The organism is Aeromonas sp. R10-2 (assembly GCF_040908445.1).
GTDB lineage: Bacteria > Pseudomonadota > Gammaproteobacteria > Enterobacterales > Aeromonadaceae > Aeromonas > Aeromonas veronii.
Map to the genome: position 1 here is coordinate 1 of NZ_JBFODS010000090.1, position 57044 is coordinate 57044.

The following is a 57044-nucleotide window of genomic DNA, read 5'->3' on the forward strand; positions in this document are numbered from 1 at the left end:
CCCCCGGTGTCAGAATAGTTGTCGCCTAATCTGAATAATCTAAATGTGAAGACCGGGGGCGGATAAAGAGTGTCGAATGGCTCGTTATTCAAGTGAGCGCAAGGCTGCTTTGCTCAAGAAGCTGCTGCCGCCCATCAATATGTCGGTGGCCGAGTTGGCTCGGCAGGAAAACATCAGCGAGGTCACTCTGTATAATTGGCGCAAACACGCCAAAGACGGAGGGTCTCCTGTGCCCGGGGACAACAAACTGACCGATGAATGGCCCGCCGAGGCCAAGTTCGCCGTCGTGCTGGAAACCGCTGCGCTTTCCGAGATTGAACTCAGTGAGTACTGCCGCCGTAAGGGTCTCTATCCCGAGCAAGTCCAGCAATGGCGCCAAGCCTGTATTCTGGGCCAGCAATCCGCTCGTACCTTACAACAGGCGGAGAAGGCACAGGCCAAAGCGGACAAGAAGCGTATCCGGCAACTGGAGCAAGAGCTGCGGCGCAAAGACAAGGCCCTGGCCGAGGCAGCAGCTCTGCTGATATTGCAAAAAAAGCTCGATGCCTACTGGAGCAACGTCGACGAGGACAACTGACCTCGTTGCCAGAGCGGCAGCAATACGTTGCATGGTGGCGCGAAGCGCTTGAAGCTGGCGCCCGCAAGCATCCTGCGGCCGAGGTGTTGGGGCTGAGTCTGCGCACGCTCCAGCGCTGGTTGGCCGGGCCTGAGCTGAGTGCCGATAGGCGACCGGATGCGGTTCGTTCCATACCTGCTCATGCATTGAGCCCAGAGGAGCGGCAGGCCGTGCTGGACGTCTGCAATAGCCAGGAGTTCGCCTCGTTGCCGCCGAGTCAAATTGTGCCACGGCTGGCCGACCAGGGGCGCTACTTGGCCAGTGAGTCGAGCTTCTATCGCATCTTGCGGGCGGCTGACCAGCAGCACAGGCGTGGCCGGAGCCAGCCACCGCGCCATGTGCCGGTACCAACCAGCCATACCGCGACTGGGCCCAATCAAGTGTGGTCCTGGGATATCACCTACTTGCCGTCACTCGTGCGCGGCCAGTATTACTACCTCTATCTGATAGAGGACATCTACAGCCGCAAAGGGGTGGGCTGGGAAGTGCATGAGCAAGAGTGCGGTGAACGGGCGGCGGCGTTGCTGCAACGGAGCATCATCCGCGAGCAGTGCTGGAAGCAGCCGCTGGTCTTGCACTCGGACAACGGCGCGCCAATGAAGTCAGTCACGCTGCTGACCAAGATGCATGACCTGGGTGTCACGCCCTCGCGGGGACGGCCTCGGGTCAGCAACGATAATCCGTACTCGGAGTCATTGTTCAGGACGCTGAAGTACTGTCCGCAGTGGCCATCAGACGGCTTTGCCAGTCTGGAAGCGGCCAGGGAGTGGGTGCGCGACTTTATGGCCTGGTATAACGAAGAGCACCGGCATAGCCGTATCCGCTTCGTCACACCCAACGAGCGGCATCGGGGTGACGATAAAGCCCTGCTGGCGAAACGGGATGCTGTGTACCAGGCCGCCCGAGCACAACACCCAGCGAGGTGGAGTGGCAAGACGCGAGACTGGACACCTATCGGTGCCGTGATGCTAAATCCGGAGCGGCCCGAGAAACCCGAGCCGGAGCAAAAAGAGGCTGCTTAAAACAGCTTTGCGCGACAACTATCTTGAAAAACGCCGATCGCCCTGTTTGAAAAGCTGGGCTTCCAGGCGCATGCAGGGCGCTATCAGCGCACGCTCCCCTTTGTCTGACCCGAGACCAGAGCCACAACGCCCTCGCCTCTCAGGGCGTTGTGGCAAGGATCAGACATAAAAAAACCGGAACCCAAGGGTTCCGGTTTTTTTCATTCCAGCCGAGGCTGGCAAACCAGCAAATTAAGCCTGGTTTTTAACTTCTTTCAGACCGCGGAAAGGAGCTTTGGCACCCAGAGCTTCTTCGATACGGATCAGCTGGTTGTACTTGGCAACACGGTCAGAACGGCTCATGGAACCGGTCTTGATCTGGCCAGCAGCGGTACCAACAGCCAGGTCGGCGATGGTCGCGTCTTCGGTCTCACCGGAGCGGTGGGAGATGACGGCAGTGTAGCCAGCGTCTTTGGCCATCTTGATGGCAGCCAGAGTTTCGGTCAGGGAACCGATCTGGTTGAACTTGATCAGGATGGAGTTGGCGATGCCGTTGTCGATACCGCGCTTCAGGATCTTGGTGTTGGTTACGAACAGGTCGTCACCAACGATCTGGATTTTCTTGCCCAGTTCAGCAGTCTGGTAGGCGAAACCTTCCCAGTCAGATTCGTCCAGGCCATCTTCGATGGAGACGATCGGGAACTTGGTGGTCAGGTCAGCCAGGAAGTCGGAGAAACCGTTGGAGGTGAAGACACGACCTTCGCCTTTCAGGTTGTACTCTTTCTTCTCTGCGTCGTAGAACTCGGAAGCAGCGCAGTCCATAGCCAGGGTGATGTCGGTGCCCAGTTTGTAACCGGCAGCGGCAACGGCTTCAGCGATAACTTCCAGCGCTTCGGCGTTGGATTTCAGGTTCGGAGCGAAACCACCTTCGTCACCAACTGCAGTGTTGTAGCCCTTGGACTTCAGCACTTTGGCCAGGTTGTGGAACACTTCTGCGCCCATGCGAACGGCTTCTTTCAGGGTCTTGGCGCCAACCGGCTGGATCATGAACTCCTGGATGTCGACGTTGTTGTCGGCGTGCTCACCACCGTTGATGATGTTCATCATCGGCAGCGGCATGGAGTAAACACCCGGGGTGCCGTTCAGCTCGGCGATGTGGGCGTACAGCGGCATGCCTTTGGCAGCAGCGGCAGCTTTGGCGTTAGCCAGGGAAACAGCCAGGATGGCGTTGGCGCCGAACTTGGATTTGTTCTCGGTACCGTCGAGGTCGATCATGATCTGGTCGACAGTGGCCTGGTCCTTGGCATCTTTACCCAGCAGAGCTTGAGCGATCGGGCCGTTTACGGCTTCGATGGCTTTCAGCACGCCTTTACCCAGGAAACGGCTCTTGTCGCCGTCACGCAGTTCCAGCGCTTCGCGGGAACCGGTGGACGCGCCAGACGGAGCGGCTGCCATACCAACAAAACCACCTTCCAGGTGAACTTCGGCCTCAACGGTCGGGTTACCACGGGAGTCGATGATTTCACGACCGATCACTTTAACGATCTTGGACATGTGTATTTCCTCAGGTTTCGTAAAAAAACAACAAAAATATGCCAAAAAAAGCGGCTGTGGCACAGTGCCCCAACCGCATTTATTTTCAATTACTTCAAATTACGCTTCTGATACTCGCCTGCCGCCTTCACAAAACCGGCGAACAGAGCGTGGCCATCACGAGGAGTAGAGGTGAACTCCGGGTGGAACTGCGCAGCCACGAACCAGGGGTGATCCGGGATCTCGATGATTTCCACCAACTTCTTGTCGGCGGAGAGACCGGTCACTTTCAGACCTGCCGCTTCAATCTGCGGCAGCAGCTTGTTGTTTACTTCGTAACGGTGACGGTGACGCTCGTAAATGGTCGGGCTGCCGTACATCTGACGCACCTTGGAATCTTCGACCAGGTGGCAGAGCTGGGAACCCAGACGCATGGTACCGCCCAGATCAGACTTCTCGGTACGGGTCTCGACGTTACCCTCTTCATCCACCCACTCGGTGATGAGGCCGACGACCGGGTACGCGCAATCTTTCTTGAATTCGGAGGAGTGAGCCCCTTCCATGCCCGCCACGTTGCGAGCGAATTCGATCATGGCGACCTGCATGCCGAGGCAGATACCCAGGTAGGGGATCTTGTTCTCGCGGGCATACTGGGCAGCCAAAATTTTGCCTTCCACACCGCGCTCACCGAAGCCACCCGGCACCAGGATCGCGTCCAGACCTTCCAGCAGCTCGGCGCCACGGGTCTCGATGTCCTGAGAGTCGATGTACTTGATGTTGACGGAGTGACGGGTCTTGAGACCACCGTGCTTGAGCGCCTCGTTGACGGACTTGTAAGCGTCCGGCAGGGAGACGTACTTGCCGACCATACCGATGGTCACTTCACCAGTCGGGTTGGCCTCTTCGTAGATAACCTGTTCCCACTCGGACAAGTCAGCCTCTTTGCACTCCAGACCGAAACGCTCGGTGAAGTAGGAGTCCAGATTCTGGGATTTCAGCAGTGCCGGGATCTTGTAGATGGAGTCGACGTCTTTCATGGAGATGACGGCGCGCTCGGGCACGTTGCAGAACAGGGCAATCTTGGCGCGCTCGTTGGCCGGAATGGCACGGTCAGAGCGGCAGATCAGCACATCCGGCTGGATACCGATGGAGAGCAGCTCTTTGACGGAGTGCTGGGTCGGCTTGGTCTTCACTTCACCGGCAGCAGCCAGGTAAGGAACCAGCGTCAGGTGCATGAACATGGCATTGTTGCGGCCCACTTCGGCAGCCAGCTGACGAATGGCTTCGAGGAACGGCAGGGACTCGATATCACCTACGGTACCGCCCACTTCGACGATGGCAACCTGATGGCCTTCGGCACCGGCAATCACCCGCTCCTTGATGGCGTTGGTGATGTGCGGGATAACCTGAATGGTGGCGCCCAGATAGTCACCACGACGCTCTTTACGCAGTACGTCGGCGTAGATACGGCCGGTGGTAAAGTTGTTGCGACGGGTCATCTTGGTGCGGATGAAACGCTCGTAGTGACCCAAATCCAGATCGGTTTCGGCCCCGTCCTCGGTTACGAACACTTCACCATGCTGGGTCGGGCTCATGGTGCCCGGATCCACGTTGATGTACGGGTCCAGTTTCATGATGGTCACATCCAGACCACGGGCTTCCAGAATGGCTGCCAGAGAAGCTGCGGCAATGCCTTTGCCGAGGGATGAAACAACGCCACCAGTAACAAAAATATATTTGGTCGTCATGCTGAACCTGAAAGAAGTTTAGGGAATTTTAAGGGGTGCTTCGGGGATGAAGCAGGACGGGGAAACAGTATACCAAAAACCCCTCTCCCAAACAATGAGCAAAAATCTATCAGGCTCACCGCCCCCCCATCTTGCGCCAAATCAACTTTGCTCGGTTTCCTTCGCCTTATCCCAGGCGGCATCGAGCTTTTCGAGGGTGCAATCGGTCATTTTCAAGCCTTCTGCGGCGATTATCTGCTCAACCTGACGAAAACGACGTTCGAACTTGGCGTTGGCACCTCGCAGCACCTGCTCCGGATCCTTGCCCAGATGACGCACCAGATTGACGGTGGCAAACAGCAGGTCGCCGAGCTCATCGCTCACCCTAGCCTCGTCCACATCGGCCATCAGCGCCTCTTCCATCACCTCGTCGATCTCTTCGTGGATCTTGTCCACCACAGGCCCCAACGTCTTCCAGTCAAAACCGACGGTGGCGCAGCGTTTCTGAATTTTGGCGGCGCGAGTCAAGGCAGGCAGCGAGAGCGGGATATCGTCCAGCACGCTCTCTTTGTCGAGGGCCGCCCGCTCTTTGGCCTTTTCCGCCTCCCAGTTCGCTTTTACCGCCTGCTCGCTGGAGAGATCTGCATCGGAAAAAACATGGGGATGACGGCGAATGAGTTTTTCGCTCACCGTATCGACGATATCGGCAAAGTCGAACAAGCCCCGCTCTTTACCCAGCTGGGCGTAAAACACCACCTGAAACAGCAGGTCGCCCAACTCCCCTTTCAGCCCCTGCCAATCCTCGGTCTCGATGGCATCGGCCACTTCGTAGGCCTCTTCCAGGGTGTGCGGCACTATGCTCTGGAAGTCCTGTTTCAGATCCCAGGGACAGCCGTTTTGCGGGTCACGCAAACGAGCCATGATGTCGAGCAGTTGGGGCAGATCGTAACGTTGGGACATGAGATATTCGCTTTCGATTTGTTCAAAAAGGGTCATAAATACAGACCGGCCACTGGGGCCGGTCGGTTCGCTATCAAAGCCGCTTGGCGCTGATCACGTCGTTGAGCTGACTGAGCTTGGCCAACGCCCGGTTGAAGGCGTTGATGTTGTAAATCTCCAGCTCCATGTCGATCTCGGCGGTCTGCTCGCGCACATTGGAGCGGGAGCGCACCCCCATCACATTGATCTTCTCGTTGGCCAGCACGGTAGTGATATCGCGCAGCAGGCCGGAGCGATCGTTGGAGATGATTCTGATGGTGAGGCCATAGCCGCCGGAGTAGTTCTCCCCCCACACCGCATCGATCAGCCGCTCAGGGTTGCGACGTGACAGCTCCTTGAGCTGCTCGCAATCTTCCCGGTGAATGGATACGCCGCGCCCCATGGTAATAAAGCCCTGAATGGAGTCCCCCGGAATGGGCTGACAGCAGCGGGCAATATGGGTCATCAAGTTGCCAACCCCTTCCACCACTATGTGGTCTTTGGGCTTGTGGCGCATCGGCGCATTGGCCTTCTGCTCCAGCTTCTCCAGCAAGCGGCGATCTTCCTCTTCCGCCGTCGGCTTGTTGTAGCAGGTGTCGAGATAGTTGAGCACCTGGTTGATGCGGATATCGCCACTGCCGATACCAGCCAGCAGATCGTCGGTGCTCTCCAGATTGAAGCGGCGCAGCATGTTGCCCTTGTCGATCTTGGACATGCTGAGGTTGTGGCGATCCAGCTCCTTCTCGAACAGCTCGCGACCGGCCACGATATTCTTGTCCCGATCCAGTTTTCTGAACCAGGTCGCCACCTTGGCCCGCGCCCGGCTGGAGCGCAGGAAACCGGCGTTGGGGTTCATCCAGTCGCGGCTCGGGTTCGGCTCTTTCTGGGTGATCACCTCCACCTGATCGCCGGTCTGCAGCGCGTAGGTGAACGGCACGATGCGGCCGTCAATCTTGGCGCCGATGCAGCGGTGGCCGATCATGCTGTGGACGTGATAGGCAAAATCAAGCGGGGTAGCGCCAGCCGGCAGGTCGATCACATCCCCTTTCGGGGTGAAGACGTAGACCCGGTCCTCGAACACCTGACTGCGCAGGTCTTCGAGCAGGGAGCCGCTTTCGGAGAGATCTTCCTGCCAGGCGAGCAGCTTGCGCAGCCACTCGATCTTGTCTTCGAAGGTGTTGGCCTTGCCGCCAGCCTGTGCCCCTTCCTTGTAGCGCCAGTGCGCCGCGACGCCGAGCTCGGCATCCTGATGCATCTGGTCGGTACGGATCTGGATCTCGACGGTCTTGCCTTCAGGCCCCACCACTACGGTGTGGATCGACTGATAGCCGTTGGGTTTGGGGTTGGCGACATAGTCGTCAAACTCGCGAGGAATGTGGTGGAACTGGGTATGGACGATGCCGAGCGCCGCATAGCAATCCTGCAGCCGCTTGGTCACTACCCGCACTGCGCGCACGTCGAACAACTCGTTGAATTCGAGGTGCTTCTTCTGCATCTTGCGCCAGATGCTGTAGATATGTTTCGGCCGACCGTACACCTCGGCGTCAACTCCCGCCTCTTTCAACCCATTACGCAGGGATTGCACAAACTCGCGGATGTAGCGCTCGCGGTCGAGCCGCTTCTCGTCGAGCTGCTTGGCGATCTGCTTGTAGGTATCCGGGTGCAGGTAACGGAAGGCGAGATCCTCCAGCTCCCACTTGAGCTGGCCGATGCCCAGACGGTTGGCGAGCGGCGCATAGATGTTGGTGATCTCCTGGGCCATCAGCACCCGGGTCTCTTCATCTGCCGTCTTCGCTTCCCGCAGGCAGGCGATCCGCTCCGCCAGCTTGATCACCACGGCACGCACATCCTCGACCATGGCAAGCAACATGCGACGCACGTTGTCGACCTGCTCCGGCGAGGTTTCGCTGCGATGGAGGGTTTGCAGGGAGCGGATGGCTTCCATCTCCAGCACCCCTTCCACCAGCTTGGCGATCTTGGAACCGAAGTCCTCGTCCATCCGCTCCTGGCTGATGAGACCGGCTTCGACGAAGGGGTAGATGATGGCCGCTTTGAGGGTGCCGATATCCATGCTGAGCATCTGCAGGATGCCCACCATTTCGATGCCGCGTACCAGCAGCTTGCTGGTCAGCGCCTCGTCACCGAGCGTCAGACAATACTGGTAGACGGTTCGCAGCTGATCCTTTTCACTGTCACTCAAGGAGAGCGAGCTGACCCACTCTTCCAGGGTGAAGTTGTCTTTCAAATGAATATCGCGAACCGCAACCATGGTATCAATCCTTTAAATTATCGGGCCGAAAGCTGTCACTTTCTCCCCTCATGAGATTGCCTCAAATGGGGATATCCAGCGCACTTTTCAAGGCATATTGTCCAGAAAGACAATAGAGCGCGCCAACAGGCCCTGCCGAACGACGAGGGTCTAGATTACCCCAATCACATCAGCTCAAACAGACGCAGACATGCCAGATTACATATCCGCATCGCCGCACTGATGAGCAGGATTACTTCATATACACACCTGCTCAAACAGCCGCAGACATGCCGGATTGCACATCCGCATCGCCGTACCGATGAGCAGGATTACTTCATATACACACCTGCTCAAAGAGTAACGAACATGCCGGATTGCACATCCGCATCGCCGAACTGATGAGTCATTTACTCCCGTTCAAACAGCGCCATGGACTCCAGATGACCGGTGTGAGGGAACATGTCGAGCATGCCGAGGCGCACCAGACGGTAACCCCCTTTCACCAGCACCTGACTGTCCCGCGCCAGGGTGACCGGGTTACAGGAGACGTAGACCACCCGCTTGGGGGAAAGTTTCACGACGTGTCCCATCACTTCCAGCGCGCCGGGGCGAGCCGGATCCAGCAGCACCAGATCAAACCCTTCCCGCGCCCAGGACATGCCGACGATGTCATCGCTCAGGTCGGCCTTGTAGAAACGGGCATTGGTGATGCCGTTGCGACGGGCGTTCTCTTCGGCCCGCTGCACCATGGCCAGTTCACCTTCGACACCCACCACTTCGCGAGCCTGACGGGCCAGCGGCAGGGTGAAGTTGCCGATGCCGCAGAAGAGATCGAGCACCTTGTCATCCTTGCTCGCCCCGAGCCATGTCAGCGCCTGCTCAACCATGCTCTGGTTGATGGGGCCGTTGACCTGAATGAAGTCACCCGGAGCAAATGCAAGAGACAGGCCATCCAGCGAGTAGGATGGGGAAAATTGTTGCTGCAGCGCTTCGATGCGATCATCGGCCGCCTGCAGATAGAGGTCGATCCCCTGCGCTTTTGCAAACTCCACCAGCAGGGCACGATCCGCCTCATTGGGGCGGCCGGTGTGGCGCAGCAGCATCATGATCCCCTGCTCGGCCTGGATTAGCTCCGCATGGCCCAGCTCGCGCTGGCTCTTGAGGCGATTGAGGCACTCACGCAGCGGGGCAATCAGCGCAGAGAGCGGCTCGGCCAGCACAGGGCAACTGTCGATCTCCACCAGATCGTTGCTGTTGCGGCGGCGGAAACCGACCCGGGTGCAGCGACCATTCTTGTCAAATTTGATGGCCAGACGACAGACCCGGCGGTAGGCACGATCTTCACCGGTCAGTACCGGCTCCAGTGCAGGCGCCTTGATGTTGCCCAACCGCTCGAACAGGCTGACCAGTCCCGCCGCCTTGGCGGCTTGCTGATCGGCAACCGACATGTGCTGGGCACTGCAACCGCCGCACTCGCGATAGTGGCTGCAAAAGGGAGCGATACGATTGGCCGCCGGGGTCACCACCTGTTGCAAGGCGGCGTGACCATACTGTTTTTTTTCTTCGGTGATGCGTGCCTTGACGGTCTCGCCGGGCAGTGCCCCTTCGACGAAGATCGCCTTGCCCTGATGGCGACCGATACCGACGCAGTGGTGATCGAGGGTGTCTATCGTAAATTCAATGCGTTGGAGCTGGGTGGACTTCTTTTGGGGCTTGAAAAACTGGGCCATAAAACTTGGTGCCTATAGGTGGCTATGTCATGATTGTGGAATCTGCTGCCGGGTATTGTCCCACAAGAATAATAGTATGACCAAATACGGCCACAGAGCCCGTGTATTGCCATCAACCCTATCGCCAACCCTGTTCACTGGTGGCCTGTTCGTATGACCAAATATGGCCTGAGAGCACGCGTTCTCGCCTTCACCATCCTGCCGACCCTGATCATCGGTGGCCTGATGGCCGGTTACTTCACCTTCCACCGCTACCAGCAGCTGGAAAACAACCTCATTGATCAGGGGATCAACATCATCGAACCGCTGGCGATAGCCAGTGAATACGGGATGACCCAGCACAGTCGCGAATCCCTCAAGCGACTGATTGGCCTGACCCATCGCAAGAACTCCCCCTTCATCAAATCCATCGCGGTTTTCACCCAGGACAACCAGCTGTTCGTCACCTCGAACTACCACCGGGATTTCACCCGGCTCAGGCTGCCCGATGGCGAGCCCATTCCGGATCTGACCAGCGTGACGTTTCAGGGGGATGACATCATTTTGCGCACCCCAATCCAGGCTGAAACCAGTCTGGATGGCTTCCCGCTGCCCAGCGATGTGGAGCCCCCGATGATCGGCTACATCTCGATGCAGATGGCGACCGACAGGGCCATGCTGCTGCAGTACCGCGACACCTTCTTTGCGGTGATCATGGTGCTCATCGGGGTGGCCTTCAGTACCCTGTTTGGCTTCCGGCTGGTCAAGAGCGTGACCCAACCCATCACCAACATGGTGCAGGCGGTGCACAAGATCAGGGAGGGGCGGCTCGATACCCGGGTCAGCGGCCAGCTCACCGGCGAGCTGGATATGCTGAAAAACGGCATCAACGCCATGGCCAAGGCGCTCTCCGAATATCACGAAGAGATGCAGCAGAATATCGATCAGGCCACCTCTGACTTGCGCGAAACCCTGGAGCAGATCGAGATCCAGAACGTCGAACTCGACATGGCCAAGAAACGGGCGCAGGAGGCGGCGCGGGTCAAGTCGGAGTTTCTGGCCAACATGTCCCACGAATTGCGTACCCCGCTCAACGGGGTCATCGGTTTTACCCGCCAGTTGCTGAAAACCAGCCTGACCCCGAGCCAGACCGACTACATGCAGACCATCGAGAAGTCGGCGCGCAACCTGCTTGGCATCATCAACGACATCCTCGACTTCTCGAAGCTGGAAGCGGGCAAGCTGCAGCTGGAGCATATCCCGTTCAGCCTGCGCGACACCCTCAACGAGACCATGCACCTGCTCGGTCCCAGCGCCCACGACAAGCAGCTGGAGCTCTCCCTGCGGGTGGATGCCGATGTGCCGGATTACCTCACCGGCGACCCCATGCGTCTGCAACAAGTGCTGACCAACCTCACCGGCAACGCCATCAAGTTCACCGAACAGGGCAACGTGGATGTCCATATCGAGCAGACCGGCAGTGGCAACCACAAGGTGAGGCTCAACGTCCAGATCCGCGATACCGGCATCGGCATCTCCCAAGAGCAGCAACATCAGCTGTTCCAGGCCTTCAATCAGGCCGACTCCTCCATCTCTCGCCGTTATGGCGGCACGGGCCTGGGCCTCGTCATCACCCAGAAGCTGGTGCAGCAGATGGGCGGCCAGATCCGCTTCGAATCGGAACTCGGCAAGGGCTCCATCTTCTCCTTCAGTCTGGATGTGGAGGTCTCCCCACTGCCCCAGACCGATCAACTGCCGCTGGATCGGATCCGTGGCAAACGGCTCTGGCTGCTGGAACCGGATCCCTTCGCGCAAGCCTCTCTGCTCGCCCTGCTGGCGGAGTGGCACCTCGACGTGCACCCACTGACCAGCGATGCTCCCTGGCCCGAGATGAGCGAGCAGGAGATGGTGATCATCGGCAGCAGCACCCTGCATACGCCGCAGCAGGTGATCGGCCGTCTCGACAGACTGAACGGCCAGCAGCAGAACACCATAGTGCTGCTCAGCAGCCACGAGCCAGCGCTCTATGAAGCTATGCTGGCCCATGGCGCCCAGCACTGTCTCTCCAAACCGGTCAACCACCGCAAGCTGCTGCACGCCCTGCTCTCGCCGGAATCGAGCCGCCAGAAGCTGCCCGCCCAGCCTGCGCCGCGCCAGTTGCAGCCAATCAAGGTGCTGGCGGTGGACGATAACGCCGCCAACCTCAAGCTGATCGCCGCCATGCTCAAGGAGATGGTGAGTCAGGTGGTGGTGTGCAAAAACGGCAAGGAGGCGGTCAAGCAGGCCCAGAGCCAGCCGTTCGACATCATCTTCATGGATATCCAGATGCCGATCATGGATGGCATCAGCGCCACCCAGGCGATCCGCAACCAGTCCCTCAACACCACCACCCCGATCGTGGCGGTGACCGCCCACGCCATTCCCGGCGAACGGGAGCGGCTGATCCGGCAGGGGATGGACGACTATCTGGCCAAGCCCATCGACGAGAGCATGCTGGCCCAGCTCATCACCGACTTTGCCCATCGCCGCCACCAGAATAATGGTGCCCAACAGATCGACTGGGCACTGGCGGTGCGGCAAGCGGCGGGGAAAGAGCATCTCGCCAGAGAGATGCTGACCATGCTGCTGGCCAGTTTCGACGAAGTGGAACCTGTGCTGGATAGCGCGCTGGCTGGCGAAATTGAAGATAGCGAGGTGTTGGCACAGCTCCATCGCCTCAACGGCGGCTGTGCCTATTCCGGGGTACCGGGACTTCAACGGCTGCTCTCCCAGCTGGAGCAACAGCTGCGTGACGGCGTGCCGGTGAGCGAGCTGGAACCCGAGCTGCTGGAGCTGCAAGATGCGCTAGAACTGGTGCGCCAGGAGGCGCCACGCTATCTCGGCAAGGCTTGATGAGCTTGATCTGAACTGTAGCGGCCCCCGCTTTTTCTGACGCGAGGGCTGCCAGATGGTAAAGTTGCGCCGTTTACACAGGAGTCAGCATGACCAACAACGATATTCTGCGCCGTCTGCGCTACGCCCTCACCATCAGCAACGACCAGATGGTCGAGATGTTTGCCAAGGGCAACCTGACGGTCACTCACGCCCAGCTGCACAGCTGGTTGATGAAAGAGGCGGCGGAAGGTGAAGAGCAAGAGGCAGGCTATGTCGCCTGTCCCGACTCGGCCCTGAGCCAGTTCCTCGACGGTTTCATCATCGCCCGCCGCGGCGTGCGCGAAGATGCACCGGCCCAGGTGATCCCGAACCGGATCAACAACAACATGATCCTGCGCAAGCTGCGCATCGGTCTCAACTTCAAGGAAGAGGATATGCTCGGCACCCTCAAGCTCGCCGACTTCAACCTCTCCAAGTCCGAGCTCAGTGCCCTGTTCCGCTCCAAGGATCACAAGCACTATCAGGATTGCGGGGATCAGATCCTGCGCAACTTCCTGATCGGTCTCACGGCCAAATACCGCGGCTGACCAGCCGCGCGACTGACCAGACAGGGCCTTCGACATGTGCCAGCGACTCACTCCTCCCACGCTCAGCAGCCAGGCTGCAGCAGGGGGATGGCGCTGGCACTGTCTTCTTCCCCTTTTCTTTCTACCACTGGTTCTGCTGCTGAGCGCCTGTACCCCGTCCGAGTACCAGCTCTCGACCCGCTATCAGAGCGCCAACCAGAACGAGCGGATCGCCTTTCTGATCCTCCACTACACCGACGAAGATGATGCCAACTCCCTGCGCCTGCTGACCGAGCCGGAGCACAAGGTGAGCGCCCACTACCTGATCCCCCGCGACAGCCACGAGACACCGCTCACCGTCTATCAGCTGGTGCCGGATAGCCAGCGCGCCTGGCATGTCGGACGCAGCCGCTGGCACCAATATGCCGGGCTCAATGCCAGCTCCCTTGGCATCGAAATCGTCAACCTCGGCTATCCAGCAGAAGATGAGCCGCTGGCCCCCGATGCCCGCCGCTGGCAACCCTATACCCCGCAGCAGATAGCTGCCGTCGGCGCCCTCAGCCGGGAGCTGGTCGCCCGCTACCAGATTCCACCGACCCAGGTGCTGGGCCACAGCGATGTCGCCCCCGAGCGCAAGCAGGATCCCGGCCCCCACTTCCCCTGGCGTCAGCTCTATCTGATGTACGGAGTCGGTGCCTGGCCCGATGAAGATCGGGTGGCCGAGATACTGGCCAGCCCCTTGCCCGACTGGGATGCAGCCATGTGGCAACAGCAGCTGGCCCGCTATGGCTATGGCCTGCCCCGGAACGGCCAGTGGGATGAGCAGAGCCGCGCCGTCATGGGCGCCTTTCAGCTCCACTTTCGCGCCAGCAAGGTCGATAGCAAACCGGACCGCGAGTGTCAGGCCATCCTGATGGCGCTGCTCGAAAAATACTTCCCCTAATCCTCATCCATTGCCCCCGTTGCTGCGTACTGTTTGATAGCCGTTAGCTATCAAACAGTTAGGCACAAGCAATTGTCCCTGCATTTTGCAAGGCGTTATTCTGACTGCGTTCCAAAAGAGAATTTAAAACCGATTTCCAAATCTGGAGGTGAATGATGAAAAGCCCGATTGGTCTTGATACTGCTCAATCACAAGCCCTGGCAGCCGAGTTGAACAAATTGCTGGCCAGCTACCAGATCCTCTACATGAACGTACGCGGCTTCCACTGGAATATCCGTGGCAACCAGTTCTTCGAATTGCACCTGAAATTTGAAGAGATTTACAACGACCTGCTGCTGAAAGTCGATGCACTGGCCGAGCGGATCCTGACCCTGGATGGCGTGCCGATGCACAGCTTCAGCGACTACCTGAAAGTCTCTGCCATCCCGGAGCAAAAAGGGCTGCACGATGGCCGTGCCTGTGTCGAATCGCTGCTGGATAGCTTCCGCGAACTGCTGGTCGCCCAGCGCCGTATTCTGGGTCAGGCCGCCGAAGCCGGTGATGAGGGCACTGCCTCCATCCTCTCCGACTATGTGCAGCAGCAGGAAAAACTGGTCTGGATGCTGCGCGCTTATCTGGCCTGATAGTGAACCAAGCCGACTACAGCGTACGTATGCTGGCTTGAGTAAGTACCGGGCCGAAAGCTCCTGACCAGACCACGGCCCAATCCATCTGATTGTTATGTTCTGTTGCAAACCTGAGTTGTCTCTCCTTTTATCCACCCGCTTGCCGCCCTGTTTGGGCGGCTTTTTTTGTTTTTGATCTGCATCAAGGGAATCTTAATTGGCAAATTGAATGCCTATTAAGTTTTTCGCGAGAGGAATAGAATCGCCACAAAACAGACAACTGAAATGTCCAATTAGGAGAGGCATGATGTTTTGTGTGCAATGTGAACAGACAATTCGTACCCCGGCTGGCAACGGCTGTGCCTACGCACAAGGTATGTGCGGCAAGACGGCGGAAACCTCGGATCTGCAGGATGTACTGATCTACACCCTGCAGGGGCTCAGCGCCTGGGCGCTGGCCGCCCGCGAGCAGGGCATCATCGACCGCGAGATCGATGCCTTCGTGCCCAAGGCCTTCTTCGCCACCCTCACCAACGTCAACTTCGACTCGAATCGCATCGTGGCCTACGTCAATCAGGCCCTCGCCTATCGCCAGCAGCTGGCCGATCGTCTGACCGCCATGGCGGTGCAGGTGAACGATTTGCCACACTCCGCTTACTTCGAACCCGGTGCCGAGCTGCTGGAACAACTTGCCCATGCCGCGCCAGCCGCCCCTAATCGGGGCAAGAACGAGGTGAACGAAGACATCATGGGGCTGCGTCTGCTCTGTCTCTACGGCCTCAAGGGTGCCGCCGCCTATATGGAGCACGCCCGGGTGCTGGATCAGCAGAGTGACGAGGTGGCCGCCGAATTCCACCGCATCATGAGCTGGCTCAGCACAGATCCGAGTGAAATGGGCCGCCTGTTCAACTGCGCCATGGAGATCGGTCAGCTCAACTTCAAAATCATGGAGATGCTGGATCTCGGTGAAACCAGCGCCTTCGGCCATCCGGAACCGACCCGGGTACGCGTAACCCCCATCCCCGGCAAGTGCATTCTGGTCTCCGGCCACGACATGATGGATCTCAAGCTCATTCTGGAGCAGACCAAGGGGACCGGCATCCATGTCTACACCCACGGCGAGATGCTGCCCGCGCTTGCTTACCCCTTCTTCAAGCAGTACCCCCATCTGGTGGGCAACTACGGCTCCGCCTGGCAAAACCAGCAGAAGGAGTTTGCCAACTTCCCGGGCGCCGTGGTGATGACCTCCAACTGCATGATCGACCCGAATGTGGGCAACTACTCGGATCGCATCTTCACCCGCTCCATCGTCGGCTGGCCGGGCGTAACCCATCTGGAGGGAGATGATTTCTCCGCCGTGATCGCCAAGGCCCAAGCGCTGGAAGGCTTCAAGCACACCGAGCTCGAGCACTTCATCACCATCGGCTTTGCCCGCAACGCCCTGATGCAGGCTGCGCCCGCAGTGATTGAGAAGGTCAAAGCCGGGGAGATCAGCCACTTCTTCCTGGTAGGTGGCTGTGACGGCGACAAGGCCGAGCGCGCCTACTTCACCGAGTTTGCCAAGGCGGCGCCGCACGACAGCCTGCTGCTCACCCTGGGCTGCGGCAAATACAAGTTCAACAAGCTCGACTTTGGCGACATCGGCGGCATTCCGCGTCTGCTGGACGTGGGTCAATGCAACGATGCCTACTCCGCCATCCAGTTGGCGCTGGCACTCTCCGAGGCGTTCGAGTGCGGGGTCAACGATCTGCCGCTGACGCTGGTGCTCTCCTGGTTCGAGCAAAAAGCCATCGTCATTCTGCTCACCCTGCTCTCCCTCGGGGTGAAGGACATTCGTACCGGCCCGACCTCCCCCGCCTTCCTCACCCCGGCGCTGCTCAAGGTACTGGAGGAGCAGTTTGGCCTGAAAGGGACCACCACGGCCGAGGCTGACCTGGCCGAGATCCTGGCGGCCTGATCGGCACTTCATGTTGTAAGCGTTTGGCGAGCCGCCCGGCTCGCCTTTTTTCTGGACCCGGCTTTTTCACCAGACGTTTTTCGAACCGTTTCAAACCTAAGGAGCCTTGTGATGACCTCTCTCACGCTCACCTGCATTGGCCGCCAACAGAACACCCACGACGTCGTGAGCTGGCAGCTGGTGCCGTTTTCCGGCAGCCTCCCTCCCGTACTGGCTGGCCAGTGCATCACCCTGCACACCGAGATCGACGGCCAGCCCCACTGCCGTGCCTATACCCTCTCCTCCAGCCCGCAGGATGCCTGCTGGCAGGTCACCATCAAAGATGTGGGACGGGTCTCTCGCCATCTGCACCAGACCCTGCAAGTGGGAGACAAGATCCGGGTGGATGGTCCCTTTGGCGACTTCAACCTGACCGCCTTGCCCTGCGAACGACCACTGCTCTTGAGCGCCGGTTCCGGCATCACCCCCATGTGGGCCATGCTGCGAGACGAGCTCGCCAAACGGCCGGATGCCGATATCCGCTTTATCCATAGCGCCCGCTCGCCAGCAGATGTGATCTTCGCAGATGACTTGGCTGCATTGGCCGAAGCTCATCCCGGTGTACGCCATGCCCTGATACTGGAAGAGGCGCCAACGGCTCATCCTTGGGTGGGCCGACTCACCCCCGCCATGCTGGCCGAGCTGGCCCCGGATCTGCGCGAACGCCATGTCTATCTCTGCGGCCCGGCACCCTATATGGCGGCGGTCAGCACCATGCTGGCAGAACTCGGGCTGCCACCAGAGCAGCTGCATCAGGAGTCCTTCGGTCTTCCTCCCGCAGAGCCCGCCGCTACCGCCAGCGACCACTTCTGGCTGACCCTGAAAAAGAGCGGCAAAAAGGTGAAGATCCTGCCGGGTCAGCCCCTGCTGGCAGCACTGGAAGCTGCGGGCGAAACCATGATGGCTGCTTGCCGCGCCGGGGTATGTGGCAGCTGTCGTTGCACCACCACAGGTGACATCGAGCGCCAGAGCGTGATGACCCTGAGTGCTCAGGATCTGGAGAGCGGCGTTGCTCTGGCCTGTTCCTGCACCGCAAAAGGGGATATCAGTCTCGATTATTGAGGCGTGGTGAAGGCGTCATCGGTATCCCAACCTTTTCCCAAGTAGACAGGGGCGCTAGACTCTGCCCCAGTTTCACCAGAACACGGGATAAAAAATGACAATACTGGTCACAGGGGGCGCCGGCTATATCGGCTCCCACACCCTGGTTGAGCTGCTCGGCGCGGGGCAGCAGGTCGTGGTACTCGACAACCTCTCCAACTCCTCACCGGAGTCACTCAAGCGGGTCGAGCAGATCACCGGCAAGCCGGTCACCTTCGTCGAAGGGGATGTGCTGGACAGAGCCTGCCTACAGCAGCTGTTTGCCAACCACCAGATCGAATCGGTCATTCACTTCGCCGGCCTCAAGGCGGTCGGAGAGTCGAGCCAGATCCCGCTCACCTACTACCAGAACAACATCAGCGGCACTCTGGTGCTGTGCGAAGAGATGGCCAAGGCTGGCGTTTTCCGGCTGGTATTCAGCTCCTCGGCCACCGTCTATGGCGATCCCGCTTCGGTACCGCTGCGGGAAGATTTCCCCACCAGCGCCACCAACCCCTATGGTCGCTCCAAGCTGATGGTAGAGGAGATCCTGCGCGATCTCGCCAAATCCGATCCCCGCTGGGCTATCGTACTGCTGCGTTACTTCAACCCGGTCGGCGCCCACGAGAGCGGCATGATTGGTGAAGATCCCAACGGCATTCCCAACAACCTGCTGCCCTATATCAGCCAGGTGGGTGTCGGCAAGCTCAAGGAACTGGGGGTGTTTGGCAACGACTACCCGACCCCGGATGGCACCGGCGTGCGTGACTACATCCATGTGGTGGATCTGGCCATCGGCCACCTGAAAGCACTGGCGCGCATCAAGAGCGACACCGGCGTCTTCACCTACAACCTGGGCACAGGTCAAGGCTACTCGGTACTGGAGATGGTCAAGGCGTTTGAAGCGGCCAGCGGCCGACCCATTCCCTACCAGATCAAACCCCGTCGCCCGGGCGACATCGCCGAGTGCTGGGCAGAGCCGACACTGGCCCGTGCCGAGCTGGGTTGGCAGGCTGAGCGCGGTCTGGAGCAGATGATGGTCGATACCTGGCGCTGGCAAAGCAACAACCCGAACGGCTATCAAGGCTGATCTCTCGCGGGTTGATAACAAAACGCCCCGACATTTTCATGTCGGGGCGTTTTATTTTGCGACGTTCAATCAGTGGGTCTGACTGCGCAGCAGCGGCACACGGGCCAATCGGGGGGCGATGCGGTCTATCAGCCGATCCGCCAGCGGGGTCAGCAGCAACCAGGGCAGACAGAGGGTCGCCAGCCCCAGTGCGCCGACGTAGACATCGGTAAACCAGTGGGCGCCAGCCAGAATGCGCGGCGCGGAAAAGATCGGCACCATCAGCAATGCGGTGACTCCCGCCCAGCGCGGTAGATAGCGCAAGGCGTAGCCCGCGAAGATCATCAGGAACAGGGCGTGATCCCCGGGGAAGCTGTCACCGGAAGAGTCCTTGGTCGGAATAGCGCTGATCTGGGTCACCCGCAGCGCATCGGCCACCATCAGAGTCGGGCTGGGACGCTCCACCGGCAATCGGTGACCAAGCTGGTTGATCACTAACGCACTCAGCAGCATCACTATCCCCATCGCCACCAGTTGGCGACGACCCACCAAATCCCGGGCGAAGAAGCAGCGGGCCAGGATCAGCCCCATACAGGCCAGCACCGCCAGATCGAACAGCCGGTTATTGGTGATGGCCACCAGATCGGCCCACAGAGCCGACTGCCCGAGCCAGCCGTTAACGGTATGAAAAATCGCGAGGTCCCACTGTTCCCAGGGACCATGAGCGGGCAGCGCAGCCCAACTGATGGCCACCAGACCACCGACCAGATAGCAAAGCAGGAACTTGCCCATGGGGACTCTCCTTTGGAAAAGGGCGATATCGTAAAACTGTAAAGTGCGTCACAAAACCGAAGAATTGTAAGAAAGTGCGACACAATATCAAGCTTCAAATAAAACCCAAAAATCCATTCAAGCCTCACACACCCCAACAGCGCCAAGATTTCTGCCTTCGGTGCTGCATCTGTGGGCCTCTCACCATGAGTGCGGCTTGTGCCATCACCGCAACACCCCCTAGAATGCGCACTTCCCTTTACTGCGAAAGGAAGCGGTATGCATATTCACATTCTCGGGATCTGCGGCACCTTTATGGGTGGTCTGGCGGTGTTGGCAAAACAGCTTGGTTACCGGGTGACCGGTTCGGATGCCAACGTCTATCCCCCCATGAGTACCCAGCTCGAGCAACAGGGCATCGAACTGACCGAAGGCTATGACCCCTCCCAACTCGATCCGGCGCCGGATCTGGTGGTGATCGGCAACGCCATGAGCCGCGGTAACCCCTGTGTTGAATATGTGCTGGACCGCAATCTGCCCTACATCTCCGGCCCCCAGTGGTTGCTGGAGCACGTGCTGCAGGATCGCTGGGTGCTTGCCGTTGCCGGCACCCACGGCAAGACCACCACCGCCAGCATGTTGGCCTGGGTGCTGGAGTACGCCAAGCTGGAGCCCGGTTTCCTGATCGGCGGCGTGCCGGGCAACTTCCCGGTCTCGGCCCGTCTCGGCTCCGCCCCCTTCTTTGTCATCGAAGCGGACGAGTATGACTGCGCCTTCTTCGACAAGCGCTCCAAGTTCGTCCACTACCATCCGCGCACCCTGGTGATGAACAATCTGGAGTTCGACCATGCGGATATCTTCCCGGATCTCGCCGCGATCCAGCGCCAGTTCCACCACCTGATGCGCACCGTGCCGAGCAACGGCCGGGTGCTGTTCCCGCAAGCCGATGACAACCTCACCGCCGTGCGCAAGATGGGCTGCTGGAGCGAAGTGGAGCTGGTGGGTCAGAACGACGCCAAGTGGCAGGCGGTCAAGCTGGCCGATGACGGCTCCGCCTTCGAGGTGTGGCTGGATGGCGAGAAACAGGGCGAGGTGCACTGGGAGTGCATCGGCGAGCACAACGTCAACAATGGTCTGATGGCTATCGCGGCCGCACGTCATGCTGGCGTGATGGTGGAGCACGGCATCGCCGCCCTCTGCCAGTTCAAATCCCCCAAGCGGCGGATGGAGCTCAAGGGCGAGGTGGCTGGCATCAGTGTCTATGACGACTTTGCCCACCACCCCACCGCCATCGAGACCACCCTCGGCGGCCTGCGCGCCAAGGTAGGAGAAGCCCGTATTCTGGCGGTGCTGGAACCACGCTCCAACACCATGAAGCTGGGGGTTCACAAGGAGGAGCTGGCTGGCTGCTTCGATGGCGCCGACGAGGTGTTCTTCTTCCAGCCCCCCAACATCGGCTGGGATCTCGGCGAGGTGACCGCCCATATGACCCGACCCGCCAAGGTATTCAACGATCTGGAGACCCTGATCAACCGGCTGGTGGCCGAGAGCCGCGATGGCGACCATATTCTGATCATGAGCAACGGCGGCTTCGGCGGCATTCATGACAAGCTGATCACCCGCCTCAAGGATTACCACGGCGAACTATGAACAAAGCGATCACCCTGGCGCTGACCGGCGCCTCCGGCGCCCCCTACGCCCTGCGCCTGCTCCAGTGTCTGGTGCAGGCGGACTATCGGGTCTACCTGCTCGCCTCATCGGCGGCTCGTGTGGTACTCAAGACCGAGCAGCAACAGGATTGGCCGGGCTCGCCGAAAGAGCTCTCTGCCTATCTTTGTCGCCAATATGGCGCCAAAGAGGGGCAGATTGTCGCCTGCGGCAAGGAGGAGTGGTTCTCGCCGGTGGCCTCCGGCTCGGCCGCGCCCAAACAGATGGTGGTCTGCCCCTGCTCTATGGGCACAGTCTCGGCCATTGCCAACGGTACCTCGGACAACCTGCTGGAGCGGGCAGCGGATGTGGTGATCAAGGAGCGCGGCCAGCTGATCCTGGTGCCCCGCGAAACCCCCTTCTCGGCGATCCATCTGGAGAACATGCTGAAACTGGCACGGCTCGGGGTGACCATCATGCCTGCCGCGCCCGGTTTCTATCATGAGCCGAAAAGCATCGAGGATCTGGTGGACTTTATGGTCGCCCGCATCCTCGATCATCTCGGTGTCGAGCATGAGCTGACCCACCGCTGGGGCTATGGCCACCACTGAGGTGACCGCCACATTCGGCCATAAAAAAACGGCGCCACTCAATGAGTGACGCCGTTTTTTCGTTAAGTCGTGTTAGCGAGCCTGAATTGGCGCCGTCACGTACTTGAACAGGAAATCAGTCACCTCTTGGCGCGCCGGGCGCTGAGGTTGATTGATCATCTGCATCATCACATAGCCAAAACCGGTCAGAGAGCGGGCCAGATCCTGTGCTGACAGCACGCTGGTGATCTCCCCTGCATCCATGGCGGTTTGCAGCTCGCTGGCGATCAGCTCAAGGCAGTGATCGAGCAGCCGGGTATAGCGGGGCCATACCTCTTCCCGAACCGATGAGCTCCACTCCAGCCAGATACCGGCATAATCCGGTTGATCGTAGGCGGCATCGACAGAGAGGCGTACATGACGCTGGATCTTGTCGAAAATGGAGCCCTGGTCACCGTATGCCTGCGACAGCATCTGGTTCACAAAGCGTTCGATCTCGGCCAGCACCTCATCTACCAACTCCTCGCGGGTGTTGAAATAGTTGAAGACGGTAGCCACAGAGACCTTGGCCTGTTCGGCTATCTCGGCGTGACCTGCACGGCCAATGCCGCGACGGGAGAACACCTCGATGGCACATTCCATCAATTGGGAGCGACGAGCTTCCGGCGACAGCCGGGTACGACGTCTTATTTCTGCGCGTGGTTCCATAGTTTTTATCATCTAATAGTTATTGATTATGGTGTTTATAGTATTTTAACTAATCATGCCTGAGTGCCTGCTAACTCTATCAATTAAAATAAGCCGATAAAAGCACCACGTATCTCTAGCACCCTTCGACATGAGTGGTAGAATCATCGGTTTTGATATTCATGAACGGCCAAATCCCCTTTGGCCTTATGGGAGTAAGTGATGAAACACACCGTCGAGGTGATGATCTCCGAGGCTGAAGTAGCCGCCCGGATCGCCAAATTGGGTGAAGAGATCACCGCCCGCTATCAGGGTTCTGACGAAGTCGTGATGATTGCGTTGCTGCGCGGTTCCTGCATCTTCCTGGCCGACCTCTGCCGCCAGTGCAAGCTGCCCATCACCCTGGACTTCATGACCGCCTCCAGCTACGGCTCCGGCATGCACAGCACCCGTGACGTCCGCATCCTCAAAGACCTGGACGATGACATCAAGGGCAAGGATGTGGTGATCGTGGAAGACATCATCGACACCGGTTACACCCTCAACAAGGTGCGCGAGATCCTCTCCCTGCGCGAGCCGAAATCCCTGGCCATCTGCACCCTGCTGGACAAACCCTCCCGCCGCGAAGTGCAGGTGCCGGTCGACTGGATTGGCTTCGCCATTCCGGACGAATTCGTGGTCGGCTGTGGCATCGACTACGCCCAGAAGTACCGCAACCTGCCGTTTATCGGCAAAGTGGTACCTCAGGAGTAAGCCAGGTTCAGGAATATCACGGGTGAAGCGGCCTTGCGCCCTTTACTCTGTGCAGGCGGCCTTGGCCGCCTTTTCTGTATCGAGCCGGATTCAACCATCACAGAGGTTGCAATGAACGCACTGGAAATCAGCGGCCTGAAAAAGACCTATCAGGGGGGCGTCGAAGCCCTTAAAGGCATCGATCTTACCGTCAGGCAGGGGGATTTCTTCGCCCTGCTAGGCCCGAACGGCGCGGGCAAATCCACCACCATCGGCGTCATCAGCTCGCTGGTGAACAAGAGCGCCGGCAAGGTGAAGGTGTTTGGCTACGACATCGACAGCGACCTTGAACAGGCCAAGGCCCAGCTCGGACTGGTACCGCAGGAGTTCAACTTCAGCCAGTTCGAGAAGGTGATCCAGATTGTCACCCATCAAGCCGGCTTCTACGGCGTGCCCAAGGCAGAAGCCAAGATCCGCGCCGAGAAGTACCTGCGCCAGCTCGATCTGTGGGAGAAGCGCGACATGCCAGCCCGCACCCTCTCCGGCGGCATGAAGCGCCGGCTGATGATCGCCCGCGCCCTGATGCACGAGCCCAAGCTGCTGATCCTCGATGAACCGACCGCCGGGGTCGATATCGAGATCCGCCGCTCCATGTGGACCTTCCTCAAGGATCTCAACGAGCAGGGCGTCACCATCATCCTCACTACCCACTATCTGGAAGAGGCGGAGATGCTCTGCCGCAACATCGGCATCATCGATAAGGGTCGTCTGATCGAGAACACCAGCATGAAGAATCTGCTGGGCAAGCTGGGTCGCGAGACCTTCCTGCTCGACCTTGCGCCAGGTTCTGCCGTACCTGAAGTGCCAGAGTTCAACGGCCGCATGCCGGATGAGCGCACCCTTGAAGTGGATCTCGACAAGAGCCAGTCACTCAACAGCCTGTTCGAGCAGCTGTCGAACCAGCAGGTGCAGGTCGTGAGCATGCGCAACAAGGCCAACCGGCTGGAAGAGCTGTTCGTCAATCTGGTCGAAGAGGGGAGAAAAGCATGAATCTGGCCATCTACTACATCGCCTTCAAGAGCATTCTGGCCAAGGAGGTGAGCCGCTTCACCCGCATCTGGATCCAGACCCTGGTGCCACCGGCCATAACCATGAGCCTCTACTTCGTCATCTTCGGCAACCTGATCGGTTCGCGCATCGGTGACATGGGCGGTTTCACCTACATGGAGTTCATCGTGCCCGGCCTCATCATGATGTCGGTGATCACCAACTCCTACTCCAACGTCGCCTCCTCCTTCTTCAGCGCCAAGTTCCAGCGCAATATCGAGGAGATGCTGGTGGCACCGGTGCCCAACTACGTCATCATCGCCGGTTATGTGGGCGGAGGCGTGGCACGCGGCCTCTGTGTCGGCCTCATCGTCACCCTGGTGTCGCTCTTCTTCGTGCCGCTGCAGATCCACCATCTGTTCAGCGTCTGCGTGACCGTGCTGCTCACCGCGATCCTCTTCTCGCTGGGTGGCCTTATCAACGCGGTGTTTGCCAAGACCTTCGACGACATCAGCATCATCCCCACCTTCGTGCTGACGCCGCTCACCTATCTGGGCGGGGTGTTCTACTCCATCAGCCTGCTGCCCCCCTTCTGGCAGGGGGTCTCCCAGGTGAACCCCATCATCTACATGGTGAACGCGTTCCGTTACGGTTTCCTCGGTATCTCCGACGTGCCGCTCGGCACCGCCTACCTCATCATCATCGGCTTTATCGTGGCCCTCTACGGTCTGGCCTGGTGGCTTATCTCCCGGGGTACCGGACTGCGCCACTGATGACCAAAACGGGCACCTCGCGGTGCCCGTTTTTTATTCCCCCTGTAGCCCCTTCAACCTGCCAGCCCCCTTCTCAATAACCTGCCTGTCATTAAGGATTTACCTGACACCTTGTGATCCACCGCAATTTTCGAATTACCCCCAAAGGTATAATTCTCGCGGTTGGATGTGTCGTCACGGATGGCTCGTCCGTCTCTTCATTTCTCTCATCAGGGCAGGATCGCCTATGTCACTTATCACCGAGTTGCCAGCCATATTCGATAGCTTTTCAGATGCCCGTCGTCAGGGCTTTCTGGCTGTAATGGCACTCAAGGAGCGACAGATCCCCCTGGTCGGCACCTACTGTACCTTTATGCCGCAGGAGGTGGCGATGGCCGCCGGCGCCGTGGTGGTATCGCTCTGCTCCACCAGCGACGAGACCATCGAGGAGGCCGAGAAAGACCTGCCCCGCAACCTCTGCCCGCTGATCAAGAGCAGCTACGGGTTCGGCAAGACCGACAAGTGCCCCTACTTCTACTTCTCCGATCTGGTGGTGGGGGAAACCACCTGCGACGGCAAGAAGAAGATGTACGAGTACATGGCCGAGTTCAAACCGGTGCATGTGATGCAGTTGCCCAACCGCGCCGATGACGAGGCCTCCCGCACCCTGTGGCGCAGCGAAGTCGTCCGCTTCAAGGAGTTGCTGGAGCAGCAGTTCGGCAAGCCCATCAGCGAGCAGGCATTGCGAGACGCCATCGTGCTGAAAAACCGCGAGCGCCGCGCGCTGGCCGATTTCTACCGGCTGGGCCAGCTCAATCCGCCGGCACTCAGCGGTACCGACCTGCTCAAGGTGGTCTATGGTGCCACCTTCCGCTTCGACAAGGAGCAGCTCATCAGCGAGCTGCAGGAGATGACCTGCAGCATCAAGGTCGAGTATGCCGAAGGCAAGCGGCTCGATGCCCGCCCGCGCATCCTCATCACCGGCTGCCCCATCGGCGGCGCGGCCGACAAGGTGGTGCGCCTCATCGAGGAGCACGGCGGCTGGGTGGTGGGTTACGAGAACTGCACCGGCGCCAAGGCAACCGAGCAGTGCGTCAGCGAAGAGGGCGACCCGTTCGATGCGCTGACCGACAAGTATCTGGCCATCGGCTGCTCCTGCATCTCCCCCAACCACCAGCGCATGAATCTGCTGAGCCAGATGGTGGAGGAGTATCAGGCGGACGGAGTGATCGATGTGATCCTGCAGGCTTGCCACACCTATGCGGTGGAGTCGCTCGCCATCAAGCGCCATGTGCGCGAACGCCACGGTATCCCCTACATGGCAGTCGAGACCGACTACTCCAGCGCCGACAAGGGACAACTGGCCACCCGGCTGGCCGCCTTTATCGAGATGCTGTAAGGAGACGCCGTGTCACTCTCCATCGGGATTGACTCGGGCTCCACCGCGACCAAGGGGATCCTGTTCGACAGCCGGGATGGTGGGCGTATCGTCCGCCGTTTTCTGGTACCGACCCCCTTTCGTCCGCTGGCTGCCATCGAGCAAGGCTGGGAGGAGCTCTCGGCCGATTTGCCAGAGCGCCCCCACCTGACCCTGACCGGCTATGGCCGCGATCTGGCGTCGTTCGCCGATCGCCGGGTTACCGAGATCTCCTGCCATGGGCTGGGGGCTCGCCTGCTCTGCCCGTCGGTACACACCGTCATCGACATCGGCGGGCAGGACAGCAAGGTGATCCAGCTCGATAGCGACGGCAACCTCACCGACTTTCTGATGAACGACAAGTGCGCCGCCGGTACCGGCCGCTTTCTCGAGGTGATCACCCGCACTCTGGGGGCTCGGGTCGAGCAGCTTGACGAACTGCTGCAAGGGGCCGAGCCCCACGACATCAGCAGCATGTGTACCGTGTTTGCCGAATCGGAGGCTATCAGCCTGCGCTCGGCGGGCATTCCGGCCGAGTCAATCCTGGCCGGTATCGTCTGCTCCATGGCCCGGCGCAGTGCCAACTTTATCGGCCGCCTCGGCGCCCGACCGAGCGTACTCTTTACCGGCGGTGTCAGCCACTGCGCCACCTTCCGCCACTATCTGGCCGAAGGGTTGGGCTGCGAAGTGGCCACCCACCCGGATGCCCAGTTTGCCGGTGCGCTGGGTGCCGCCCTGTTCGGCGCGCGCGCCAGCACGGGAGGCAAATCATGAATCAGGAGTTTCTCTACCTGTTCCACTCTACCCTCGGCACGGTCAGACTACGCAAGCGGCTGGAGCAGCACGACCAGTCGTTTCGGGTCTGCGACGTGCCGCGCCTGCTCAGCGCCGGCTGTGGCCTCGCCATTCGCCTCCACTGCCCGCCAGACGAGTGGCAGCAGTGGTGCCTGAGCGGTGAAACCTCTGCCGTCTTTCGCTGCGAAGCGGACGGCGACTATCAGGAGCTGGCCCGCTATCCGGCCGATAGCCCGGACATGGCGAAGCAAACTCCAGTGGTTGGCAGTCGGAGTCATGGATGATAAAGAGCTATCCCATGGCCGTTTATCTGCGCATGCTGGCCAATCTGGCGCTGGGGGGATTCTTCCTCGCCTCCGCTGGGTTCAAGCTGGTCTCCCCCGCCCTGTTCATCGAGCAGATCGGCGCCTTTGGCCTGATCTGGCCGTCACTGATCCCGCCAGTGGCCTGGGGGCTGATCGCCCTTGAGCTCTGCGCAGGGCTTGCGGTCATCGCCAACCGGCGCTGGGGACTCTGGCTGGTGATCGGGCTGCTCGCCCTGTTTATTCCGGTGTTGGGCTATGGCGTTGCCATCGGGCTCGACATCTCTTGCGGCTGTCTGGGCAGGGCTGATCTCAGCTCGTTGCCGGAGGCCATTGTGCGGGATCTGCTGCTACTGACGCTTGCGGGCGCCCTGCTGCGAACTTCCCGCCCCGTTTTCCCGTTCTAAAGGAGTAGTGACATGATGACATTGCGATCCCGCACTCTGGTGGCCTCGCTGATCGCCGCCAGCTTTGCCCTCGGTGGCTGTGGCGACAACCAGTTCGAGCAGGAGGTGAAGCTTGAGCAATCGGCTGTACAGCTGGCACAGGAGGCGCAGCAGGGGGGCTATCAGCTGCTGACCGTGGCCGAGCTGAAGACCCGGATGGACAAGGGCGAGGAGTTGGTGATCATCGACACCATGCCCTATGAGGACTCCTACAAGAAGGAGCACATCCCGGGCGCCAAGAACTTCGTCTTCGTGAAAGAGGCCAAGGCCGGTGATAACTGGAGCGAAATCGTCGAGGGGAGCGGCACGGCGGAGCAGTTCCAGGCGCTGCTGGGTGAAGACAAGTCCCGCCCGGTGGTGATCTACTGCGGCTTCGTCAAGTGCGGCCGCAGCCACAACGCAGCCGCCTGGGCGGTGACTCAGGGCTATCAGCAGGTCTATCGGGTGCCGGGCGGCATCTTTGCCTGGAAAGGCGCCGGTTACCCCGTCTCTGCCGAGTAACCGCGCCTGCCCACAAGGCAACACAGCCGATATGAAAGAAGCCCGCAACTGCGGGCTTCTTTCATATTAGGTAACGCTCGGGGTTAGCTGGCGGCCTGCTGCTCCAGCACCTGCGTCTCGGCCAGCTGCTGTTTGCCCAGCAACCGCTTGGTGATCATGGCCGCCATGATTGAGCCGTTGACGTTGAGAGCGGTGCGGCCCATATCCACCAGCGGCTCGATGGCGATCATCACCCCCACCAACGCGATGGGGAAGTTGAGGGTGGAGAGCACGATCAGCGCAGCGAAGGTGCCGCCACCGCCGACGCCAGCCACTCCGATGGAGCCCAGCGCAATCACTGGCAGCAGAGTCAGCAGAAACAGGGGATCAAACGGGTTGATGCCGAGCATGGGGGCGATCATCGCCACCATCATGGCCGGATAGATGCCGGCACAGCCGTTCTGGCCGAGGTTGGCACCAAACGAGGCGGCAAAGTTGGCGATGCTGGCGGGCACCCCAAGGCGCTGCTGGGTCTCGATGCTGAGGGGGATGGAAGCCGCGCTGCTGCGGGAGACAAAAGCGAAGGTGAGCACGCCCCACACTTCCCGCAAATAGTGCAGCGGGTTCTGGCCGATCAGCAGCAGGATCACCATGTGCACCGCAAACATCGCCAGAATGGCGACGTAGCAGACCAGAATAAAGCCGAGCAGGCTGAGGATCTCGCTCAGCGGATAGTGGGCCACCACCCGGGCGATCAGCGCCATCACGCCATAGGGGGTGAGCGCAATCACCACCCGCACCATCTTCATCACCCACAGTTGCAGGGTATCGATGGCCACGGCGGCGCGAGCACCGGCCTCCGGGTGCTCCGCCTTCATCTGCAGCAGGGCAACCCCCGCCAGCACGGTAAAGATCACCACGCCGATCACCGAGAGACCGCGGCTACCCGCCATATCGGCGGCAAAGTTGGTGGGCACCAGCGAGAGCAGCAGGGCCGGCAGGGTCTGGGCACTGTCGATGGTGCTCATGCTCAGTTGCAGGGCTGCGCTGTCGCTGCCGTGACTCAACAACCCGGCTGCGGTGAGACCGCTCAGGTGGGTCACCGTCATCCCCACCACACCGGCGATCATCACCAGGGTCATCATGGAGCCGATCAGCACGGCACTGATCTTGCCGAGGGACTGGGCCTGCTCCAGCTTGTTGATGGCGGAGAGGATGGAGGTGAACACCAGCGGCATCATCACCACCTTGAGCAGGCTGACATAGCCACCGCCGATGATATTGACCCACTCCAGGGTCTGCTGAACGCCGGCATCATCGGCGCCCCAACCCAGTTGCAGAGCCAGCCCGAACAGGGAGCCAAGCAGCAGACCCGCAAGTACCTTGCGCGAGAGCGGCACAGTAGAGGGAATCCGGGTCAGGGCAAAACAGAGCAGACAGAAAACAAGCGATGCAATCAGGACAAACATCATGAATACCTGTAGCGGCCATCAGGCCGAAAGTGGATAGAAACGAAGGGGGGGGCGGGCAGGGCCGCAGAACAAAACGCCGGAATGCAGGAGAGTGCAGGCGTCAAAAAGCAGCGGACGCCCGAGAGGGCGTCCGCTGGCAATCGGGGGAATTACTTCTTTACGGGGGCGTCGTACTGTTCGGGTTCGTCGCTATAAACGCAGACATTCCACTTCGCGGCCAAACCATCTTCCGCCAGGCAGTAACGCTCGAAAAACGCGGTGATCTCGGCGCGCTGGCAGTGCGCCTCGAAAGCCGCCATATCTTGCCAAATCTCGTTGAACACGATGGGAAAGCTTTCCCCCTCGGCAAACGGGCTCGCGATGTGGCGGGTTACCCGATATTGCAGGCAACCATCCTCACGCAGGGTGTTGGGCTCGAGCGCCTGCAGCACCTGAAACAGGGCTTGCTCCTGACCGGGTTTGGGCAGGAATTGGGCAATGCAGTAAACCTTCTTGGACATGGGGTCCTCCTGGTTGTGGCGGGCTCAGGCTTGCTGCAGCGTGACCACTTGATTGTCGATAAGGCGGGCCTTGCCAAGATAGGCAGCCATCAGGATCACCAGCTGTGCGCTCTCGTCAGTGGCGGATTCGAGGGTGGCGGCATCGACGATGTCGATGGCATCGGTACGGAAACCGGCGTTGTCGAGACGCTGGCTGGCCTGCGCTACCAAGGAGGGCAGGTGGTGGTCACCCGCTTCGATTTGATCGGCGATCCAGTTCATGGTGCGCGCCAGCTCGGGGGCAATGGCCCGCTCGGCGGCAGTCAGGTAGCCGTTGCGCGAGGAGAGCGCCAGCCCGTCTTCGGCCCGCACGGTGGGCACGCCAACGATCTCGATGGGCATCGCCATGTCGGCCACCATCTTGCGAATGAGCGCCAGCTGCTGGTAATCCTTCTGGCCAAAGCAGGCCACATCAGGCTGCACCAGATTGAACAGCTTGGTAACGACGGTGCTGACCCCACGGAAGTGACCCGGACGCAGCGCCCCCTCAAGCAGATTGGATAGACCCGGCACCTCGACGAAGGTCTGGCTGGCCAGCCCCTGCGGATACATGATCTCCGGGGTCGGGGTGAACACCATATCGACACCGGCCGCTTCCAGCGCAGCGCAATCCTGCTCCAGAGTGCGCGGATAGTTGGCAAGATCCTCGGCCTTATCGAACTGCATCGGGTTGACGAAGATGCTGACCACCACCTTCTCGGCGTGGCTGTGTGCCTCTTTCACCAGCGTCAGGTGGCCCTGATGCAGATTGCCCATGGTGGGCACGAATGCGATGGCACGCCCTTCACGGCGCCAAAGGCTTATCTGCTCACGCAGAACGACGGGATTATTTACGACCAACATCAGCAGTTCACCTTCCGATAAATCAAAAAGAGAGACGGGTTGCATCCACAGATAGCGCTCGGGCGGGATGGGGCACGAACATGGCTATCAGCAGTTGACCTTTAGATGAATCAATAAGATACGGATTAGCTATACAGATTAACTGTGCGAGGCTGACAAGCAGAGACGGGGGCCGCAGCCCCCATCATGCAACCGCCAGGATCAGTTGAAGCAGTGCTCCGGGCCGGGGAAGCTCCCCTCGCTCACCTGCTGGACATAGAGGCGGATGGCGGCACGCACATCGCCGGTCTCGGCCAGGAAGTTCTTGGTGAACTTGGGCACATAGCCGGAGGTGACGCCAAAGGCATCGTGCATCACCAAAATCTGACCATCGGTCGCGGGGCCGGCACCAATGCCGATCACCGGGATGCGAAGCGCCTTGGTGATACGCTCGGCCAGCGCAGTGGGCACACACTCGAGCACCAGCAGCTGGATACCGGCCGCTTGCAGTTCGAGGGCCTGGCGATAGATCTCCTGCGCCTGAAACTCATCGCGCCCCTGCACCTTGAAGCCGCCAAAGACATGAACGGATTGCGGAGTGAGGCCGAGGTGACCACACACCGGCACCCCGTTGCGGGTGAGGTGGCGGATGGAGTCACAGAGCCAGTCGCCCCCTTCCATCTTCACCATGCGGGCACCGGCCGCCATCAGGCGGGCAGCGTTCTGGTAAGTCTGCTCGGGGGTGGCGTAGCTCATGAACGGCATGTCGGCGACCACCAGTGCCTTGCTGGCACCGCGTGCCACACAGCGGGTGTGATAGACCATCTCATCCATGTTGACCGCCAGGGTATCCTGGCCCCCTTGCAGCACCATGCCCAGTGAATCGCCGATGAGCAGCACATGGGCCCCCTCGTCGTCGAACAGCTTGGCAAAGGTGGCATCATAGGCGGTGATGGCGGTGAACTTTTGACCCTCCTGCTTCATCTTCAGCAGGCTGGCGGTGGTGATCTTGCTCATAGAGGCTCCTGTACGTCTGCACGCGGGGCAATGATGGCCAAATCATTGTGCGGGCAGCGGGCAACCAGTCGGGCGAGCGGGGTGCCGCAGGGCAGCACCAGAGCAGGCGCAATTTCGGCAAGGGGCAGCAGCACGAACTCCCGCTCCTTCATGCCGTAGTGGGGTACGATCAGGCGCTCATGGTTGATCACCTGATCCCCATAGAGCAGCAGATCGAGATCCAGAGTTCTCGGCCCCCACCGCTCATCTTTGCGCACACGTCCCTGTTCCAGCTCGATTTTTTGTAATTGATCCAGCAGCGCAAGGGGCGCGAGCCGGGTATTGAGCCGGGCCACGGCATTGACGTAGTCCGGTTGGTCAGCAGGCCCCATCGGGCGGCTGCTGTAAAACGACGAGGCCTCCACCAGCACAGATTCCGGCAACCTTGCCAAGGCGGCAACGGCGCGACGAGCCTGACCCAGCGGATCAGACAGGTTGGAACCAATGGCGATGAAGACCTCGGTCATCACGTCTGTTGTCACTCGGCCACTTTCGGTTTGCGGCGACGGGGGCGACGGCGGTTGCGGCTGTTGCTGCTGCGCTTCTCGCCATCGTGGCTGCGAGCCTCGCCGCGCTCACCGCTTGCCGGGCGACGGGTCGCTTCACGCTGCAGTTGCGGGCGCACATCCGGATTGGAGGCAACATAGCGCTCCCACCAGCTGGCCAGCTCGCCGAGACCGCGCTCGACCCGGTTGCGCAGCAACAGGAAGTCGAACGCCGCGCGGAACTTGGGATGCTCCATGGCGCGCTCGGGGTGCTTGCCCTGACGACGGGTCAGACGCTGTTGCAGTGCCCAGATGTCGCGGACATCTGTGGTGAAACGGCGGGGAACGGCGATGATCCGCACCTGATTGTCCAGCACCTCGTTGATCGCCAGCATGAAGGCGTCATACCAAGGCAGGCCGCTCTCGTTCTCCAGCACCCGACCACGGGCCTCGACGCAGCCCCACAGCAGGGTGGCGTAGAGGAAGGCGGGGGTGACGCGCTTATCTTCACGAACGCGGGTGTCGGTATCGATCAGCGCCTGCTCGATAAACTGCTCGTAGGGCGAGTTGCCGTGCGGGGTAAACAGCGCAGCCACTTGCGGGAAGAGCTGCTGGAACAGACCATACTCGCGCAGCAGCTTGTAGGTCGCCAGACCATCGCCAGCCAGGAACAGCTTGAGGGTCTCCTCAAACAGGCGGGCAGCCGGGATGTCTTGCAGCAGTGGCGCCAGCTCCTTGATGGGGGCAGCGGTACGCGGACTGATGGTCATATCCAGCTTGGCGGCAAAGCGCACGGCGCGCAGCATCCGCACCGGATCTTCACGATAACGGGTCTCGGGATCGCCGATCAGCTCAAGCTTGCGCTCGGCCAGATCTTCCAGACCCCCTTCGAAATCGTGCAGGGTGAAATCTTTGGCGCTGTAGTAGAGGGCGTTGACGGTAAAGTCGCGGCGCTCGGCATCCTCTTCGATGGTGCCGTAGACGTTGTCGCGCAGCAGCATGCCTTCATCAGACTGGGCCGACACATGTTTGCTGGTATTGACCTGATGGTGGTGACCCCGGAAGGTGGCCACTTCGATCACGTCACGACCAAAGACAATGTGGGCCAGGCGGAAACGACGGCCAATCAGGCGGCAGTTGCTGAACAGCGCCTTGATCTGCTCCGGCGTCGCATCGGTTGCGATGTCGAAATCCTTGGGCGTCTTCCCGAGCAGCAGATCCCGGACTCCGCCGCCGACCAGGTAGGCTTCGTAGCCGCCCTTGTTCAGGCGATAGAGCACCTTGAGTGCATTCTCGCTGATCTCTTTGCGCGAAATAGGGTGCTGATCACGGCTTAAGGTACGACGTTGACCGGCGACACGGGCTGGAATGGGGGATTCCACCGACTGCTCGCCGTCTTCCTTGCCGAGCACCTTGCGGCAAAAGTTTGCGATCTGGGAAAAAATGGTACACCTCTTCATGACTTCTAAATTGACGGGAGGCCAAAAAATAGCGGCCTATCATAGCTCACGCCTAACCAAATGAAAAACCGTGCTGACAATTGATCCCGTTTGAAACGGATCATCCCGATAAAATCACAATCAACAGCGGCAATTTACGCTCAATCAAACAAAAATCACCTGGTCGACTCAGCAATCCGCGAGCGGGATCTTCTCGCTGGCGGGCACCCGTTCGAGCTGCCAGTTGGCGATGCCCCATTCGATGATCTCGTCGATCCGGCTCGCCATCAGCTCGGGCGGCGGGCACTGGCCGAGGAAGTGCAGCGCCTGCCACAGTGCCGGGCGCACCTCATCAAGCGCCAGCGCAGGCGCATGGTTCTGCTTGGAGAGCTTGTTGCCATCTGCCAGCACCGCCAGCGGCAGGTGCACCCAGTCGGGCACCGGTGCTCCCAGGGTCTGATAAAGGGCAATCTGGCGCACCGTGGGCTCCAGCAGATCGGCACCGCGCACTATCTCGGTGATGCCGCTGTCCATATCATCCACCACCACCGCCAGGTTGTAGGCGTAGAGCCCGTCGCGGCGGCGGATAATGAAATCCTCCTCGGCGAGCGCCGCCGGGACCGCGATATGGCCCTGCAAGCGATCATCGAAGTGGTAGACCGGATGGTGCTGGCGCAGCCGGGCGGCGCAACCTTCGGCCGCAAGCCCGAGGGTGCGGCAGTGGCCGCTGTAAAGACCGCCCGCGGCCATGATTTCGCGCCGGGTGCAGCGGCACCAGTAGAGATCCCCCGCCCGATAGAGCTGGTCGATGATCTCGTCATAACGGCGGTGGCGCGCGCTCTGGAACATCACCTCCCCATCCCACTCGAGACCATATGCCTCAAGGGTCTTGAGGATCAGGGTCGCAGCCCCCGCCATCTCCCGCGGCGGATCGATATCTTCGATGCGTACCAGCCAACGTCCCTGCTGCGCTCTGGCCTGCAAAAAGCTGCCGAGGGCGGCGATCAGCGAACCGAAATGAAGCGGGCCTGAGGGTGAGGGGGCAAAGCGGCCGACATAGGGGCGCACAAGGGGTGAGGACGGGAAATTCACTGGCATGACTATTCGGGTAAGCGATTCATTGAGGCTGCATTCTGGGGCGCGACCGCCAAAAGCTCAATAAAAAAGGGAGCCCGCGAGCTCCCTTTTTTATATACCAGAGGGTCGGGATCAACCGGCCATCTGTTTTTCCTTGATCTCGGCCAGCGTCTTGCAATCGACACAGAGGTCGGCAGTCGGACGGGCTTCCAGACGACGGATACCGATCTCGATACCGCAGTGTTCGCAGTAACCGAAATCATCGTCTTCAAGCAGCTGCAAGGTCTTCTCGATCTTCTTGATCAGCTTGCGTTCACGGTCGCGGGTACGCAGTTCAAGAGCGAACTCTTCTTCTTGCGCGGCACGATCCACGGGATCCGGGAAGTTGGCAGCCTCGTCTTTCATATGGTCGACGGTACGATCAACTTCCTGCATCAGTTGGTTGCGCCAGGCACCCAGGATCTTGCGAAAATGCGCCTTTTGTTGGTCATTCATGTACTCCTCACCCGGCTTTTCCTGGTAAGGCGCGACACCCGCAATGGCCAGGGGGCCCAGAGATTTCCTGTTTTCGCCTGTTGGCATGCCCTGTCTCCTAATTCAGCACGCTACCCGTGCCATCCATAAATTGAGGGCGACATCTATAGCAGAAGGGTAACGGGTAAGCAAACGAGCCGTACCAATAATGTTACCCACTCCAATATTTATGCACTCCCCTCGGGTAACAGGTGACCAGATTCAAACGGGATAAACCCTTGAGCCACCATGCCTTGCACCCCAACATGGGGCCGATAGCATAAAATTTCAACCCCCGCCGCGATTGCCTGCTCAATTAGCAGACTATAGTGCGGATCTATATGGGTTGCAGGGCGCATACGGCTTATTCCGGAGTGCAACACCATGAAGAGCAGCACTGCCCTGTGGCCCGCCGCTTTCATCGCCATCAACTCGCGCAAATGCTTGGCACCACGGGCGGTGACCGCATCGGGGAAGTAGCCCATGCCAGCCTCCTCCCGCTCGTCGAGCAGGGTGACCGATTTTACCTCGATGTAACAATTGCCCTTCTCGTCATCTTCCAGCAACAGATCGATGCGACTGTTCTCTTCGCCATACTTCACCTCGGTGCGCAACCGGCTGTAACCCGCCAGCGGAGCAATGGCCTCCTGCTCGATCAGCTCCCGGGCAATCTGGTTGGCGCGCGCCGTGTTGACGCAGATAAAGTGGCCCGCCGGGCTCTCGGCGATCTCCCAGCTGTTGGGCAGCTTGCGCTTGGGGTTATCGGAGGTGGAGTACCAGACCCGGGTGCCCGGATCGGCACAACCGGTCATGGCACCGGTATTGGCGCAGTGGATAGTGATGACCTCGCCGTTATCGAGTTGCACATCGGTCAGAAAGCGCTTGTAGCGGGCCACCAGCTGGCCCGATTGCAGGGGGGGATCAAAGATCACGGGTTAGCCCTCCGCGCATCTTCTTTTACCCGGGCACGCAGCGGCCAGCAGGCAAGCGGCTCATAGCGCACCCCGTCCGGAGTCGAGATGGATTGATAGAGGCAGAACTCATCGGCCTGCAGCAGAAAATTGGGAGCAGGCTGGATGGCCGGTGCCTCAACCGCCTTGCGCGACAGGGTGACATGGGGGCGATAGCCCTGCTCGCCATTGCCAAGGCGCAGCTTCTCGCCGTGGCGGCGCAGCGCCTTTGCCAGCACGGTCAGCTCGTTGGGCCACTCCTTCGGGCCAATCCAGGCTGCCTTGGCCCGGCTGAACCAGCCGGTCTCATCCAGCCTGATGGAGAGCGGCGGACAGTGCTGACGCTCCACGGCGGCGATCAGGCGGCGGGTGGTCAACTCATCCGCCTCCCCCAGAAAGGCCAGGGTCAGGTGGAGGTTGGCTTGCGGCACCGGCTGACCGGGCCAGGGCAGCTGATCGCGCCAGGCGATGAGCTCGGGGGCGAGCTCCTTGACGGGCAGGGCAAAGAAGAGTTTGGCCATGTGGTGATAATGCCTTTTTCACGCTCATTGGATGGGCTCATTCTATGGCAGCTATCCGGCCATGTCTCGCCAGCCTCCCGCCCGAGTGGCCATATCCGCACATCCACTCACGGTGGCGCGGGTGGCTGTGGCAGAATAGGCGCCGTTTTACCGGTTGCCACAGAAGGTGCTCATCGCTTTGTCCCAGCTCCCCATCGTTTCGGTATTGCCCGAACTCTTTGCCGCCCTCGACAGCCACACCAGCGTGATCCTGCAGGCGCCCCCCGGCGCGGGCAAATCGACCCTGCTGCCGCTGGAGCTGGTGCGTCAGAACCAGCTGCCCGGCCGCATCATCATGCTGGAGCCAAGGCGCCTCGCGGCGCGCAATATCGCCAGCTTTCTGGCGCGCCAGCTGGGGGAGAAGGTGGGCGAGCGCATCGGCCTGCGAGTGCGTGGCGAGAGCCGCACCAGCTCAGCGACCCGGCTAGAGATCGTCACCGAAGGGGTGCTGACCCGGATGTTGCAGCAGGACCCGGAGCTGACTGGCGTCTCGCTGGTGATCTTCGATGAGTTCCACGAACGCAGTCTGCACGCCGATACCGCGCTGGCCTTCGCCATCGAGAGCCAGCAAGGGCTGCGCGATGACCTCAAGCTTTTGATTATGTCCGCAACCCTTGATGGCATGGCACTCGAGACCTTGCTGCCGGATGCCCCTGTGGTTCGCTCCGAGGGACGTGGTTTCCCGATCGATTACCACTACCGCCCCGCCAATCGCCAGCAGTGGCTGGAGCCGCAGGTCGGCGCCGTGGTACTCGAAGCGCTGGCCGAGCAAGATGGCAGCCTGCTGGTCTTTCTGCCGGGACAGGGCGAGATCGAGCGACTGGCGCAATGGTTGGCAGACAAACTGCCGGACGACGTGACCCTCGCCCCCCTCTACGGCCGCCTCGACATGGCAGCCCAGCAGGCGGCCATCGAACCAGCGCCTGCCGGCCACCGTAAGCTGGTGCTCACCACCAATGTGGCGGAGACCTCCCTCACTATTGAGGGGATTTCGGTGGTGATCGATAGCGGGCTGGAACGACGGGCCTCCTTTGATCTGAAAAGCGGTGTCACCCGACTGGAAACCCGCCAGATAGCCAAATCCTCCGCCACCCAGCGAGCCGGTCGCGCCGGTCGCCTCGGCCCCGGTATCTGCTACCGGCTCTGGAGCAGCGAGGTGCAGGAGCGGCTCGCCGAGCAGAGCCCGCCAGACATCCTCACTCAGGAGCTGACCGGCCTGCTGCTGGACGCCGCCCAGTGGGGGGCAAAGGTGGAAGATCTGCCGCTGCTGGACATGCCCCCCGCCGCCGCGGTGGCCAGCGCCCAGCGGCTGCTGGTGGCTCTTGGCGCCATGAAGCCGGAGGGTGAGCAACAACTCACTGCCGCTGGCCGAGCCATGGCGGCCTCCGGTACCCACCCTCGTCTCGCCCGCATGCTGCTGCGCGCCCGCGAGCTGGAGTCCGAGGGTCTGACAGGGATTGTCGCCGATGCCGCTTATCTGGTGGCGTTGCAGGAAGAAGATCTGCGAGGATCGGAGCGCCTCTCTGTGCTGTTCCACCGCCGTCAAAGCGCTCTGCGCCAGAACGCTGCCCGCTGGTTTGAACGGCTTGGCGTGCGCCCAGCCACTGCGCAGGGTCAGTGGCTGAGGCTGCTCTGTGCCCTCGCCTGGCCGGATCGCATCGGCAAACTGCGCAGCGGCAGTCGCTATCAACTCAGTGGTGGAGTGAGCTGCGATCTGGTAGAAGGTCATCCCTGTCAGGGACAAGCGGCCCTCATCGCCATCGAGATGGGGCAGAACGATCGCGGCAGCCGCATCTTTATCGCCGAACCGGTCGAGCTGGACGAGCTGGTGCGCCTGCTGCCGGAGCTGGTGAGCGAACGACAGTGGTTCGACTGGGATGAACGGGTGCGCGCCGAACGCCAGCAGGTGATCGGCGAGCTGGTGCTGAGCCAGCGACCGCTGACCGAACTCTCTGACGAGCAGAAAGGACGCTGCCTGCTGCAAGGTATTCGCCGCAAGGGGCTGCATGTACTGCCTTGGGACGAGAGTAGCGAAGGGCTGCTGGCCCGCCTGCGCTGCGCCCGCGACTGGCTGCCCGATGAGGGGTGGCCCGCGATGGATGACGAGAGCCTGCTGGCCACGCTCGAACAGTGGCTGCTGCCAGCGGTGAGCGGTATGACCCGGCTGGAGCAGCTGAAAAAGCTCAACCTCGGCGACATCCTGCGCCAATCCCTGCCCTGGCCGTTGCCCAAACGGCTGGACGAGGCGCTGCCGAGCCACTTTGCGGCGCCCACCGGCAGTCGGGTGCGGATCCGCTATCAGCCAGGGCAAGCACCGGTGATCCCGGTGCGCATTCAGGAGATGTTCGGGCAAGGTTCGACCCCCTGCGTGGCCGATGGCCGGGTACCGCTGGTGGTGGAGCTGCTCTCCCCCGCCCAGCGACCACTGCAGATCACCGCCGATCTGGCCGCCTTCTGGGCTGGATCCTACGAACAGGTGAAGAAAGAGATGAAGGGGCGCTATCCCCGCCACTACTGGCCGGATAATCCGCTGGAGGCGATGCCGACCAGGGTCACCAAGAAGAAGATGGGGATATAGGTTGGTGCTAGGAATAACGTAGCCCGACTCCAGCAGATGACCCTCACCCTGGCCCTCTCCCAGAGGGAGAGGGAACTGATCGAGGTTGGTGTTTGCTCCCTTCTCCCCTTGTGGGAGAAGGGCCGGGGATGAGGGGTGGGACATCCATCTGTCTGGCGGAGCGAAACCCGGAATCCAAATCCAATTGGTTCAGCCCGATCGGACGTTCGCGAATGCGACATAACAAGTAGAAAGGAAAGCAAAGAGGATTTATGGCAACCCAACGACGCAAGCGTGCCCCCAAGAAGGCAGCGCCCAAACGCACCATCTGGCGCAAGCTGTTCTGGCTTGGCTTCAAGCTCTCCCTGGTGGTGGCGGCCTTTATGGTGGTGTTTGGCATCTACCTCGATACCAAGGTGCGCGAGCGCTTCGATGGCGAGAAGTGGCAGCTGCCGGTGATGGTCTACAGCCGCCCGCTGGAGCTCTACCCCAGCCAGCGCCTGTCGCGGGACCAGATGCTGCGCGAGCTCAACATGCTGAGCTACAAGCAGGTGCGCCAGCCTCACACGCCGGGTGAATACACCATCAACGGCAACCGCATCGAGCTGATTCGCCGTCCGTTCGAGTTCTATGATGGCGCCGATGGAGCCCGTGGCCTGCGCCTCACCTTCAACGGCCCGCGCCTTGAGGGGATCCAGTCGCTGGAGAACCAGCGCCAGCTCGGTTACGCCCAGATGGACCCGGTGCTGCTCGATCGCCTCAACACCGAAGATCGGGAAGATCGCCTGCTGGTGCGCATCGCCGAAGTGCCCGACAGCCTGCTGGTGACCCTGCTCACCACCGAAGATCGCGACTTCTACCAGCATGGCGGCGTCTCGCCGGTGGCCATCATGCGCGCCATGTTCGCCAACCTGATCGCGGGTCGCACCGTGCAGGGGGGCAGTACCCTCACCCAGCAGCTGGCCAAAAACTTCTTCCTGACCCGTGAGCGCAGTCTGTGGCGAAAACTGCAGGAAGCCTATATGGCGGTGCTGATCGACTATCGCTACAGCAAGGACGAGATCCTCGAGTCCTACCTCAACGAGGTCTATCTGGGGCAGAACTTCTCGCAAGGGGTCTACGGTTTCGGCCTCGCCTCCTACTTCTACTTCGGCATTCCGGTCAACGAGCTGGATATCGATCAGGTCGCCCTGCTGGTCGGTCTGGTGAAAGGCCCCTCCTATTACGACCCATGGCGCTTCCCGGAGCGGGCCAAGACCCGTCGTGATCTGGTGCTGAAACTGCTGATGGATCACGGCAGCCTGACCCAGGCCGAATATGAGCTGGCCAGCCGTCAGCCCCTCGGCATCATCGCCCGCGGCCAGATGAGCTATGGCCGCACCCCGGCCTTTATGGGACTGCTCAAGCGAGAGATCCAGAGCCGTTTCGGCGCCGATCTGCTCAAGCAATCCGGCCTAAAGATCTTCACCAGCCTCGACCCCATCGCCCAGCACGCGGCCGAGCGGGCGGTCGAATCGGGCCTCGCCGATATCGAGAAGCTGCGCGGCAAAAAGAAGCTGGAGGCGGCCATGGTGGTCTCCGACTGGCACAAGGGCGAAGTAGTGGCGCTGGTGGGTGGCCGCGATCCCCGCTACGCAGGGTTCAACCGGGCGCTGGATGCCCGCCGCCAGATCGGCTCGCTGGTGAAACCGGCGGTCTACCTGACCGGTCTATCCAACGGCCTGACCCTGGCGACCCCGCTCAAAGATCAGCCGATCCGCATTCGCGGTCAGGATGGTCAGGTCTGGACGCCGCAGAACTATGATCGCAAGTTCCGCCAGAGCGTGCCGCTGATGGATGCGCTGGCCAGCTCCCTCAACGTGCCGACCGTCAATCTGGGTCTGCAAGTCGGGCTGGAGAAGGTAGTCGATACCCTGCACAAGCTGGGAGTCCAGCAGGAGATCCAGCCCTATCCGTCGCTGGTGCTGGGGGCGGTGGCCCTCTCCCCGCTGGAAGTGAACCAGATGTATCTGCCCATCGCCAATCAGGGACTGACCCAGCCGCTGTCGGCCATTCGCGCCGTGGTGAACGGGGATGGCAGCCTGCTCTATCAGCATGATCAGACCGCCAAGCGGGTCACCGACCAGCAAGCAAGCTGGCTGACCCTGTTCGCCATGACCAAGACGGTGAGTCAGGGCACAGCCCGCGCCCTCAGTGCCAAGTTCCCCGGCGCCACCATGGCGGCCAAGACCGGCACCACCAACGAGCTGCGCGACTCCTGGTTTGCCGGGATGGACAACAACGAGCTGGTCAGTATCTGGGTCGGTCGCGACGACAACACCCCGGCGGGCTTGACCGGAGCCAGTGGTGCCCTGCAGCTCTTTAGCGGCTACATGAGCCAGCGCGGCGTCAACAGTCTGGGATTGAAGATGCCGGAAGGGGTCACCTGGGCCAACTTCTCCCGCGCCAGCGGCACCCGCGTCACCAGCGACTGCCCGGGCAGCCTGCAGGTGCCGGCCAAGGCATCCACCATGGGCTCCCCGGCCGGTTGCGCCAGCAGTGCGACGCCACGCAGTGCACTGGATGACTGGTTCGGCGGTTTCTTCAACTAGATCAACGACACGGGCAGCGCAGGCTGCCCGTTCACTATGCTGCTGACAAGGAAACACCATGACCTTTCCGCTGTTTGACTCCATCCACCATGTGGCCATCATCGCCAGCGATTACCCACGCTCGCGCCACTTCTACCACGAGGTGCTGGGGCTACCCATTATCGCCGAGACCCTGCGCGAGGCGCGCCAGTCGTGGAAACTGGATCTGGCCCTGCCGGACGGCAGCCAGCTGGAGCTGTTCAGCTTCCCCTCGCCTCCCGAGCGCCCCTCCCGCCCCGAGGCGTGCGGCCTGCGCCATCTCGCCTTTCGGGTCAGCGACCTTGACCGGGTCATCGCCCACCTGCTGGCCCATCGGGTCGAGGTAGAGCCGGTACGGGTGGACGAGCTGACCGGCAAGCGCTTTACCTTCTTCGCCGACCCCGACGGCCTGCCGCTGGAGCTCTACGAAGCGCCGCGCTGAGCCTGCATCGACCAAGCAATCAGCCAAACAAAAGCCGCCCGGTTGCTACCGGGCGGCTTTTGTTATTGCTTCAGGTTATCAGGCGGTAGTCAGCATAACGACAGCCAGCGCCATCACCATCATGCCAGCCCAACCGATGGGCTTGAGCCGCTCACCGAAGAAGAGCAAACCGCCCAGCGCCGTACCGACGATGCCGATAGCCCCCCAGGTGGCGTAGGCAACAGCTAGGTCAATCTGGCCGCCACTTACCGCTTCCGAGAGCAGGGTAAAGGCGCCGAGTACCAGCATGATCCCCAGGAATCCCCACCCCTTGTAACGAAAACCCTTGGAGCGGTTGATGGCCATGTTGGCGCCGATATCGATCAGCGCGGCACCCAATACAATCACAAACGGACTCATGCTGTGGCCTCCGATTCTACTGACTTGTCTGCAGGCTCATCATGGGTCTCCCCCATGGTCACCATAACAATCCCCACTATCGCAAGAGCCAGGCCAATCAGCTCCTGAACGGTCACATCGTAACCAAGGAACATGACCGACACTATGGTGATCAAGGTGATCCCGAGCCCCTCCCAGAGCGCAAACGCAATACCAATGGAGATTGTTTTGGCGGCTTTCGCCAGCAACCAGTACGAGAAGCCGATCAACAGCCACATCGGGATGTAATTCATCCAGCCAGCTCCCTGCTCGGGGATCATGGCCATGCTGGAGGTACCGGCGACCTCGGTCACGATGGCGCCGGTCAAAAACAGCCGGGCCAGAAACATACGACTTAATAACATATAAGATGCCTTTGTTGCTTCGACGGGAGAGATGGTAAACGGGGAGAAGCAACTCGCGACAATCGCTCAGCGTCGATTATTCCGACGCCACAGGTTTGCCTTGCCTTGGTTCGACACGCTAAGGTGATAGTGAAAAACTCCGCCACAGCCTGTAAAACATGAAGCTATATCAGATAGAACTCTTTGTAGAGTCCGCCAATAGTGGCTCTATTGCCAACACTGCCCGTCGCCTCGGCAAAAGCCGCAGCGCCGTCAGCACCGCCATCGCGGCGCTGGAAGTTGAGCTTGGCGTCGAACTTTTTGAACGAGGCGCCAATCAGAGTCGCCTGACCGAGATCGGCGAGCTGGTGCTTGATGATTGCACTCGCCTGCTACAGGCAGCCAACAGCCTGCAGCAGAAGTGCAAACATTACGCCTCGGGGGCCGAAGTGGCGCTGCGGGTTGCCCGCGATGACGCGATTCCCGAGCCGGTGTGGCGCGAGATACTGACCAGCCTGCACAATCAGTTTCCCGGCACCAGTATCTCGCTGGTGCTTGCCTCTCCGCCTGAACTGCCGGCGCTGGTGGAAGAGGGATTCGTCGATGCCGCCTTTGGCCTTATCACCGAGGATCAGGAACGCAGCGGCCTCAATATCGACGTGCTCAACCCGATCCGCACCCTGATGGTGGTGGCACCCAGCCATCCGCTGGCCGGACTGAAGCGGGTCAAACAGCAAGATCTGACCGATCACACCCAGGTCACCCTCTCGTACGTAGATGAATTTTCTGTAAAAAGCCTGCTACCTGTGGGAGGCCAGCATATCGGTCTCTCCAGCTTCGAGTTGATGCGCAATGCGGTGCTGGACGGACTGGGCTGGGCAGTGCTCCCCTCGCCGCTGATCCAGAGTCAGTTGCGACAAGGCTCCCTGCTGACCCTGAAACACAAGTTCAGCCTGCAGTGGCGGGATTACGGGGTCTATCTGGCGGAAAACGCCTATCACGGCAAGGTGTTGGCCTGGTTGAAGAAGTCGATCCAGGGGTATCTGGAACCTTTCGAGTAGCGATAAAGAGGCGGAGCCAGCTCACGATATCTACTTATCCTGATGATCCGAGAGGATGTGATCGTGCATACTGTTCACATACTCATTGAGCGCCGGAGGCGTAACCGATATGAGCAGTGCCCAAGACAAGGACGATATCTTGCTGGACGACGACATCATCGAACTCGATGATGAGGAGGTCGTGGTCCCCAAGGCACTCAACCCATGGCAAGTGCTGATCGTGGATGATGAGCCGGATATCCATCATGCCACCCGCCTGGCCCTCTCCAACATTCACTACAAATCCCGTCCGCTGGAGCTGCTCAATGCCTACAGCGGCGCCGAAGCTGGCCGCATGCTGGAGGCCAATCCCAGGATTGCACTGATCCTGCTCGATGTGGTGATGGAGACCGAAGACGCAGGTCTGCGGCTGGTGCACCGGATCCGCAACGAAATGCATAACTCGCTGGTGCGGATCGTGCTGCGTACCGGCCAACCCGGCCAGGCGCCGGAGCAACGGGTGATCCTCGATTACGACATCAATGACTACAAGACCAAGACCGAGCTGACGGTACAAAAGCTCTACACCACTGTCATCGCATCCCTGCGTTCATACGAAACCCTCAGTGCCATCGACAAGAGCCGTCAGGGGCTCGGCAAAATTCTGGAAGGGGCAGGCGATCTCTACCATCTTCATTCACTCAAGGAGTTTGCCTCCGGCGTGCTGAAACAGATCAGCGCCATTCTCGATGTGGGCACCGAAGGGGCTATCTGCGCCGAGCGCCGTCCCGGCGAACAGGGGCTGGAGATCCTCGCCGCTACCGGCGACTACGAGACTCTGCTGGATGATGGCAAGATCACCGACTTTCCCACCCTCAATGACTCGGTCCTGAAGGCACTGGCGGCGCGCAGCAACCGTTTTGAACACCCGCAGGACTCCCTCTATATCGCCGCCCAGAATGGTCGCGAGTTCGTGCTGAGTTTTACCCCGACCCAGCCCCTCGATCCCCTCGAATGCGATCTGCTGGATGTCTTCTGTCAGCGCATCTCGGCGGCCTACGACAACCTCTATCTCTACAACCAGTTGCTGCGCGCCCAGGAGGCCACCGTGGTGGCGCTGGCGGCGCTGGCGGCTCTGGCGGAGTTTCGCGACTCCGATACCGGCGAGCATGTCTTGCGGGTGCAGAAACTCTCGGATGCCATCGTGGCCGAATTGAAGCAGATGGCGGCCTATCCCGAGCAGCTGACCCCGGAGTTTGTCGAGATGATCGGCATGGCCTCCATCCTGCACGATGTGGGCAAGGTGGGCACCCCGGATCATATCCTGCACAAGCCCGGCCGTTTCGACCCGGAAGAGCGGGCCATCATGGAGCAGCACGCCGGTATCGGCGCCAATATCCTGCACAAGGCGGGCGAAATGGTGGAGGGAACCAGCTACCTCTCTCTCGGCGCCGAAATCGCCCGGGGCCACCATGAGCACTTCGATGGCAAGGGCTACCCGCAGCAGCTGGCTGGCCAGCAGATCCCGCTGTCGGCGCGGATTGTGGCGGTAGTCGATGTATTCGATGCCCTGCTCAGCAAGCGCCCCTACAAGGAGCCCTGGACGCTGGCGCAGACCATGGAGTATATCCAGTCCCGCTCCGGCACCCAGTTTGACCCTCATGTAGTGACAGCCCTGTCGCGACTGGTCAATGAGTCGAGACTCCCCTACTCGCTCTGACCCTCTTTGCTCGCAACTCCACATGCCCTGCCGGTGACCAAGGTCAGCGGCAGGGCATCAAAACAGCCGTTTTGTTGCATCCCGCACACATCAAAGCGCCGCAAAGCGGAAACATCCCCCCCTTCTTTGTTAGCGATATCCGCTGAAATATGGTCATTTAACATCACATCGCTATAATATCGGCCTGCAAACCTGATACTAACAACGAAGGAAATATCATGAGCCTGAACCTGGTACCGGCCGGCAAGAGCCTGCCCGACGATATCTATGTCATCATCGAAATTCCGCAGAATGCCGACCCGATCAAATACGAAGTCGACAAGGATAGCGGTGCTATTTTCGTCGATCGCTTCATGTCTACCCCGATGTTCTATCCGTGCAACTACGGCTACGTGAACGCGACCCTCTCTCTGGATGGTGACCCCGTCGACGTACTGGTTCCGACCCCCTACCCGCTGCTGGCCGGTTCCGTCATTCGCTGCCGCCCGGTTGGCGTGCTGAAGATGACCGACGAATCTGGCGAAGATGCCAAGATCGTTGCCGTACCGCACTCCAAGCTGACCAAGCAGTACGACCACATCCAGGATGTGAACGATCTGCCTGAACTGCTGAAAGCCCAGATCCAGCACTTCTTCGAGCGCTACAAAGAGCTGGAAGCGGGCAAATGGGTCAAGGTGGAAGGTTGGGGCGACAAGGCCGCTGCCGAAGCCGAGATCAAAACCTCTGCCGAGCGTTACGCTGCCAAGTAAGCATCACTCGGTTTGTAAAAAAGGCGCCTTATGGCGCCTTTTTTGTCGGTGTTTGCGGCAGCTGACCGGCCGCATCTTCGGCAGGATTGCCCTGAATGTATATTTCACGACCATCTTTCTGGTAGGGACGATAGTAATCACCGCCACAGCGATAGCCGCCGCCAGGCTGGCTCATCAGCTCGCAGTTGACCGGCAACACCTCCAGCCACTTGATGGCCTGCTGGTAGCGCAGCCACTCCTGCCATTCGTGCTCGCGTGCCAGCTCATCACGCAGGGCAAAGGTATCCGCAATGGACATCCCCTTGTTGACGATCACCTGACCCGCCATGACTGGCAGGCTGAGCAGCCCAAACAGCACTATGATCCAAGGCTTCATAACCCCTCCAGAGTGACTTAATTTCACAATTAAATTAAAAGTCACATCAATCTGTTATCCAGATCACAAAACGAAACATCACCAAAGTGGTGCCGGCTCACCTAGTTGTTAATTATCGTCCACGGCAGGAAGCACCACCATGAAGCTGACCCCCGCGCTGTTGCTCAGCCTCACTCTCTGCACCACTCTTGGTGCTACAAGCAACGCCAGCGAAATCAACATGAGCTGGCAGTGGCAATCCACCGATGGCCAGCGCAAGCACTTCCAGCTGACCACTGACGATCAGGTGATGGCCGCCAGTCGCCACGAGATGAGCCTGCTGAAGGCCTCTCTCACCAATCCGCTGGAGACCCTTTACGCCTATATCAGCCCACGGCTCTACAACAGCATCAACCTGATCAATCAGAGCAGCCCAGAGACCGCTACCAAATTTCGCAATCTGGAGCAGGCCTTCACCCTGCGGGACGACAGCATGGAGTCGATGCTGTTCTGGCAAGCCTACCAGCAGTATCAGGAGGATGCCTTCTACCAGATGAGGGTGATCCCCTGCGTCCATCCTGCCAATCGCAAACTGCCTTGCGTGCGACCCGATTACTCCCAGCTCTTCTACCACTTCAAAGGGCATCTCAAGCCACTGGCGCAGCAATTTGCGGCCAAGGATCTCGCCACCAGCGTCAGCCTGCTGCAGGAGTGGCTGAACGCCATCCCCACCCAGCCGGAGCAGCTGGATCACTTCGCACCGCCGCTGCAGGCACTGCAGGATAACAAGGCCGATAGCGACGAGAAGGCGCTGCTGATGGCCAGTCTGCTTGCGGAGCTGGCGCCGCAATATGTGCTCAGCATCATCTATCCGGATATCAGCATCGGCAGCGTCTCCCCTGCCTGGCTGGCCATTACGGCAGACAGTGGCGTACCCGGTGATGTGGTGGTGATCAACAATCAGCGTCATGTGCTGCTGACCGGCTCGTCCCTGCTGGCCCAGCAGATGACTATGGCCAAGATCCCCCTCATCAGCGAGTCGCTCTACTGACGCAGACAGCTCAGACCAGCAGCCAATTCATTGATTTTTATCGATGTCATGCCATCCTAGCCGCCCTTGCCAGCCAACCACCTGACTGGCGGGGCGCCGACGCTTCTGAATTGCGATCTTATTTAACACTTTTTAAACAGATCCGATCAGTTTAGGATGAAGCTCGCCCATTCCCTCAATCCGAAACTCGTTATAACATAACAAATGGAGTGTCATCAGGATGAAACATCTCGTACTTACTTTGGCGCTGCTGCCATCTCTGGTCTTTGCTCACAACTTCAAGGATGGCAACCCGGTGCCGCTGGTCAATGTCAGCGACAAGGGTGAGCTGGTACTGAACGGCAAGGATATCGGTTACCAGCCGTGGCAGAGCACCTCGCTCACCGGCAAGGTATTCCTGATCCAGCATATTGCCGGTCGCTCCAGTGCCAAGGAGCTGAACGCCCCGATGATCGAGGCGATCAAGGCCGCCAAGTTGCCGCAAGACAAGTACCAGACCGTTACCGTCATCAACAGCAATGACGCCATCTGGGGCACCTCCGGCTTCGTGAAGAGCAGTGCCGAGGACAGCAAGAAAGAGTTCCCATGGTCCGCCATGGTGCTGGATGCCAAGGGCATGGCGCGCAACGCCTGGGATCTGACGCCGGAAAGCTCGGCGATCATCCTGCTGGATAAAGAGGGCAAGGTGCTGTTTGCCAAAGATGGCCAGCTCGATGCCAACAACATTGCTACCGTGATGGGGCTCATCAAGTCCCATCTCTAAGTCAGAGAGAAAGGGCGCTGATGGCGCCCTTTCCATAAGGGTCTATGGGTCGTATCAAGCTGAAAATCTGGATCTTGCTGCTAGGCTGGTTATGGCTGCAGCCTGCCCTTGCCCGGCACCAGTTTGAATCCGCCCTGCCCGGCCACGACGACCATCACTGTCTGGTTTGCGCCCTCCATCTGGATGGCAAGCAGGTCATCACGGCTACCCCCTATTGTTTCCCCGGTTCAAGCTCTGTTCTGCCCGTCGTTGCAACCATGCAGCGCTCGGCGGATACCGCCACGCTTCACAGCTATGCCATCCGTGCGCCGCCCACCTCTGCTTTTCTCTATCCCTTTGTTTAATTTCGCTATTTGTTTTGAAAAAGGATTAAAGATGAAAGCAGTTACTCTGTTGCTGGCCGCAGCGGCCTTTGGCGCACACGCCAATCACGACGAACACGAGAGCCACAGCCACGGCGCCCACGAGCATGGCCACGGCCACCTCAATCTGGTGGTCGATGGCGACCAGTTGATGATCGAGCTGCAGGCACCCGCAGCCGATCTGGTGGGCTTCGAGCACGCCGCCAAGAGCGATGAAGAGAAGGCGCAATATGCCAAAGCGGTCACCCGCCTCCAGCAGCCTGACGCACTGTTCCGCTTCGACCCGGCCGCTGGCTGCAAACTGACCCAGCAGGAGCTGCAAGCCGCCAAAGAAGAGCATGATCACGACCATGACCATGACCATGACCATGACCATGACCATGACCATGACCATGACCATGACCATGACAAGGCTGCCAGCGACAAACATGAAGACCAGCATAATCATGACGAAGCGGGTCACGCCGATATGGGCGCCATGTACACCTACACCTGCGCCACCCCAGCCAAACTGACCGGCCTTGAGGCAACCCTGTTCAGCGTCTATCCGAGCCTTGAGAAGCTGAGCGTGCAGGGAATCCTGCCCACTGGCCAGACCGCTGGCGAGCTGACCCCGTCCGCCAACAAGCTGAGCTGGTAACGCCATGAAAAAAGCCGTGGTTGAGATCCGCGATCTGGCCTTTGCCTGGCCAGGTGGCGACGCTGTACTCGATCTGCCCGCCCTCACCATCCGCAAGGGTGAGCGGGTCTTTATCAAGGGCCCGTCAGGCTCCGGCAAGTCGACCCTGCTCGGGTTGCTGGCCGGGATCCAGACCGCCAACCACGGCACCCTGGAGGTGCTGGGCCAACCATTGGCCCGGCTCTCTGGCCGTGCCCGTGACCACTTCCGGGCGGCCAATCTGGGTTATATCTTCCAGCAGTTCAATCTGCTGCCCTTTCTTTCGGTGCAGGACAACGTGACCGCAGCCCTCACCTTTTCGCCCGCCAAACGGGCCCGCCTGCAAGGGAGTCCGGAGCAGGAGGCGCGCCGTCTGCTGGCGGAGCTGCAACTGCCGGATGACGCACTGCATCGCCCCGTCCATGCCCTCAGCATCGGCCAGCAGCAGCGGGTTGCCGCCGCACGGGCGCTGATCGGCTCGCCACCACTGGTGATCGCCGACGAGCCCACCTCGGCCCTCGATACCGACAACCGGGCGGCCTTTATCAAGCTGTTGTTCGAGGAGTGCGACAAGCAGGGCTCGACCCTGATCTTCGTCAGCCACGACCCTTATCTCGAACCCCTGTTCCCACGGGTCGAAAACCTGCAACAGCTCAACCGGAGGGCATCATGCTGAGCACCGTTCAACACTGCATCTCCCTGATGAATGCCATGCGTACCCACGCGGTACGACAACAAAACCGGAGGGTCACGTGCTAAAGCTCGCCCTGCAAAGTCTCTGGGCCCGCCGACTCACCGCCGGGCTCACCCTGCTGGCCGTCGCCATCAGCGTCACCCTGCTGCTCGGTGTGGAGCGGGTGCGTACTCAGGCCCGCGAAAGTTTCTCCAACACCGTCTCGGGGACCGATCTCATCGTCGGCGCCCGCTCCGGCCAGGTGAACCTGCTGCTCTACTCGGTGTTTCGCATCGGCAACCCCACCAACAATGTGGGGTGGGACTCCTATCAAGCCATCAAGCAGAAACCCGGCGTCGCCTGGACCATCCCGCTTTCCCTTGGCGACTCCCACAAGGGATTTCGGGTGCTCGGCACCAATGGCGACTACTTCACCCACCTGAAGTACGGTCAGCAGCAGTCGCTGCAACTGCGCGAGGGGCGGCCCTTCGACACGCCGTTTGAAGCGGTACTCGGCGCCCAGGTAGCCGAGAAGCTCGGCTATCATCTCGACCAATCCATCGTCATCGCCCACGGTGCTGGCAACACCTCGTTCAGCCAGCACGACAATCTGCCGTTCAAGGTGGTAGGCATTCTGGCGCCGACCGGCACGCCCATCGATCGCACCATCCATGTGCCGCTGGCGGGGATCGAGGCGATCCATCTGGGCTGGGATACCGGCCGCCACAGCAAGAACGTAACACCTGAGCAGGCGCTGGCGCAGGATCTCACCCCGAAAACCATCACCGCCTTTATGGTGGGGCTGAGCAACCGCATTCTGGCGTTCCAGCTGCAACGTAGCATCAACACCTATCCCAAGGAGCCGTTGATGGCGATCCTGCCGGGGGCCGCCCTGCAGGAGCTGTGGAGCCTGATGAGCGTGGCGGAAACCGCCCTCTCGGTCATCGCCGGTTTCGTGGTAGTGGCGGGCCTTATCGGCATGCTGACGACCCTACTGGCGGGGCTTAACGAGCGGCGCCGGGAGCTCGCCATTTTGCGATCCCTCGGCGCGGGCCCTGCCCACCTGTTCCTGCTGCTGGCGCTGGAGGCCATGGCGCTGACCACGGTCGGCATCGCTCTCGGGGTCGCCGTGCTCTATCTGGGGCAGGGACTTGCCTCGCCCTGGCTGCTCAGCCACTATGGCCTGCAACTGAGTCTGGGGCTGCCGAGCGCCTACGAGTGGCAACTGCTGGGGGTGGTGTGGCTGGCAGGCATGGTGATCGGCCTGCTCCCTGCCGCCCGCGCTTACCGCTACAGCCTGAGCGATGGCATGAGCATTCGCGTCTAGCGAGACGCCCAAAATAGAAACAGAAGGACAGATGATGAAGTGGAAAATAGTGGCGCTGCTCGCCAGCCTGCTGGTACTGCCCGCCATGGCCGCCGATTACAAGACCATCGACTGGGATGTGCTCATCCCGGAAGGGGAAAAACTGCTGCCACCACCCCAGGTCAATCACGAAGATCCCATGTCGGTGCCGCAACCGGTGGGCGGGGTAAACAAGAAGCTGGACAACCAGGATGTGCGCATTCCGGGCTTCGTGGTGCCGCTGGAAGGGGATGCCAAGAAGATCACCGCCTTCCTGCTGGTGCCCTACTTCGGCGCCTGCATCCATGTGCCGCCGCCCCCCACCAATCAGGTGATCTATGTGAGCTACCCCAAGGGTGCGCCGGTGGATGATCTGTGGGACGCCATCTGGGTGAAGGGCAAGATGCGCACGGTCAGCTCCAGCCACGAGATGGCCACCGCCTCCTATTCGATGGAAGCGGTCGAGGTGAGCGTCTACGAGGAGTAATCCTCCCGTTGCAAAAAAAGCGGCCTCCACGGAGGCCGCTTTGTTATCTTGGCATCCCGGTTGGAGTAACATTCAGCTCCAGAACCTGTGCGAATGGAGTCAGCATGGCAGACCTCCCCCCCCCGAAAAAAGAGAGTTCGATCCTGAGCAGCCAGGAGCAGACCCTGCGTCTGGCCCGCAGTCGCGGTATCGACGGCATGCTCACCCGCAACACCGACAGCACCTTCGAACAGCGCGCCACCTTTCGCCATCTGGCGGATCAGGCCGCTCGCCAGCACAATCTGGAAGCCATCATGGTGATGGCCTCCCGCCACTGCGAAGAGACTGCGGCCGGCGGCGAGATGGACAGCGACTGGCTGACCCGCTTTCTGCAACTGGCGGAAGATATCAGCATGGTGCCGATGCAGCAGCTGTGGGGGCGGATCTTCGCGCTGGAAATCGCCACCCCGGGCCGCTTCTCCATCCGGGCGCTCGCCACCCTCAAAGAGATGACACAGCGCGAGGCCCAGCTGTTCCAGCGCATCTGTTCACTGACCTGCCACTACACCGGCAGCGACGAGCAGCGACTGCTGCTGGGGCTGCACAAGGGAGCAACCCTGCTGAGTCGTGCCAAGGCAACGCGCCTTGGCCTTGGCAAATACCGACTGCCCTACAACGCCCTGCTGCAACTGTTTGAGCTCGGGCTGCTGCATCGCGCGGAGCTGGAGTCTGGCCCGCTGCCCGCCGATGGAGTCGAGCTGGAGTTCGGCAACCAGCGCTGGCGGCTGCAGTGCAAGCAGAACAACATCACCCTGCTCTACTACCGGCTCACCCCGGTGGGCAACGAGCTCGCCCAGCTGCTGCAAGAGTCGCCGCTGGAGGAGTACCTGCAGGATCTGAAAACCGTGCTGGTGCAGGGGATCCAGATTGAAGTGATGCAACTCGTCAGCGCCCCCTCCTCACCCGCTCCCGACCCTCTCCCCTGATCTCTGGCGGGGCTGCTGCCCCGTCGGTTCGTGGTTCCTTCGCATCAAGCTGCTGGCTCCAAGCTTGTGGGCTTGACCAGAATAGGTTGCAAATTGCAGATGCCGCAGAGGCACACCCCGTCTGCTCCGTTGCATATTGCAAACAGCAACGATCTTTTCCTGCCAAAACGACACTAATAACACATCAATCATTAGCTTTTGCCAGCTGGCCCGCCCTTTGCACATGTCTTGATGCAGATCAAAATTTAACCACCACGGCTCGGGAGCAAGGCCATGAGAATCAATCAACCGGTTACCCAAAGAGAACGTCTCTATCCAGACCACCAGAGCCTGATTTCCACCACGGATCTGGAGAGCCGCATCACCTACGCCAACGAGGAGTTCTGCGAGATTGCAGGCTTCTCGCTCGACGAGCTGGTGGGGGAACACCACAATCTGGTGCGTCATCCTGACATGCCGAAACAGGCCTTTGCCGATCTGTGGAACCATATTCGCGAAGGCAAGAGCTGGATGGGGCCGGTGAAAAATCGCTGCAAGAGTGGCGATCACTACTGGGTCAGCGCCTTTGTCACCCCCATCAAGGATGCCAGCGGCCGGGTGGTGGAGTATCAGTCGGTGCGCACCGCCCCAAGCGAAGAGATCAAACAGCGGGCCGAGAAGGTCTATGCCGACCTTCGCAACAACAAGCTACCGCTGGCGCTCAAGCTGCCCACCTTCTCCCATACCCTGACCATCAACCTCTGCCTGCTGCTGAGCCTGCTCGCCATGTTTGCGCTGGGCTACAACCACGACATGAACTGGCAACTGGCGCTGGTCGCCCTGCCGCTGGCGATAGCGGCCATCACCCTGAATGCCCTCTCCCGCCGCCTCGGCAAGCTCAACAAGATGGCCCGCTACCGCTTTGACAACCCGCTGATGCAGCTGCTCTACACCAACAAGGTGGACAACATCGCCGCCATCGAACTCTCGATGGTTATGAATCAGGCAGAGTTCAACGCCGTGCTGGCCCGTACCCAGCAGACTTGCAGCAAGATCCTGCAGGCCGCCGAAGGGGATCTGCGCAACGCCGAATCCATCACCGACAACCTGCAACAGCAGCAGGCCGAAACCAATCAGGTTGCCACTGCCGTGACCGAAATGTCGGAATCCATTCGCGAGGTGTCGCAAAGCTCGACTGACTCCTCCAGCCTGCTTGATGAAACGGCCGTGCTGTTCAAGAGCGGCAACAGTAGCGTGGCCGAAACCGTAGCTGCCGTGGCAGGCATGAACAGCGAGCTGACCACCTCCAAGAGCGTGATCAGTGCGCTGGTCGGCCACTGCCGCGATATCGACGGCATCCTTGATGTGATCAACAACATCGCCAACCAGACCAACCTGCTGGCCCTCAACGCCGCCATTGAAGCGGCCCGGGCTGGCGAAGCGGGTCGCGGCTTCTCGGTAGTGGCTGACGAGATCCGCACCCTCGCCATCAAGACCCAATCCTCGACCAGCGAGATCCAGAAGATGATCACCGAGCTGCAAACCAGCGCCGGGGATGCAGAGCAGGCGATGGAGAAGGGCTGCCAACTTGCCGACAGTTGCCAGCAGAAGGCCACCGCGACCGGCACCATACTCCAGCAGATCAACAACATGTTGCAGCAGGTCGCCTCCGGCAGTAGCCAGATTGCCCAGGCGGTGCAGGAGCAGTCCCACGTTACCGCCGAGATCAACCGCAACGTGCTCAGCATCAAGACCCTGGCCGATGACTCCAGCGTGGGCAGCCAGCACGCCGTGCACGGCATCACCCAGCTGGTCAACCAGTTAAGCGATCTCGACCGGCTGGTACGCCAGTTCCAGAAGGGCGCTCCGGCAAGCCAAAGCCGCTACGAAGTGGCCGCCACCCGCGCCGTGCCGGTTCGCCAAGCCAGATAACAACTACCCAAACCATCACCTCAGACAAACCCTATGGGCCCAAGGGCCCATAGGGTTTTTTAGTGTCCACCAACAAGAGGACGATACTCCCGCTTTCACCGTCCGATTTTCCCCAGCTCTGATGGACGCATCTGTTGAAAATTCATATCGCCCCCGTAACTGAGTAGTTTGTTGATCTTGCTCAGGAAATTTTCCACATCTACTTTCTTCCGCAGCCCCATTCGGTAACATAGCCGCTTGGCAACCTCTCGCAGGAGTCAGCCATGAGCCAAGCCATTGCCAAAACGCAGGTAACAAGCAGCAGACTGGAGGCTGGAATTCAGGGGCGGTAGCGTGGTTTTTGTAAGTTGGCACAGCGCGTAGCGAAGACCAACAGACAAGTTCTTCAGCGTTAAAGGGAAAAATATGGATGTCATTAAGGCTTTAGGGAAGGTGCGAATAAGCGGGGAAATTCTTCTCGGCTGACTCAGTCATTTCATTTCTTCATGTTTGAGCCGATTTTTTCTCCCGTAAATGCCTTGAATCAGCCTGTTTAGACCGTTTCTTCGCCATTTAAGGCGTTATCCCCAGTTTTTAGTGAGATCTCTCCCACTGACGTATCATTTGGTCCGCCCGAAACAGGTTGGCCAGCGTGAATAACATCGCCAGTTGGTTATCGTTTTTCAGCAACCCCTTGTATCTGGCTTTCACGAAGCCGAACTGTCGCTTGATGATGCGAAATGGGTGCTCCACCTTGGCCCGGATGCTGGCTTTCATGTATTCGATGTTGATGGCCGTTTTGTTCTTGCGTGGATGCTGTTTCAAGGTTCTTACCTTGCCGGGGCGCTCGGCGATCAGCCAGTCCACATCCACCTCGGCCAGCTCCTCGCGCTGTGGCGCCCCTTGGTAGCCGGCATCGGCTGAGACAAATTGCTCCTCTCCATGCAGCAGATTACCCAGCTGATTGAGGTCATGCTCGTTGGCCGCGGTGGTGACTAGGCTGTGGGTCAGGCCACTCTTGGCATCGACACCAATGTGGGCCTTCATGCCAAAGTGCCACTGATTGCCTTTCTTGGTCTGATGCATCTGC

The 57044-nt window shown here is 60.1% G+C and carries 54 protein-coding genes (1 of these 54 running past the window's edge); 33 read left to right on the plus strand and 21 right to left on the minus strand.

Annotated elements, in window-relative coordinates:
- Positions 1 to 76 precede the first annotated feature (76 nt).
- Positions 77 to 1638, plus strand: a protein-coding gene (locus tag AB5Y97_RS17725; protein ID WP_088813959.1) for an IS3-like element ISAs20 family transposase whose coding sequence is annotated in 2 segments (ribosomal slippage) — positions 77 to 539 and positions 539 to 1638 — 1563 coding nt in all. Because the reading frame shifts where the segments join, the coding sequence is not laid out codon by codon here.
- A 231-nt stretch (positions 1639 to 1869) separates the two neighbouring features.
- Here the strand turns inward: AB5Y97_RS17725 and eno are convergent.
- The 5 genes from eno to rlmD form a co-directional block, all read right to left on the minus strand.
- Positions 1870 to 3171 (minus strand): phosphopyruvate hydratase, encoded by a 1302-nt coding sequence (gene eno / locus AB5Y97_RS17730; RefSeq protein ID WP_005335583.1) that lies wholly within the window; start codon positions 3169 to 3171, stop codon positions 1870 to 1872.
- Positions 3172 to 3260: 89 nt separating this feature from the next.
- Complete coding sequence (gene pyrG / locus AB5Y97_RS17735; RefSeq protein ID WP_005335584.1) at positions 3261 to 4898, minus strand: glutamine hydrolyzing CTP synthase; 1638 nt, start codon at positions 4896 to 4898, stop codon at positions 3261 to 3263.
- A gap of 141 nt (positions 4899 to 5039) precedes the next feature.
- Positions 5040 to 5837: a nucleoside triphosphate pyrophosphohydrolase gene (mazG, locus tag AB5Y97_RS17740; protein ID WP_201946635.1), complete on the minus strand. Its 798-nt coding sequence runs from the start codon at positions 5835 to 5837 to the stop codon at positions 5040 to 5042.
- Between the two features lie 73 nt (positions 5838 to 5910).
- The gene (gene relA, locus AB5Y97_RS17745) at positions 5911 to 8124 is read right to left on the minus strand and encodes a GTP diphosphokinase (protein WP_005335588.1); all 2214 of its coding nucleotides are present in this window, start codon (positions 8122 to 8124) and stop codon (positions 5911 to 5913) included.
- A 389-nt stretch (positions 8125 to 8513) separates the two neighbouring features.
- A complete protein-coding gene (rlmD, locus tag AB5Y97_RS17750; protein ID WP_100645155.1) occupies positions 8514 to 9836 on the minus strand; it encodes a 23S rRNA (uracil(1939)-C(5))-methyltransferase RlmD in 1323 nt (440 codons plus the stop codon).
- Positions 9837 to 9989: 153 nt separating this feature from the next.
- Between rlmD and barA the strand changes: the two genes are divergently transcribed.
- The 7 genes from barA to galE all read left to right on the plus strand — a co-directional run bounded on the left by barA (position 9990) and on the right by galE (position 18969).
- A complete protein-coding gene (gene barA / locus AB5Y97_RS17755) occupies positions 9990 to 12707 on the plus strand; it encodes a two-component sensor histidine kinase BarA (protein WP_368158604.1) in 2718 nt (905 codons plus the stop codon).
- Between the two features lie 89 nt (positions 12708 to 12796).
- Entirely contained in the window at positions 12797 to 13276 is a 480-nt protein-coding gene (locus tag AB5Y97_RS17760) for a DUF1456 family protein (RefSeq protein WP_005335594.1), read from the plus strand.
- A gap of 34 nt (positions 13277 to 13310) precedes the next feature.
- On the plus strand, positions 13311 to 14198 hold the full coding sequence (locus AB5Y97_RS17765) for an N-acetylmuramoyl-L-alanine amidase (RefSeq protein WP_368158606.1): 888 nt from the start codon (positions 13311 to 13313) through the stop codon (positions 14196 to 14198).
- A 155-nt stretch (positions 14199 to 14353) separates the two neighbouring features.
- On the plus strand, positions 14354 to 14821 hold the full coding sequence (locus AB5Y97_RS17770) for a Dps family protein (RefSeq protein WP_005362843.1): 468 nt from the start codon (positions 14354 to 14356) through the stop codon (positions 14819 to 14821).
- A 289-nt stretch (positions 14822 to 15110) separates the two neighbouring features.
- The gene (hcp, locus tag AB5Y97_RS17775) at positions 15111 to 16760 is read left to right on the plus strand and encodes a hydroxylamine reductase (RefSeq protein ID WP_368158628.1); all 1650 of its coding nucleotides are present in this window, start codon (positions 15111 to 15113) and stop codon (positions 16758 to 16760) included.
- A 111-nt stretch (positions 16761 to 16871) separates the two neighbouring features.
- Positions 16872 to 17861 (plus strand): FAD-binding oxidoreductase, encoded by a 990-nt coding sequence (locus AB5Y97_RS17780; protein ID WP_368158608.1) that lies wholly within the window; start codon positions 16872 to 16874, stop codon positions 17859 to 17861.
- 94 nt (positions 17862 to 17955) lie between these two features.
- On the plus strand, positions 17956 to 18969 hold the full coding sequence (galE, locus tag AB5Y97_RS17785) for a UDP-glucose 4-epimerase GalE (protein WP_064341716.1): 1014 nt from the start codon (positions 17956 to 17958) through the stop codon (positions 18967 to 18969).
- 69 nt (positions 18970 to 19038) lie between these two features.
- On the opposite strand, the gene AB5Y97_RS17790 is transcribed toward galE, so the two are convergent.
- Positions 19039 to 19740 carry a phosphatase PAP2 family protein gene (locus AB5Y97_RS17790; protein ID WP_064341715.1) on the minus strand — a complete coding sequence of 234 codons (702 nt, stop codon included), beginning with the start codon at positions 19738 to 19740 and terminating at the stop codon, positions 19039 to 19041.
- A gap of 258 nt (positions 19741 to 19998) precedes the next feature.
- Here AB5Y97_RS17790 and mpl point away from each other — a divergent pair, with 258 nt between their 5' ends.
- Together mpl and AB5Y97_RS17800 are read left to right on the plus strand one after the other, a co-directional pair.
- Entirely contained in the window at positions 19999 to 21369 is a 1371-nt protein-coding gene (gene mpl / locus AB5Y97_RS17795; protein WP_368158610.1) for a UDP-N-acetylmuramate:L-alanyl-gamma-D-glutamyl-meso-diaminopimelate ligase, read from the plus strand.
- Entirely contained in the window at positions 21366 to 21977 is a 612-nt protein-coding gene (locus tag AB5Y97_RS17800; protein ID WP_047437825.1) for a flavin prenyltransferase UbiX, read from the plus strand. Before mpl ends, AB5Y97_RS17800 begins: the two co-directional genes overlap by 4 nt.
- Before the next feature lie 72 nt (positions 21978 to 22049).
- Here the strand turns inward: AB5Y97_RS17800 and AB5Y97_RS17805 are convergent, their stop codons facing one another.
- Positions 22050 to 22664, minus strand: coding sequence for a TetR/AcrR family transcriptional regulator (locus AB5Y97_RS17805; RefSeq protein WP_042079938.1), 615 nt, complete (start codon positions 22662 to 22664; stop codon positions 22050 to 22052).
- A gap of 201 nt (positions 22665 to 22865) precedes the next feature.
- Between AB5Y97_RS17805 and hpt the strand changes: the two genes are divergently transcribed.
- The 8 genes from hpt to AB5Y97_RS17845 all read left to right on the plus strand — a co-directional run bounded on the left by hpt (position 22866) and on the right by AB5Y97_RS17845 (position 28635).
- Positions 22866 to 23396 (plus strand): hypoxanthine phosphoribosyltransferase, encoded by a 531-nt coding sequence (gene hpt / locus AB5Y97_RS17810; protein WP_005362861.1) that lies wholly within the window; start codon positions 22866 to 22868, stop codon positions 23394 to 23396.
- Between the two features lie 111 nt (positions 23397 to 23507).
- Positions 23508 to 24425 (plus strand): ABC transporter ATP-binding protein, encoded by a 918-nt coding sequence (locus tag AB5Y97_RS17815; protein ID WP_005354634.1) that lies wholly within the window; start codon positions 23508 to 23510, stop codon positions 24423 to 24425.
- On the plus strand, positions 24422 to 25195 hold the full coding sequence (locus AB5Y97_RS17820) for an ABC transporter permease (protein WP_123172386.1): 774 nt from the start codon (positions 24422 to 24424) through the stop codon (positions 25193 to 25195). The genes AB5Y97_RS17815 and AB5Y97_RS17820 overlap by 4 nt, the downstream gene beginning before the upstream one ends.
- A gap of 226 nt (positions 25196 to 25421) precedes the next feature.
- The gene (locus AB5Y97_RS17825) at positions 25422 to 26573 is read left to right on the plus strand and encodes a double-cubane-cluster-containing anaerobic reductase (protein ID WP_101529623.1); all 1152 of its coding nucleotides are present in this window, start codon (positions 25422 to 25424) and stop codon (positions 26571 to 26573) included.
- A 9-nt stretch (positions 26574 to 26582) separates the two neighbouring features.
- Complete coding sequence (locus tag AB5Y97_RS17830; protein ID WP_101529624.1) at positions 26583 to 27365, plus strand: acyl-CoA dehydratase activase; 783 nt, start codon at positions 26583 to 26585, stop codon at positions 27363 to 27365.
- Complete coding sequence (locus AB5Y97_RS17835) at positions 27362 to 27670, plus strand: DUF3343 domain-containing protein (RefSeq protein WP_101529625.1); 309 nt, start codon at positions 27362 to 27364, stop codon at positions 27668 to 27670. Before AB5Y97_RS17830 ends, AB5Y97_RS17835 begins: the two co-directional genes overlap by 4 nt.
- A gap of 14 nt (positions 27671 to 27684) precedes the next feature.
- Positions 27685 to 28095, plus strand: coding sequence for a MauE/DoxX family redox-associated membrane protein (locus tag AB5Y97_RS17840; RefSeq protein WP_240533704.1), 411 nt, complete (start codon positions 27685 to 27687; stop codon positions 28093 to 28095).
- Positions 28096 to 28107: 12 nt separating this feature from the next.
- Positions 28108 to 28635: a rhodanese-like domain-containing protein gene (locus AB5Y97_RS17845; RefSeq protein ID WP_101529627.1), complete on the plus strand. Its 528-nt coding sequence runs from the start codon at positions 28108 to 28110 to the stop codon at positions 28633 to 28635.
- Between the two features lie 83 nt (positions 28636 to 28718).
- On the opposite strand, the gene AB5Y97_RS17850 is transcribed toward AB5Y97_RS17845, so the two are convergent.
- From AB5Y97_RS17850 to thpR, 10 genes are all read right to left on the minus strand, one after another.
- Positions 28719 to 30086 (minus strand): cation:dicarboxylase symporter family transporter, encoded by a 1368-nt coding sequence (locus AB5Y97_RS17850; protein WP_240533703.1) that lies wholly within the window; start codon positions 30084 to 30086, stop codon positions 28719 to 28721.
- A 149-nt stretch (positions 30087 to 30235) separates the two neighbouring features.
- Positions 30236 to 30586 (minus strand): putative quinol monooxygenase, encoded by a 351-nt coding sequence (locus AB5Y97_RS17855; protein ID WP_047437807.1) that lies wholly within the window; start codon positions 30584 to 30586, stop codon positions 30236 to 30238.
- 24 nt (positions 30587 to 30610) lie between these two features.
- Positions 30611 to 31468: a pantoate--beta-alanine ligase gene (gene panC, locus AB5Y97_RS17860; RefSeq protein WP_335827292.1), complete on the minus strand. Its 858-nt coding sequence runs from the start codon at positions 31466 to 31468 to the stop codon at positions 30611 to 30613.
- Positions 31469 to 31669: 201 nt separating this feature from the next.
- Entirely contained in the window at positions 31670 to 32464 is a 795-nt protein-coding gene (panB, locus tag AB5Y97_RS17865) for a 3-methyl-2-oxobutanoate hydroxymethyltransferase (protein ID WP_005335640.1), read from the minus strand.
- Positions 32461 to 32970 (minus strand): 2-amino-4-hydroxy-6-hydroxymethyldihydropteridine diphosphokinase, encoded by a 510-nt coding sequence (folK, locus tag AB5Y97_RS17870; protein WP_005354659.1) that lies wholly within the window; start codon positions 32968 to 32970, stop codon positions 32461 to 32463. Before folK ends, panB begins: the two co-directional genes overlap by 4 nt.
- 11 nt (positions 32971 to 32981) lie before the next feature.
- Positions 32982 to 34448, minus strand: coding sequence for a polynucleotide adenylyltransferase PcnB (gene pcnB, locus AB5Y97_RS17875; protein WP_005335642.1), 1467 nt, complete (start codon positions 34446 to 34448; stop codon positions 32982 to 32984).
- A gap of 168 nt (positions 34449 to 34616) precedes the next feature.
- Positions 34617 to 35525: a tRNA glutamyl-Q(34) synthetase GluQRS gene (gene gluQRS / locus AB5Y97_RS17880; protein ID WP_323907126.1), complete on the minus strand. Its 909-nt coding sequence runs from the start codon at positions 35523 to 35525 to the stop codon at positions 34617 to 34619.
- 111 nt (positions 35526 to 35636) lie between these two features.
- Positions 35637 to 36086, minus strand: coding sequence for an RNA polymerase-binding protein DksA (dksA, locus tag AB5Y97_RS17885; protein ID WP_005335644.1), 450 nt, complete (start codon positions 36084 to 36086; stop codon positions 35637 to 35639).
- A 119-nt stretch (positions 36087 to 36205) separates the two neighbouring features.
- On the minus strand, positions 36206 to 36949 hold the full coding sequence (gene sfsA / locus AB5Y97_RS17890; protein WP_019444756.1) for a DNA/RNA nuclease SfsA: 744 nt from the start codon (positions 36947 to 36949) through the stop codon (positions 36206 to 36208).
- Positions 36946 to 37488, minus strand: a complete 543-nt coding sequence (gene thpR, locus AB5Y97_RS17895; protein WP_042079954.1) for an RNA 2',3'-cyclic phosphodiesterase — start codon at positions 37486 to 37488, stop codon at positions 36946 to 36948. Before thpR ends, sfsA begins: the two co-directional genes overlap by 4 nt.
- A gap of 178 nt (positions 37489 to 37666) precedes the next feature.
- On the opposite strand from thpR, the gene hrpB reads away from it, so the two are divergent.
- The 3 genes from hrpB (at position 37667) to AB5Y97_RS17910 (ending at position 43135) form a co-directional block, all read left to right on the plus strand.
- A complete protein-coding gene (gene hrpB, locus AB5Y97_RS17900) occupies positions 37667 to 40105 on the plus strand; it encodes an ATP-dependent helicase HrpB (protein ID WP_368158616.1) in 2439 nt (812 codons plus the stop codon).
- Between the two features lie 251 nt (positions 40106 to 40356).
- The gene (gene mrcB, locus AB5Y97_RS17905) at positions 40357 to 42675 is read left to right on the plus strand and encodes a penicillin-binding protein 1B (RefSeq protein WP_042052390.1); all 2319 of its coding nucleotides are present in this window, start codon (positions 40357 to 40359) and stop codon (positions 42673 to 42675) included.
- 58 nt (positions 42676 to 42733) lie between these two features.
- Positions 42734 to 43135 carry a VOC family protein gene (locus AB5Y97_RS17910; RefSeq protein ID WP_005335657.1) on the plus strand — a complete coding sequence of 134 codons (402 nt, stop codon included), beginning with the start codon at positions 42734 to 42736 and terminating at the stop codon, positions 43133 to 43135.
- A 78-nt stretch (positions 43136 to 43213) separates the two neighbouring features.
- Here AB5Y97_RS17910 and AB5Y97_RS17915 read toward each other — a convergent pair whose 3' ends face one another.
- Both AB5Y97_RS17915 and AB5Y97_RS17920 read right to left on the minus strand, forming a co-directional pair.
- The gene (locus AB5Y97_RS17915; protein ID WP_005335659.1) at positions 43214 to 43534 is read right to left on the minus strand and encodes an SMR family transporter; all 321 of its coding nucleotides are present in this window, start codon (positions 43532 to 43534) and stop codon (positions 43214 to 43216) included.
- Positions 43531 to 43917, minus strand: coding sequence for a multidrug efflux SMR transporter (locus AB5Y97_RS17920; protein ID WP_368158619.1), 387 nt, complete (start codon positions 43915 to 43917; stop codon positions 43531 to 43533). The genes AB5Y97_RS17915 and AB5Y97_RS17920 overlap by 4 nt, the downstream gene beginning before the upstream one ends.
- Before the next feature lie 158 nt (positions 43918 to 44075).
- On the opposite strand from AB5Y97_RS17920, the gene AB5Y97_RS17925 reads away from it, so the two are divergent.
- The 3 genes from AB5Y97_RS17925 (at position 44076) to ppa (ending at position 47405) form a co-directional block, all read left to right on the plus strand.
- Positions 44076 to 44957 carry a LysR family transcriptional regulator gene (locus AB5Y97_RS17925; RefSeq protein ID WP_201946659.1) on the plus strand — a complete coding sequence of 294 codons (882 nt, stop codon included), beginning with the start codon at positions 44076 to 44078 and terminating at the stop codon, positions 44955 to 44957.
- Between the two features lie 109 nt (positions 44958 to 45066).
- Positions 45067 to 46656 (plus strand): DUF3369 domain-containing protein, encoded by a 1590-nt coding sequence (locus AB5Y97_RS17930; RefSeq protein WP_368158622.1) that lies wholly within the window; start codon positions 45067 to 45069, stop codon positions 46654 to 46656.
- 218 nt (positions 46657 to 46874) lie between these two features.
- The gene (gene ppa / locus AB5Y97_RS17935; protein WP_005335667.1) at positions 46875 to 47405 is read left to right on the plus strand and encodes an inorganic diphosphatase; all 531 of its coding nucleotides are present in this window, start codon (positions 46875 to 46877) and stop codon (positions 47403 to 47405) included.
- A gap of 28 nt (positions 47406 to 47433) precedes the next feature.
- Here ppa and AB5Y97_RS17940 read toward each other — a convergent pair whose 3' ends face one another.
- Positions 47434 to 47781, minus strand: a complete 348-nt coding sequence (locus AB5Y97_RS17940; protein ID WP_201946661.1) for a hypothetical protein — start codon at positions 47779 to 47781, stop codon at positions 47434 to 47436.
- A gap of 139 nt (positions 47782 to 47920) precedes the next feature.
- Between AB5Y97_RS17940 and AB5Y97_RS17945 the strand changes: the two genes are divergently transcribed.
- The 9 genes from AB5Y97_RS17945 to AB5Y97_RS17985 all read left to right on the plus strand — a co-directional run bounded on the left by AB5Y97_RS17945 (position 47921) and on the right by AB5Y97_RS17985 (position 55975).
- Positions 47921 to 48811, plus strand: a complete 891-nt coding sequence (locus AB5Y97_RS17945; protein WP_043821720.1) for a hypothetical protein — start codon at positions 47921 to 47923, stop codon at positions 48809 to 48811.
- 220 nt (positions 48812 to 49031) lie between these two features.
- Positions 49032 to 49574 (plus strand): YtfJ family protein, encoded by a 543-nt coding sequence (locus AB5Y97_RS17950; RefSeq protein WP_005343253.1) that lies wholly within the window; start codon positions 49032 to 49034, stop codon positions 49572 to 49574.
- Positions 49575 to 49618: 44 nt separating this feature from the next.
- Positions 49619 to 49918 carry a DUF2607 family protein gene (locus AB5Y97_RS17955; RefSeq protein ID WP_201946663.1) on the plus strand — a complete coding sequence of 100 codons (300 nt, stop codon included), beginning with the start codon at positions 49619 to 49621 and terminating at the stop codon, positions 49916 to 49918.
- Positions 49919 to 49949: 31 nt separating this feature from the next.
- Entirely contained in the window at positions 49950 to 50576 is a 627-nt protein-coding gene (locus AB5Y97_RS17960; RefSeq protein WP_368158625.1) for a DUF2796 domain-containing protein, read from the plus strand.
- Between the two features lie 4 nt (positions 50577 to 50580).
- Positions 50581 to 51270: an ABC transporter ATP-binding protein gene (locus AB5Y97_RS17965; RefSeq protein WP_201946666.1), complete on the plus strand. Its 690-nt coding sequence runs from the start codon at positions 50581 to 50583 to the stop codon at positions 51268 to 51270.
- A 76-nt stretch (positions 51271 to 51346) separates the two neighbouring features.
- Complete coding sequence (locus AB5Y97_RS17970) at positions 51347 to 52594, plus strand: ABC transporter permease (RefSeq protein ID WP_201946668.1); 1248 nt, start codon at positions 51347 to 51349, stop codon at positions 52592 to 52594.
- Positions 52595 to 52625: 31 nt separating this feature from the next.
- Complete coding sequence (locus tag AB5Y97_RS17975; protein ID WP_201946670.1) at positions 52626 to 53099, plus strand: DUF3299 domain-containing protein; 474 nt, start codon at positions 52626 to 52628, stop codon at positions 53097 to 53099.
- Between the two features lie 104 nt (positions 53100 to 53203).
- Positions 53204 to 54064, plus strand: a complete 861-nt coding sequence (locus AB5Y97_RS17980; protein WP_201946672.1) for a TIGR03899 family protein — start codon at positions 53204 to 53206, stop codon at positions 54062 to 54064.
- Positions 54065 to 54337: 273 nt separating this feature from the next.
- Positions 54338 to 55975 (plus strand): PAS domain-containing methyl-accepting chemotaxis protein, encoded by a 1638-nt coding sequence (locus tag AB5Y97_RS17985; RefSeq protein ID WP_201946673.1) that lies wholly within the window; start codon positions 54338 to 54340, stop codon positions 55973 to 55975.
- A 573-nt stretch (positions 55976 to 56548) separates the two neighbouring features.
- Here the strand turns inward: AB5Y97_RS17985 and AB5Y97_RS17990 are convergent.
- On the minus strand, positions 56549 to 57044 hold the 3' portion of the coding sequence (locus AB5Y97_RS17990) for an IS5-like element IS5 family transposase (RefSeq protein ID WP_368157187.1). It continues 485 nt past the right edge of the window; 496 of the gene's 981 nt are visible here — the last part of the coding sequence; the start codon falls outside the window, past its right edge; its stop codon occupies positions 56549 to 56551.

Bases quoted from the DNA above. Each gene is read 5' to 3' on its own strand.
- eno (WP_005335583.1), bottom strand. From the start codon at position 3,171: ATGTCCAAGATCGTTAAAGTGATCGGTCGTGAAATCATCGACTCCCGT.
- pyrG (WP_005335584.1), bottom strand. From the start codon at position 4,898: ATGACGACCAAATATATTTTTGTTACTGGTGGCGTTGTTTCATCCCTC.
- mazG (WP_201946635.1), bottom strand. From the start codon at position 5,837: ATGTCCCAACGTTACGATCTGCCCCAACTGCTCGACATCATGGCTCGT.
- relA (WP_005335588.1), bottom strand. From the start codon at position 8,124: ATGGTTGCGGTTCGCGATATTCATTTGAAAGACAACTTCACCCTGGAA.
- rlmD (WP_100645155.1), bottom strand. From the start codon at position 9,836: ATGGCCCAGTTTTTCAAGCCCCAAAAGAAGTCCACCCAGCTCCAACGC.
- barA (WP_368158604.1), top strand. From the start codon at position 9,990: ATGACCAAATATGGCCTGAGAGCACGCGTTCTCGCCTTCACCATCCTG.
- AB5Y97_RS17760 (WP_005335594.1), top strand. From the start codon at position 12,797: ATGACCAACAACGATATTCTGCGCCGTCTGCGCTACGCCCTCACCATC.
- AB5Y97_RS17765 (WP_368158606.1), top strand. From the start codon at position 13,311: ATGTGCCAGCGACTCACTCCTCCCACGCTCAGCAGCCAGGCTGCAGCA.
- AB5Y97_RS17770 (WP_005362843.1), top strand. From the start codon at position 14,354: ATGAAAAGCCCGATTGGTCTTGATACTGCTCAATCACAAGCCCTGGCA.
- hcp (WP_368158628.1), top strand. From the start codon at position 15,111: ATGTTTTGTGTGCAATGTGAACAGACAATTCGTACCCCGGCTGGCAAC.
- AB5Y97_RS17780 (WP_368158608.1), top strand. From the start codon at position 16,872: ATGACCTCTCTCACGCTCACCTGCATTGGCCGCCAACAGAACACCCAC.
- galE (WP_064341716.1), top strand. From the start codon at position 17,956: ATGACAATACTGGTCACAGGGGGCGCCGGCTATATCGGCTCCCACACC.
- AB5Y97_RS17790 (WP_064341715.1), bottom strand. From the start codon at position 19,740: ATGGGCAAGTTCCTGCTTTGCTATCTGGTCGGTGGTCTGGTGGCCATC.
- mpl (WP_368158610.1), top strand. From the start codon at position 19,999: ATGCATATTCACATTCTCGGGATCTGCGGCACCTTTATGGGTGGTCTG.
- AB5Y97_RS17800 (WP_047437825.1), top strand. From the start codon at position 21,366: ATGAACAAAGCGATCACCCTGGCGCTGACCGGCGCCTCCGGCGCCCCC.
- AB5Y97_RS17805 (WP_042079938.1), bottom strand. From the start codon at position 22,664: ATGGAACCACGCGCAGAAATAAGACGTCGTACCCGGCTGTCGCCGGAA.
- hpt (WP_005362861.1), top strand. From the start codon at position 22,866: ATGAAACACACCGTCGAGGTGATGATCTCCGAGGCTGAAGTAGCCGCC.
- AB5Y97_RS17815 (WP_005354634.1), top strand. From the start codon at position 23,508: ATGAACGCACTGGAAATCAGCGGCCTGAAAAAGACCTATCAGGGGGGC.
- AB5Y97_RS17820 (WP_123172386.1), top strand. From the start codon at position 24,422: ATGAATCTGGCCATCTACTACATCGCCTTCAAGAGCATTCTGGCCAAG.
- AB5Y97_RS17825 (WP_101529623.1), top strand. From the start codon at position 25,422: ATGTCACTTATCACCGAGTTGCCAGCCATATTCGATAGCTTTTCAGAT.
- AB5Y97_RS17835 (WP_101529625.1), top strand. From the start codon at position 27,362: ATGAATCAGGAGTTTCTCTACCTGTTCCACTCTACCCTCGGCACGGTC.
- AB5Y97_RS17840 (WP_240533704.1), top strand. From the start codon at position 27,685: ATGGCCGTTTATCTGCGCATGCTGGCCAATCTGGCGCTGGGGGGATTC.
- AB5Y97_RS17845 (WP_101529627.1), top strand. From the start codon at position 28,108: ATGATGACATTGCGATCCCGCACTCTGGTGGCCTCGCTGATCGCCGCC.
- AB5Y97_RS17850 (WP_240533703.1), bottom strand. From the start codon at position 30,086: ATGATGTTTGTCCTGATTGCATCGCTTGTTTTCTGTCTGCTCTGTTTT.
- AB5Y97_RS17855 (WP_047437807.1), bottom strand. From the start codon at position 30,586: ATGTCCAAGAAGGTTTACTGCATTGCCCAATTCCTGCCCAAACCCGGT.
- panC (WP_335827292.1), bottom strand. From the start codon at position 31,468: ATGTTGGTCGTAAATAATCCCGTCGTTCTGCGTGAGCAGATAAGCCTT.
- panB (WP_005335640.1), bottom strand. From the start codon at position 32,464: ATGAGCAAGATCACCACCGCCAGCCTGCTGAAGATGAAGCAGGAGGGT.
- folK (WP_005354659.1), bottom strand. From the start codon at position 32,970: ATGACCGAGGTCTTCATCGCCATTGGTTCCAACCTGTCTGATCCGCTG.
- pcnB (WP_005335642.1), bottom strand. From the start codon at position 34,448: ATGAAGAGGTGTACCATTTTTTCCCAGATCGCAAACTTTTGCCGCAAG.
- gluQRS (WP_323907126.1), bottom strand. From the start codon at position 35,525: ATGCCAGTGAATTTCCCGTCCTCACCCCTTGTGCGCCCCTATGTCGGC.
- dksA (WP_005335644.1), bottom strand. From the start codon at position 36,086: ATGCCAACAGGCGAAAACAGGAAATCTCTGGGCCCCCTGGCCATTGCG.
- thpR (WP_042079954.1), bottom strand. From the start codon at position 37,488: ATGGCCAAACTCTTCTTTGCCCTGCCCGTCAAGGAGCTCGCCCCCGAG.
- mrcB (WP_042052390.1), top strand. From the start codon at position 40,357: ATGGCAACCCAACGACGCAAGCGTGCCCCCAAGAAGGCAGCGCCCAAA.
- AB5Y97_RS17910 (WP_005335657.1), top strand. From the start codon at position 42,734: ATGACCTTTCCGCTGTTTGACTCCATCCACCATGTGGCCATCATCGCC.
- AB5Y97_RS17915 (WP_005335659.1), bottom strand. From the start codon at position 43,534: ATGAGTCCGTTTGTGATTGTATTGGGTGCCGCGCTGATCGATATCGGC.
- AB5Y97_RS17920 (WP_368158619.1), bottom strand. From the start codon at position 43,917: ATGTTATTAAGTCGTATGTTTCTGGCCCGGCTGTTTTTGACCGGCGCC.
- AB5Y97_RS17925 (WP_201946659.1), top strand. From the start codon at position 44,076: ATGAAGCTATATCAGATAGAACTCTTTGTAGAGTCCGCCAATAGTGGC.
- AB5Y97_RS17930 (WP_368158622.1), top strand. From the start codon at position 45,067: ATGAGCAGTGCCCAAGACAAGGACGATATCTTGCTGGACGACGACATC.
- ppa (WP_005335667.1), top strand. From the start codon at position 46,875: ATGAGCCTGAACCTGGTACCGGCCGGCAAGAGCCTGCCCGACGATATC.
- AB5Y97_RS17940 (WP_201946661.1), bottom strand. From the start codon at position 47,781: ATGAAGCCTTGGATCATAGTGCTGTTTGGGCTGCTCAGCCTGCCAGTC.
- AB5Y97_RS17945 (WP_043821720.1), top strand. From the start codon at position 47,921: ATGAAGCTGACCCCCGCGCTGTTGCTCAGCCTCACTCTCTGCACCACT.
- AB5Y97_RS17950 (WP_005343253.1), top strand. From the start codon at position 49,032: ATGAAACATCTCGTACTTACTTTGGCGCTGCTGCCATCTCTGGTCTTT.
- AB5Y97_RS17955 (WP_201946663.1), top strand. From the start codon at position 49,619: ATGGGTCGTATCAAGCTGAAAATCTGGATCTTGCTGCTAGGCTGGTTA.
- AB5Y97_RS17960 (WP_368158625.1), top strand. From the start codon at position 49,950: ATGAAAGCAGTTACTCTGTTGCTGGCCGCAGCGGCCTTTGGCGCACAC.
- AB5Y97_RS17965 (WP_201946666.1), top strand. From the start codon at position 50,581: ATGAAAAAAGCCGTGGTTGAGATCCGCGATCTGGCCTTTGCCTGGCCA.
- AB5Y97_RS17975 (WP_201946670.1), top strand. From the start codon at position 52,626: ATGATGAAGTGGAAAATAGTGGCGCTGCTCGCCAGCCTGCTGGTACTG.
- AB5Y97_RS17980 (WP_201946672.1), top strand. From the start codon at position 53,204: ATGGCAGACCTCCCCCCCCCGAAAAAAGAGAGTTCGATCCTGAGCAGC.
- AB5Y97_RS17985 (WP_201946673.1), top strand. From the start codon at position 54,338: ATGAGAATCAATCAACCGGTTACCCAAAGAGAACGTCTCTATCCAGAC.